Origin of the sequence: Micromonospora sp. NPDC048169, from assembly GCF_040652815.1 — a bacterium.
Classification (GTDB): domain Bacteria; phylum Actinomycetota; class Actinomycetes; order Mycobacteriales; family Micromonosporaceae; genus Micromonospora.
In genome coordinates, this window is record NZ_JBEZMS010000016.1 from 1 (window position 1) to 55340 (window position 55340).

Genomic DNA, 55340 nt, shown 5'->3' on the forward strand with positions numbered 1-55340 from the left:
TATAAAACAATTGGCACTGGCTTTACAAGCACCCTGTTGAGTTCTCAAAGAACAACCACACACCAACCACAAGGCCCCACATCAGCGGAACCCCCAGCCGGGGCATCTCGTTCAAACACCCGCCGCTCTCGCGCCGGGCACTTTTACTACGTTACCCGGTGGTTTCTGCCGTGTCAAACCGGTGTCAACCGGTTTGTCGTGCGTCACACCCTTTTACCGGGCACCCCGATTCAACCGGCTTCCGCCGGTCGTTCCGAGGAATTCGGTAGGCCGGCCGCCCGCGGTTTCCCGCTGGCTCGTCCGTTTCCCTACCGGCCGACAACCTTACCCGGTCGGTTCCGCCTCGCCAAATCCGCCTCCCGGCGAATCCGGGGCACCACCCGGTTCTCAGGTCCTGCGCTCCGGCCTATCAGGTCTTTCGCCCTGTTTCGTCCGTTCCGCGCTGGCAGAGAGAAAGTTACGCGCCCAGCGGAGTGATCGTCAAATCCGCTGGGCGCGTCCCGCGTCACACAATGGAGGGGCGACTATTTGCGCAGCTCAACACCCGCGAAGGAGCGCTTGCCCCGGCGCAGCACGAGGTACCGGCCGTGCAGCAGGTCGTCCGCGGAGACGGTGGCGTCCACCTCGGCGATCCGGGTGTTGTTGACGTACGCGCCGCCCTCGGCGATCACCCGCCGTGCCTCCTTCATGCTCGGCACCAGGCCCGACTCCTTGAGCAGGCCTGCCACGTCCGGCAGCTCGTCGAGGTGCACCAGGCCGGCCTCGGTCAGCGCGGCGCGCAGCGTCTCCGGCGCCAGTTCGTCGAGCGAGCCGCGCCCGAACAGCGCCTGGCTCGCGGCCACCGCCTGGGCCATCTCCCGCTCGCCGTGCACGAGCGTGGTCAGTTCCTCGGCGAGCGCCCGCTGGGCCAGGCGCGCCTGCGGCCGTTCCGCAGTGGCCTTCTCCAGCTCCTCCAGCTCCTCGCGGGAGCGGAAGCTGAAGTACCGCAGGTAGCGGCTGACGTCCCGGTCGTCGGCGTTGACCCAGAACTGGTAGAACGCGTACGGGCTGGTCATCTGCGGGTCGAGCCAGACCGTGCCGGTCTCGCTCTTGCCGAACTTGGTGCCGTCGGCCTTCGTCACCAGCGGCGTGGTGAACGCCTCCACCGGACCGGCGCCGCGCCGCCGGACGTAGTCCACCCCGGCGGTGATGTTGCCCCACTGGTCGGAGCCGCCGTACTGCAGCCGGCAGCCGTGCCGGCGGTGCAGCTCGAAGTAGTCGTTGGCCTGCAGGAGCTGGTAGCTGAACTCGGTGTAGCTGATGCCGGTCTCCAGCCGCGCCTTCACCACCTCGCGGGCGAGCATCTTGTTGACCGGGAAGTGCTTGCCGACGTCCCGGAGGAACTCCACCACCGACATCTCGCCGGTCCAGTCCAGGTTGTTCACCAGTTGCGCCGCGTTCTCCCCGGTGTACGTGACGAACGGCGAGAGCTGCTCGCGGATGCGCTCGACCCAGCCGGCGATCACCTCGGGCGGGTTCAGCGTCCGCTCGGCGCTCTCCTTCGGGTCGCCGATCTGCCCGGTGGCGCCACCGACGAGCAGCAGCGGACGGTGCCCGGCCTGCTGGAGCCGGCGGGCCATCACGACCTGCATCAGGTTGCCGATGTGCAGGCTCGGCGCGGTGGGGTCGAAGCCCACGTAGAAGGTGGTGCTCCCGCCGTCGAGCAGCTCGCGCAGTTCGTCGAGGCCGGTCGAGTCCTGGATCAGGCCCCGCCACAGCAGGTCGTCGGTCAGGGAGTCCCGCCCCGGCGGGAGGTTGCTGTCGGTCACGGTCACCGATTCTCCCCCATTACCGGGACCGGCCCGTACCGGGTTTGCCGAGGTGCGGCCGACTAGGCTGGCGGCGCCGTCGAACGCGAGGAGGAACAGCGGTGGACATGCCGAACCTGACCGGTGGCTTCGTGGCCCTGCTGGGCCTGACGTTCGACGAGGTCAGCGGGGACCGGGTGGTGATCCGCTGGAAGGTACGCCCGGAGCTGCACCAGCCGTACGGGATCCAGCACGGCGGCGTCTACTGCTCGGTGGTGGAGACGGCGGCCAGCATCGGCGGCGCGCTCTGGCTGGGCGACAAGGGCAACGTGGTCGGGGTGTCGAACCAGACGGACTTCCTGCGCGCGGTGCGCGACGGCGAACTGACGGCTGTCGGCACGCCCGTGCACCGGGGCCGCAGCCAGCAACTCTGGCTGGTGGAGATCACCGACGCCGACGGCCGGCTGGTGGCGCGCGGCCAGGTACGGCTGCAGAACCTCACCGCCGCCTGACCCGGCTGGCTGTTTCGGCCCAAAAGGCGCAGTAACGCCGATATCGTCGCCTCGGTGAGGACGTCCGCTCCCGGCCCGACGTGAGGAAGCTGTTCGCCGCCACGCTCGGCGTCCTGTCCGCCGTCGGCGGCTTCGTCGACATCGGCGACCTGGTGGCGGCCAGTCAGGCCGGCGCGCTGTTCGGCATGGCCCACACCTGGGTGCTGCTGGCCGGGGTGGTCGGCATCTCCGCGTACGCGGAGATGGCCGGACGCATCGCGGCGGTGAGCGGGCGGGCGGTGTTCGATCTGGTCCGGGAGCGGCTCGGTCCGCGTGTGGCCCTGCTCAACCTGGTCGCGTCGTGGCTGGTCACGGTGGTCACGCTCGCCGCGGAACTGGGCGGTGTGGCGCTGGCGCTGCAACTGGCGACCCGGCTCAGCCACCTGTTCTGGGTGCCGCTCGCCGCGCTGGCGGTCTGGCTGGTGCTGTGGCGGCTGCGGTTCGAGCTGATGGAACGGATCTTCGGCCTGGCCGGGCTGGCACTGCTGGTGTTCGCTGTCGCGCTGGTGGCGCTGCCGACCGACTGGCCGGAACTCGGCCGGGGCGCGTGGCAGGTCAGCGCGTCCGGGCACGGCTGGCCGCTCTACTGGTTCGTGGCGGTGGCGCTGTTCGCCTCCACGGTCAGCCCGTACGAGGTGTTCTTCTTCTCCTCCGGCGGCGTCGAGGAGCGGTGGGGCGCGGCGGACCTGGCGCGGGCCCGTTCGAACGTGCTGATCGGCTTCCCGGTGGGCGGGTTCCTGGCGTTGTCGCTGGTCGCCGTGGCGACGGTGGCCTATCACCCGTCCGGGGCGTCGCTGAGCACGCTCGACGAGGTGGCGCGGCCGGTGGCGACGGCGCTCGGTGGGGCCGGCCTGGCCGCCGCGGTGCTGGCGTTCTTCGCGGTGACGTTCGGCGCGGCGCTGGAGACCGGGCTGTCGGCGGCGTACGCGGCGGCGCAGTACTTCGGGTGGCAGTGGGGCAAGCGGGTCCGCCCCCGGGAGGCGGCCCGGTTCCACAGCGTGCTGCTGGTCGGGCTGCTGCTCGGCGTGGTGATGCTGATGACGACGGTGGACCCGGTGCGGCTGACCGAGTACATGCTGGTGCTCAGCGCGGTGGTGCTGCCGCTGACGTACCTGCCGATCCTCGTGGTCGCCAACGACCGCGGGTATCTCGGCGACCGGGTCAACGGGCGGTGGACGAACCTGCTCGGCGCGGTGTTCCTGCTGCTCATCGTCGCGGCCTCGGTGGCCGCGATCCCACTGGCGATCATGACGGGGATGGGGCCATGAGGGTTCAGCTCGCCAAGCGGCTGCTCGACCGGCAGATCGTCGACGTGGACGGGCTGCTGGTCGGACGGGTCGACGACATCGCGTTCGCGATCGACGACGACGGCGTCCCGTACGTGGACTGCCTGCTCACCGGGCAGGGCGCGCTCGGGGAGCGGATCGGCGGCCGGATCGGGCGGCTGCTGGTGGCGGTGGCGGACCGGTTCACCGACGACCCGCCGGTACCGCCGTTGCGCGTACCGCTGTCGCAGGTCGCCCGCGTGGACAGCGCGGTGCGGCTGCGCTGCCCGGCGGCGGACCTGCCGCCGTCGCCGGTGGAGGCGTGGCTGCGCCGGCACCTGATCGAGCGGATCCCGGGGTCCGGCCGTGCGAGCGGGTGAGCTGCTCGGCCGCACCGCGTACGACCTGCACGGGCGGCGGCTGGGCCGGGTGGTGGACGTGGTGGTGCGCGGCGGGTGGCCGCCGGACCGGCTGCGGATCACCGACGTGATAGTCGCCGGGCACTGGTGGACCCGGGTGATCAGCCGGCTGATCGGCCCCGAGCTGCATCCGTCCGGGCCGTGGCTGCTGCGGGTGACGGCCCGGCTGGTCGGGCGGAGCACCCGTCAACTGCCCGCCGACGCGGTGCAGCTGCTGCCGCCGGTGCCCGGTTTCCCGTTCGGCCCGCCGGCCGGAGGCCGCTGAGGCCCCGGGCGGCGGCGCGCCGGGCAGCCCGCGACCGGCGCCGGTCAGCGACGGGCGTCGTCGAGTTCGGGGGCGTCGGCCGGGTCGGCCGCGTCGCCCGTGGTGTCGTCGTCCGCCGAGTCCTCGCCGCGGCTGCGGCGGCGGACGTGCACCTCGGTGATCGCCCGCTGGTCGACGCCGGCCACCGACAACTCCCAGCCGTCCACGGTGACCTGCTCCCCCGCCACCGTCGGGATGTGCCCGAGGCAGATCAGCACCAGCCCGGCGACGGTGGTGTAGTCGCCCGCGGGCCGGTTCGGCAGCTCCACCCCGAGGTCGGTCAGGTCGTGCACCGGGAACGTGCCGGGCAGCACGAGCGTGCCGTCGGCCTCGGTGCGCACGGCGCGCAGGTCCCGGTCGGTCTCGTCGTAGATCTCGCCGACGATCTCCTCCAGGATGTCCTCCAGCGTCACGATCCCGTCGACCGCGCCGCGCTCGTCGACCACCAGCGCGATGTGCTGCCGCTCGGCCTTGAACTGGCGCAGCGCGTCGACCACCGGCAGCGAGTCGGGCAGCAGCATCGGCGGGCGGGCGATCTCGTCGACCGGCCGGTCGTCGGAGACGCCGACCAGGTCCCGCAGGTGGATGACGCCCACCGCCTCGTCCAGGCCGCCGTGGCGGACCACCGGCGCCCGGGAGTGGCCGGTCGCCGCCAGGACGAGCCGGGCGGCCTCCGCGGTGGTGCCGCTGTCGAGCGTGAAGACCTGCAACCGGGGTACGAGCACCGCCCGCAGCTGCCGGTCGGCGATCTCCACCGCACCGGCGATGATCATGCGTTGTTCCTTGGTGAAGCCGTGGTTGCCGGCCACGATGTCGCGCAGCTCGTCCGGGCCGATCTCGTCCGGCTCGGCCTTCGGGTCCAGGCCGAACAGGCGTACCACCAGGTCGGTGGTCGCGCCCAGCAGCCAGACGGCGGGCCGGGTGACGCTGGAGAGCACGTCCAGCGGGCGGGCCACCAGCAGCGCCCACCGCTCGGCCGACTGCATGGCGATCCGCTTCGGGGCCAGCTCGCCGAAGACGAGCGTGACGAACGTGAGCACCAGCGTGACAGCGACGATGGCGACGGTCTCGGCGGCGTTGCCGAAGACGCCCAGCAGCGGGACGAGCGGCCGGGCCAGCGACACCGCGGCGGCGGCGGAGGCCAGGAACCCGGCGAGTGTGATGCCGATCTGGATGGTGGCCAGGAACCGGTTCGGGTCCTTCGCGAGACGGGCGAGGGTCCGTCCGCCGCGGCTGCTGCGCTCCAGCCGCTGCACCTGGCTGTCGCGCAGGGACACCAGCGCCATCTCGCTGCCGGCGAACACCGCGTTGAGGATCACCAGCACACCGACCAGGGCAAGCTGGCTCCAGTAGCTCTGCACGACCGGTTATCTCCCTCGGCCCGATCCGGGTCGGCCGACGGCCGACCCGCCGGCCGGCAGATCCGGTCGGCGTGGCCCTCTGTTGCCCCGCGGGCCCGCGCCTGAATCCTGTGCGATCACTGAGCGCCGGGCGGGAGCGCCGCGATTCACCCCCGCGTGGCGGGGACCGGCAGGTCGAGCACGTACGCGCCGCCCTCCGGGCGGAACCCGAGCCGGTGGTAGTACGGGGCGATCATGCCGGGCGGGCTGACCACCCGGCGGAAGCCCCGGTCGGTGAACAGCCGGCTGCGCCGGTAGACGAACTCCCCCGGGGTGAAGTCGCGGAACGGCGGGGTCACGTAGTCCAGGTCGATCTGGGCCACGCCGCCCGGTTCGGCGTGCGAGAGCATCACGCCGACCACCTCGTCGGCGCGTACGACAAGGAACGCCGAGCGGTCGTCGGCGGCCGGGTCCCAGCGGAAGCCCGGGTTGAACCGGGCGATGTCGGCGGCGTGCACCCGCAGCGTGTGCGCCAGGAACGCGTCAGCGGTGCCCACCTCGACCACCTGGTAGGTCTGCTCGTCGTGCCGGGTGGCCAGCAGCTTGCGCAGGTACCAGACGTTGATCACGGTGAGCACGACGTTCAGCCCCACCATCGGCCAGACCTGCACGGCGGCGTTGTAGCCGATCAGGATGAGGCAGCCGACCAGGTTGAGCGCGCGCAGCCGCAGGATCCGGGTCTGCAGCAGGGACCAGACCAGCAGCGCGGAGCCGGCCCAGCCGACGAGTTCCAGCCAGTTCACCCGGGGAGACTAGCCGCCTGCCTGGTCAGACCCCTCGGCGGGCAGTTCCAGCACGTACTCCTCGACCTCGGCGCCGCGCGCCGGGGCGTACCCCGAGTCCTCGCCGACCACGACGAAGCCGCACTTACGCAGCACCGCGAGCGAGGCGGCGTTGTCCTTCGCGGCGCGGGCGCGCAGCGGCCGGCGCGGCACCTCGCGCAGCAGCGCGCGCAGCGCGGCGGTGGCGTGGCCGCGCCCCCAGTGCGCCGCGTCGATCCAGTAGCTGACCTCGGTCTGCTCGCCGACTGGGAACGCCGCCACCCGCCCGACCAGCTCTCCGTCGACGGTGACGGCCCGGTTCACGATGCGCTCGTCGGCGCGGATGCGCGCCCAGTGCGCCTCGAACGCGGCCCGGTCGGACGGGTCCTGCGGGCCGAACGCGGCCATCCAGTTCGCCTGCGGGTCCTGCTCGTGGGCGAAGAAGGCGGGCAGGTCGTCGTCGCGCACCGGGCGGAGCAGCAGGTGGTCGGTCACGGCCGGAACGATACGTGGACCCACCGACACGGTCGGGACCTCCGGCCCGGTGTGTGTCCCGTCCGGCCCTGACGTCCGGCCGGGCGGCCCGGTTACCAAGGAGGTGTAACGACGCAGTCGAGGAGGCCGGATCATGTCGAAGTACGTCTACGACTTCATCGAAGGTGACCGCAGCCGGGCCGACCTGCTCGGCGGCAAGGGCGCCAACCTCGCCGAGATGACCCGGCTCGGGTTGCCGGTGCCGCCCGGGTTCACCGTCACCACCGACGCCTGCCGGGCGTACCTGGCCACCGGGGCGCCGCCGGCGGGCCTGTACGAGGAGATGAACGCGCATCTGCGGGAGGTGGAGGCGCGGCTGGACCGGTGGCTGGGCGACCCGCGTGACCCGCTGCTGCTGGCGGTGCGCTCCGGCGGCCGGTACTCGATGCCGGGGATGATGGAGACGATCCTCGACATCGGGCTCAACGACACCACAGTCGTCGGGCTGGCCGAGCGCACCGGCGACGAGCGGTTCGCCTGGGACTCGTACCGGCGGCTGATCCAGATGTTCGGCCGCACCGTGCACGGCATCCCGGTCGAGGAGTTCGAGCACGAGCTGGCCGCGCTGCGGGCCACCGCCGGGCCGGACGGGCCGAGCGCGGGGCAGTTGCACGACCTGGTCGAGACGTACAAGAAGATCTTCCTTCGGCACGTCGGGCACGACTTCCCGCAGGCCCCGCACGAGCAGCTGTTCCTGGCCGTGCGCGCGGTGTTCGAGTCCTGGCACTCGGAGCGGGCCCGGATCTACCGGCGGCAGGAGCGCATCCCGGATGACCTGGGCACCGCCGTCAACGTGATGGCGATGGTGTTCGGCAACCTCGGCTCCGACTCCGGCACCGGTGTCGCGTTCACCCGTGACCCGGCCACCGGCGCCCCCGGCGTGTACGGCGACTACCTGACCGACGCGCAGGGCGAGGACGTGGTGGCGGGCATCCGCAACACGGTGCCGCTGACCGAGCTGGAACGGCTGGACCCGGCGAGCTTCCACCGGCTGCGGGAGATCATGACGACTCTGGAGCGGCACTACCGCGACCTGTGCGACGTCGAGTTCACCATCGAGCGCGGCCGGCTGTGGATGCTGCAGACCCGGGTCGGCAAGCGCACCGCGGCGGCCGCGTTCGTGATCGCCGCGCAACTGGCCGAGGAGGGGCTGATCACCGCCGACGAGGCGCTGACCCGGGTCACCGGGGCGCAGCTCGCCCAGCTGATGTTCCCGGCCTTCGACACGGCCGGCGCGCCCGAGCCGATCGCGGTCGGCGTCGGCGCCTCGCCCGGCGCGGCCGTCGGGCGGGTGGTGTTCGACTCCGCCGCCGCGGCTGCGGCCGACGGACCGGTGATCCTCGTCCGGCCGGAGACGAACCCGGACGACCTGCCCGGCATGATCGCCGCGACCGGGGTGCTCACCTCGCGCGGCGGCAAGACCTCGCACGCCGCCGTGGTGGCGCGGGGCATGGGCCGCACCTGCGTCTGCGGGGCCGAGGCCCTGGGCATCGACGTCGAGCGCGGCGAGTTCACTGTCGGCGAGCGGGTGGTGCGGGCCGACGACGTGATCTCGATCGACGGCACCAGCGGGCGGATCTGGCTCGGCGAGGTGCCGGTGCAGCCGTCCCCGGTGGCCCGCTACCTGACCGGTGAGCTGCGGCCGGAGGCCGACCCGCTGGTCGCCGCCGTGCACCGGCTGCTCGGGCACGCCGACGCGGTGCGCACGCTCGGCGTCCGCGCCAACGCGGACACCCCGGACGACGCCCGCCGCGCCCGCGAGCTGGGCGCCGCCGGGATCGGGCTGTGCCGCACCGAGCACATGTTCCTCGGCGAGCGCCGGGAACTGGTCGAGCGGCTCATCCTGGCCGAGGGCCCGGCCGAGGTCGGCGCGGCGCTGGACGAACTGCTGCCGTTGCAGCGCGCCGACTTTCTCGGGCTGCTCACCGCGATGGACGGGCTGCCGGTCACGGTCCGGCTGCTCGACCCGCCGCTGCACGAGTTCCTGCCTCCGTTGGCCGAGCTGACCGCCCGGGTGGCGGGCGCGCAGGCGCGCGGCGAGGAGCCGGGCCACGACGGCGTGCTGCTGGCGGCGGTGCGCCGGATGCACGAGACGAACCCGATGCTGGGGCTGCGCGGCGTGCGGCTCGGACTGGTGGTGCCGGGGCTGTTCGCGATGCAGGTGCGGGCGCTGGCCGAGGCGGCCGCGCAGCGGGTCCGGGCCGGCGGTGACCCGCGCCCGGAGATCATGGTGCCGCTGGTCGGTGACGTGCGGGAGCTCGCCGCGGTGGCGGACGAGGCGCGGCGGGTGCTGGCCGAGGTGCCGGGCGCGCCGGAGATCCCGATCGGCACCATGGTCGAGACGCCCCGGGCGGCGCTGACCGCCGGGGAGATCGCCGCCGAGGCGCACTTCTTCTCCTTCGGCACCAACGACCTGACGCAGATGACCTGGGCGTTCTCCCGGGACGACGTGGAGGGCGCGTTCTTCCCCGCGTACCTGGCCCGGGGGATCTTCCCGGTGTCGCCGTTCGAGAGCATCGACGCCGCCGGGGTCGGCCGGCTGGTCCGCCTCGCCGTCGCCGAGGGGCGGGCGGCCCGGCCGGAGCTGACCGTCGGTGTCTGCGGTGAGCACGGCGGCGACCCGGACTCGATCGGGTTCTTCGCCGAGGCGGGGCTCGACTACGTGTCCTGCTCGCCGTACCGGGTGCCGGTGGCGCGGCTGGCCGCCGGGCGGGCCGCTGTCGCGGCCCGTACCGAGAAGTCCGACTCCCGCTAGGAGGGCAGTGCCATGACCGCCATCTTCAACCCGACCGGCCCGGCTGTGACGCCGGTCCCCCGGCCCGCGCCACCGCCGGCCGCGGCGCCCGCCCCCGCCCCGGCCGGGCCGGTGGGCCCGGTGCTGGAACTGCCCGGCGACGCCGCGCTGGTGCCGGTGAACCGCGACGGCCACCCGGTGGGCGTGTTCGTCGCGGCCGGCGGCCGGGTCCGCTACCGGCGCGTGGTCGAACCCGACCGGCTCGTCGCCGCCGCCACCGGCGCGTTCGCGGTGGCCGCGCTCACCGCCGCCGTGGCGCTGTGGTCGCGGCGCCGCCCGCCGTCGGTCGGCACCGTCACCATGGGACCGGGCGGATGGGTCAGCCTGCGCGGCGTGCCGGCGCCGCGGCTGCGCCCGGACCACCGGCCCCGGTGGGCGCGCCTGCTGCGGGCCCGCCGCCTGGTCGTCGACCGCTGAGCACCCCAGGGGTACGGCCGCCGGTACGTCACCGGCGGCCGTACCGCCGTTGCGGCCCCGGAGGGGCCGTTGGTCCCGGGTCTCCGTGGTCCTGCGCCCCTGCCCGTCCGCGCCCGGCCGGACGACGCTTGAGGGGAGAACGAGACAGAGGGAGGCCCCCGATGCGCGCCAGTGTCGTCACCGCGTTCGACCGTCCGATGGAGATCACCGAGCGTCCCGTGCCGGAGGTCGGCCCGGGCGAGATCCTGGTCCGCATCGAAGCCAGCGGACTCTGCCACACCGACATCCACGCCGCCCGCGGCGAATGGCCGGTGAAGCCCACCCCGCCGTTCGTACCCGGGCACGAGGGCGTCGGCCTGGTCGAGAAGGTCGGCCCCGGCGTCACCGAGCACGCCGTCGGCGACCGGGTCGCGCTGCCCTGGCTCGGCTGGGCCTGCGGGACCTGCGCGTACTGCGTGACCGGCTGGGAGACGCTGTGCGAGTCGCAGCGCAACACCGGTTACAGCATCGACGGCGCGCACGCCGAGTACGCGGTCGCCTCGGCCCGGTACGCGGTGCGCGTGCCCGACGGCGTGGACCCGTTCGAGGCCGCGCCGCTGACCTGCGCGGGCGTCACCACGTACAAGGCCGTCAAGGTCGCCGGGGTACGGCCGGGCGAACGGGTCGCGATCTTCGGCATCGGCGGCCTGGGTCACCTCGCCCAGCAGTACGCGCAGATCTTCGGCGCCGAGACGGTGGCGGTCGACGTGACCGCCGAGAAGCTGGCACTGGCCACCTCGCTCGGCGCGGCCCACACTGTCGACGCCGCCACCACCGACCCGGTCGAGCGGATCACCGCCCTGGGCGGCGTGGACGTGGCGATCGTGCTCGCCGCGAGCCCCCGGGTGATCGAGCAGGCGCACCGCTCGCTGCGTCGCGGCGGCCGGCTGGTGCTGGTGTCGCTGCCCGCCGACAACGCGATCACCCTGCCCGTCTTCGAGACGGTGCTCAAGGGCATCACGGTGCGCGGCTCGATCGTCGGCACCCGCGCCGACCTGGCCGAGGTCTTCGCGCTGCACGCCGCCGGCCGCACCCGGGTCGTCTACGAGATCCGCAAGCTGGACGAGATCAACGACGCGGTGGACGACGTCCTCGCCGGCCGGGTCGCCGCCCGGCTCGTGCTCCAGCCCTGAACCCCGCCCCGGTCCCCGCGCCGGCGGGGACCGGGCCCACAGTCGACGCCCCGGGAAGGACCGACATGACCGCCACCGAACCCCTGGCCCCCTGGCGTGGATTCCACGCCGGAGCGTGGCAGGAGACAGTAGACGTGGCCGACTTCGTCCGCCACAACCACGAGCCGTACACCGGGGACGCGTCGTTCCTGACCGGGCCGACGCCGCGCACCCTCGCGGTGTGGGACCGGCTGAAGGAGATGTTCGGCGAGGAGCGGCGGCGCGGCGTGTACGACGTCGACGCGGCCACCCCGTCGACGATCACCTCGCACGCGCCCGGCTACATCGACCGGGAGCGGGAGCTGATCGTCGGGTTGCAGACCGACGCGCCGCTGCGGCGGGCGATCATGCCGGCCGGCGGGCTGCGGATGGTGGAGACGGCGCTGCGCGCGTACGGGCGCGAACCGGACCCGTGCGTGCACGAGATCTTCACCAGGTACCGCCGCACCCACAACGACGCGGTCTTCGACGCGTACCCGGAGAGCGTGCTCGCGGCCCGGCGCTCGCACGTCATCACCGGCCTGCCCGACGCGTACGGGCGCGGACGGATCATCGGCGACTACCGCCGGGTGGCGCTGTACGGCGTGGACCGGCTGGTCGAGGAGCGCCGCGCGCTCAAGGCGGCGCTGGACGGGCGGCGCAGCACCGACGACGTGATCCGCGACCGGGAGGAACTGGCCGAGCAGATCCGCGCGCTCGGTGAGCTGAAGGCGATGGCCGCCGCGTACGGCTTCGACATCTCCCGCCCGGCCGCCACCGGCGCGCAGGCGATCCAGTGGCTCTACTTCGCCTACCTGGCCGCCACGAAGGAGCAGAACGGCGCCGCGATGTCGCTCGGCCGCACCGCCGGGTTCGTCGACGCATACCTGCGGCGGGACATCGCCGAGGGGCGGCTGGACGAGAGCGGCGCCCAGGAGCTGATCGACGACTTCGTGATCAAGCTGCGGATCATCCGCTTCCTGCGCACGCCGGAGTACGACCAGCTCTTCTCCGGCGACCCGACCTGGGTCACCGAGTCGCTCGGCGGCATGGGCACGGACGGACGGCCGCTGGTCACCCGCACCACGTTCCGCTACCTCCAGACGCTGTACAACCTGGGCCCGGCGCCGGAGCCGAACCTGACGGTGCTCTGGTCGCCGCGCCTGCCGGAGGGGTTCAAGCGGTTCTGCGCCCAGGTGTCGCTGGACACCAGCGCCATCCAGTACGAGAACGACGAGCTGATCCGCCCCGCGTACGACGACGACACCGCGATCGCCTGCTGCGTGTCGGCCATGCGGGTCGGGCGGGACATGCAGTTCTTCGGCGCGCGGGCGAACCTGGCCAAGGCGCTGCTGTACGCGATCAACGGCGGCCGGGACGAGTTGTCCGGCGCGCAGGTCGCCCCGCCGGCCGCGCCGGTCGGCGGCGAGACGCTCGACTACGACGAGGTGCTTGCCGCGTACGACCGGACGCTGGACTGGCTGGCCGAGACGTACGTGGACGCGCTGAACGTGATCCACCACCAGCACGACAGGTACGCGTACGAGCGGCTGGAGATGGCGCTGCACGACCACCCGGTGCGCCGGTTCATGGCCACCGGCATCGCAGGGCTGTCGGTCGCGGTGGACAGCCTGTCGGCCATCCGGTACGGCCGGGTCAAGGTGCTGCGCGACGAGTCCGGCGTGGCCGTCGACTTCGCGGTCGAGGGCGAGTTCCCGACGTACGGCAACGACGACGACCGGGCGGACGAGATCGCGGTGTGGCTGGTCGAGACGTTCGCGGAGAAGCTGCGCCGGCAGCGCACGTACCGCGACGCGGAGCTGACCATGTCGGTGCTCACCATCACCTCGAACGTGGTGTACGGCAAGCACACCGGCAACACGCCGGACGGCCGGCGCGCCGGTGAGCCGTTCGCGCCGGGGGCGAACCCGATGAACGGCCGGGACAGCCACGGCCTGGTCGCCGCCGCGCTGTCGGTGGCGAAGCTGCCGTACGACGCCGCCCGCGACGGCATCTCGCTGACCGGCACGGTGACGCCGGACGGGCTGGGCCACACCCGCGACGAGCGGATCGCCAACCTGGCCGGGGTGCTCGACGGTTACACCGACGCCGGCGGGTTCCACCTCAACGTCAACGTGCTGGACCGGGCCACGCTGCTGGACGCGATGGCGCACCCGGAGCGGTACCCGCAGCTCACCGTCCGGGTCTCCGGGTACGCGGTGAACTTCGTCCGGCTCACCCGTGAGCAGCAGCAGGACGTCGTCTCGCGGACCTTCCACGGGTCGCTGTGAACACGCTGTCGACGCCGCAGCCCGGGCCGGTCCGGCCCGGGCCCGGCGGGGCGCTCACCGGCAGCGTGCACTCGTGGGACCTGTCGATCGGGGTGGACGGGCCCGGCACCCGGTTCGTGGCGTTCCTCGCCGGCTGCCCGCTGCGCTGCCGGTACTGCCACAGCCCGGACACCTGGTACCGGCGCAGCGGCCGCAGCCGTACCGTCGACGAGCTGATGGCCGAGGTGGGGCGCTACCGCCGCTTCGTCACGGTGGCCGGCGGCGGGGTCACCATCAGCGGCGGGGAGCCGCTGCTACAGCCCCGGTTCACCGGCGAGGTGCTGCGCCGCTGCAAGGAGCTCGGGCTGCACACCGCGCTGGACACCTCGGGTTTCCTCGGCGCCCGCGCCGATGACGCCCTGCTCGACGCCACCGACCTGGTGCTGCTGGACGTGAAGTCCCGCGACCCGGCCACCTACCGGGAGGTGACCCGCACCGGGCGGATCGGGCCGACGTTGCGCTTCGGTCGCCGGCTGGCAGAGCGGGGCGTACCGGTCTGGATCCGGTTCGTGCTGGTGCCCGGCCTCACCGACGGCGAGGCCAACGTGGCCGGGGTGGCGGACTTCGCCGCCGAGCTGGCCACCGTCGAGCGGGTCGAGGTGCTGCCGTTCCACCGCCTCGGCGCGCACAAGTACGCCGAGCTCGGCCTCACCTTCCCGCTGGCGGACACCGCGCCGCCCACCCCGGAGCTGCTGGAGCGGGTACGCGGGCAGTTCGCCGAGCGTGGCCTGACTGTCACCTGACCGGCCCGCACGGGCCGCACGGCCGACCGGGGAGCCCGGTCGGCCGTGCGGTGAATTGCCGGCACCGCGCTCCCGGCAATTCACCGTGTCCAATGTCAGTAGGCGATGAGGTTGCCGTAGTGCGAGCCCCACGTGTTCGACGCGAAAGTGAATTCGAGCCGGAATCGGGTGCCGTCGGCGACATTGGAGGCGATGACCATCCAGGCGCCGGTGGTCGACGTGTAGTGCTTCCACGTGCTCTGGCAGTATCCGGCGCTGACGAAGCAGACGCGGATCTGCGCGTTGATGTTCTGGTTGTCGTACGACCGGTTGCTGAAGTTGATGTCGCCACAGCGACTCGAAGTCGTGTAGTAGCCCGTGGAGGACGGCAGGTAGGCCTTGCCCGAACCGGCCGTCACGTAGCCGGTCACCGCACCGTCGTAACAGGCGGAGAGGAGTTGCGCCGAGGTGCCGGCCGGCTCGGCGGCGGCCGGTGAGGCGAGGTGCGGCAGCGCGAACAGCAACGCCGACATGACAGCGACCCGGATGACTCGTCTGATCAAGGTGCTTCCTTTCGTCTTCGAGCGCGACTTGCGCGCACCGGAGCACGAAGAAGCGTGCCGACAGAGGGACAGCTCACCACGATTCGTCGGCCATTCGCCGGACGCGTATGTGCGCGCCGCGGCGGACAGCGACATCGAATGAACACCCTCGCGGCCGTGGTTCCCCCGTGACCCCAAGATGTGGAGCATTGACGGACAGCATTCCGGGAATTGAGTGAACCGTCAAGGCCACACCCGCGCGGGCGAGGTCTCAGCCCGCCATGGACGTCGGATAGCCGTACAGGTCGAGCAGCCGGACCCGGGACGCCTGGAGGCGGTCCACCACCACGCTCATGAACCGGCTGGTGAGCTGACGGCCGAGCGTGTCGTCGGACTCCATCAGCCGGCGCACCCCGTCGGCGTCGAGCTCGACGGCGTTGCTGCGCTGGGTGGCGACCGCGCCGAACTGCCAGCGGTACGGCGGGAACAGCCACGACCAGCCGAGCACCCCGCCCGGCCCGATCGTCTCGATGCCCACGTCACCGCGACCCGGCACCGGGAAGTCGAGCGCCACCTGACCGCCGCGGACCAGCCAGAACCGGTCGGCCGGCTGGCCGGCGCGGAACAGCCGGTGCCCGGGGTGCCAGACCACCGGGCGGGCGTAGCCGGTGAGCCGGGGCAGCCACTCGTCGGGCAGCCCGGCCAGGAACGGATGGACGCGGAGCATCTCCAGCGGGGTCATCGCGCCTCCAGGATCGACAGGAGGGGAGCAGTGGTTCCATTTCACCCCGCCACCGCCCCGGGCGGTAGGGGCCGATGGTCCCGGCCGGGTCGGGCGGATCGACTCTGCCCAGGTGGGAGCCGTCGGCGCAGGCTGAGGGTGAACCGAAGGAGGACGTGATGACCGACAGGACCGGTGCCCCCGTCGTGGTGGGCGTGGACGGCTCCCCGTCCGCGCTGGACGCGGTACGGCTGGCCGCACGCGAGGCGGTGCTGCGGCACCGGCCGCTGCGGGTGGTGAACGCCTTCCTCTGGCCGCTCGTCGGCACGCCGCTGGGCATGGTCGCCCCGGTGCTGCCCGACATCGAGCTGCGTCAGGAGGCCGAGAAGCTGGTCGAGGAGGCGGTGGACGAGGCCCGCAAGGTCGACGCCGAGCTGGCTGTGACCGGCGCGGTGGTCGACGGCGGACCGGTCGCGGTGCTGCTGCGGGAGAGCCGCGACGCCGCGCTGCTCGTGCTCGGTCACCGGGGACTCGGCGGCTTCGCGGAACTGCTGGTCGGCTCCGCCGCGGTGCAGCTCTCCGCCCGCGCGGACTGCCCGGTGCTCGTGGCCCGGGGCGAGGCCCGCGCCGACGGCCCGGTGGTGGTCGGCGTGGACGGCTCGGCGCTCTCCGACGAGGCGGTCGGCTTCGCGTTCGCCGAGGCCGCGGCGCGCGGCGCCGAACTGGTGGTGGTGCACACCTGGCTGTACCCGCAGCCGGTCACCTACCGGGAGGCGTTCGGCGACGTCGTGCCGCTGGCGTACGACCCGCAGGAGCTGCGCGCCGACGAGCAGCGGGTGCTGGCCGAGGCGGTCGCCGGCTGGGCCGAGCGCTACCCGGAGGTGACGGTACGGCCGAAGCTGGTCGCCGCCGCCACCCCGTCCCGGGTGCTGGTCGAGGAGTCCGTCGGCGCCCAGCTGACGGTGGTCGGCGCACACGGGCGCGGTAGCCTCGGTGCGCTGCTGCTCGGCTCGGTCAGCCACGCCGTGCTGCACCACTGCCACAGCCCGCTCGCCGTCGTCCGGCACCGGGGGAACCGGGCCCACTGAGCCGGTTCCCCGGCCCGGGCCGGGCCGGCACCGCCACAATGGCCTGAGCCGACCGGAGGGAAAGCACCAGATGAACCGACCTGTCGTGGTGGGAGTGGACGGATCGCCGTCCAGCCTTGCCGCCGCCGACCTGGCCGCCGCGACCGCCGTCGCCCGTTCCCGGCCGTTGCTGCTGGTGCACGGCTACCTGCACCCGCTCGGCTACGGGGTGCCGCTCAACCCGTACGACCTGGGGGTGCCGGCGCCCACCGCGGAGTCGGAGAAGATGCTGGAGTCGGTCGCCGCCGACCTGGCCGAGCGGCACCCGGGCCTGCGGGTGCAGGTACGCCAGGTGGCGGGCGGTCCGGGCGCGACGATGGTCGAGGAGTCCCGCCGCGCCGAGCTGGTGGTGGTGGGCAGCCGGGGCGTCGGCGGCTTCGCCGGCCTGCTGCTCGGCTCGGTCAGCGGTCAGCTCGCGCAGCACGGGCACTGCCCGGTGCTGATCGTCCGTCCCGAGGAGCAGCCGATCCCGGTGGACGGCCCGGTGCTGGTCGGCGTGGACGGCTCCGACCCGTCCGCGTACGCGATCGAGCTGGCCGCCGACGAGGCCGAGCGACGCGACGCGGAGCTGGTCCTGATGCACGTCCGGTCGCCGGAACGCGGCGCGGTCACGCCGGAGGTGGCGGCAGAGGCGTCCACCGCCGAGCGGGCCGAGGCGGAGGGGCTGCTCGCCGACGCGGCGGCCCGGGTCCGGGCGGCGCACCCGGGCCTGCGGGTGACCGAGCGCTCCGTGACCGCGGCCTCGCCGGAGACCGCCCTGCGGGAGGCGAGCGGCGAGGCGGCGCTCGTGGTGGTCGGCTCCCGGGGCCGGGGCGGCTTCGTCGGGCTGCTGCTCGGCTCGGTCAGCCAGGCCCTGGTGCAGCACTCCCACTGCCCGGTGCTGGTCGCCCACCGGCCCGAGCCGGCCGACGACTGACCCGCGCGGCCTCGCGCGCGCTGCGTGCGGCCTGCCCGGGGCGGCCCGGGTTGCGCCCGCCTCCCCCCGGTGTCAGGCCGGGTCGCGGCCGGCGAGCAGGTCGGCGAAGTCGGTGGTGAGCGCGAACGGGTCGGCCGGGCCGGTCGCGGGCGGACGGCGGTCCACCTGCTCGGCCAGCTCGGCGGCGGCCCGGCGGATCCGGGACCGCAGCGCGCTGTCGCCGTCGTCGCCGGCCCAGTCCTCGGGCGCGGCGAACACCGCGGTGGGCAGCGTCGCCGCCCGCAGGTACGCGAACATCGGCCGGACCGCGTGCTCCAGCGCCAGCGAGTGCCGGGCGGTGCCGCCGGTCGCCCCGATCAGCACCGGCTTGCCGGCGAGCGCGTCCCGGTCGACCACGTCGAAGAACGACTTGAACAGCCCGTTGTAGGAGGCGTTGAAGATCGGCGTCACCGCGATCAGCCCGTCGGCGGCGGCCACGTCGTCGAGCGTCTGCCGCAGCGCGGCCGGCGGGAAGCCGGTGAGCAGGTGGTTCACCACGTCGTGGGCGTGCTCGCGCAGCTCCACCGTCCGCAGCTCCACGGTGGTGGCGCCGCGGCCGGCCAGCTCGTCGCGGGCGGCCGCGGCGAGCTGGTCGGCGAGCAGGCGGGTCGACGACGGCCGGCCGAGCCCGGCCGAGACGACCGCGAGGGTACGGCTGGTCATCGCTGCTCCCCGCCCACCGGCGCGGCGGCGAGCAGGCTCGCGTGGGTGGGCGCCTCGGGCACGTGCGCGGGACGCAGCGAGTCGAACTCCTTGCGCAGCACCGGCACCACCTCCTCGCCCAGCAGGTCGAGCTGCTCCAGCACCGTCTTCAGCGGCAGCCCGGCGTGATCCATCAGGAACAGCTGCCGCTGGTAGTCGCCGACGTACTCGCGGAAACCCAGCGTGCGGTCGATGACCTGCTGCGGGCTGCCCACTGTCAGCGGCGTCTCCCTGGTGAACTCCTCCAGCGACGGGCCGTGGCCGTAGACCGGGGCGTTGTCGAAGTAGGGGCGGAACTCGCGTACCGCGTCCTGGGAGTTGCGGCGCATGAAGACCTGCCCGCCGAGGCCGACGATGGCCTGGTCCGGCGAGCCGTGGCCGTAGTGCGCGTACCGCTCCCGGTAGAGGCCGACCATCCGCTGGGTGTGCTCCTTGGGCCAGAAGATGTGGTTGGCGAAGAAGCCGTCACCGTAGTAGGCGGCCTGCTCGGCGATCTCCGGGCTGCGGATCGAGCCGTGCCAGACGAACGGCGGCACGCCGTCGAGCGGGCGCGGCGTCGAGGTGAACGACTGCAGCGGCGTACGGAACCGGCCCTTCCAGTCGACCACGTTCTCGCGCCACAGCCGGTGCAGCAGGTCGTAGTTCTCGATGGCCAGCGGGATGCCGTTGCGGATGTCCTGCCCGAACCACGGGTAGACCGGGCCGGTGTTGCCGCGGCCCAGCATCAGGTCCACCCGGCCGTCGGCCAGGTGCTGGAGCATCGCGTAGTCCTCGGCGATCTTCACCGGGTCGTTCGTGGTGATGAGCGTGGTCGCGGTGGACAGCACCAGCCGCTCGGTGCGCGCGGCGATCCAGCCGAGCATGGTGGTCGGCGACGACGGCACGAACGGCGGGTTGTGGTGCTCGCCGGTGGCGAACACGTCCAGGCCGACCTCCTCGGCCTTGAGCGCGATGGCGGTCATGGCCTTGATCCGCTCACGCTCGGACGGCAGCCGCCCGTTCGTCGGGTCGACTGTGACGTCACCGACGGTGAAGACTCCGAACTGCATGACCAGCTCCTCGCGTGGGGTCCGGACCGGTCGGCCCGGGATCGCTCCTCACAACATATTTGACGAGTCAACTATTCCGCCTGCTGCGGGCGCCGGCGTGGCCCGGATCACGCGCCACCCACCGACTACCCTTGCCGCGATGACGTACCCCTGGCTCGACGCGCCCGCCGCGCAGGTCGCCGGCACCGCGCGGACGCTGCTCGGCTGGACCGTGTCGGCCGGGGGCGTCGCCGTCCGGCTCACCGAGGTCGAGGCGTACGCGGGCACCGGCGAGGATCCGGCGTCGCACGCCCACCGCGGGCCGACGCCGCGCAACAAGGTCATGTTCGGGCCCGCCGGGCACGTCTACGTGTACTTCGTGTTCGGCATGCACTGGTGCGCGAACATCGTCTGCGGCCGGGACGGCGAGGCGGCGGCGGTGCTGCTGCGCGCGGGCGAGGTGGTCGACGGCGTCGAGATCGCCCGCGAGCGCCGGCCGCGCGCCGCCGACCGGGATCTGGCCCGGGGCCCGGCCCGGCTGGTCACCGCGCTCGGGATCGGGCGGGACGCCAACGGCACCTCGGCTGTCGACGGCAGCGGACCGCTGCTCCTGACACCGCCGGCCGAGCCGGTCGAACCGGCGCGGATCGTGGCCGGGCCGCGCGTCGGGGTCGCCGCCGCGCACGACCTGCCGTGGCGGTTCTGGCTGGCGGACGAGCCGAGCGTGAGCGTCTACCGGCGGCACACCCCGCGCCGCCGCCCCGCGCCAGCCGCCCCGGTGCGGAACTCACCGGCCTGAATCGGCCGTTCCGCGCAACCCGGAACACCCGTCGGCGCGTCTAGTGGACATGACGCGCCGACTTCTCACCCACATCCCGAGGGCACGGCGTCTTACACGAAGGGCTTTCAACGGGGTGTTGACAACGGGCCATTCTTAGGTGTGGGATGAACGTCATGGTCACCGTGGACAACGACCCGTTCACCGCTCCGGATGCTGCTCAGGCCCGCGCGCACCGCAACTACGCGGCGCTGCTGCGGATCGCCGAGCGGCACGCGGGTTCGAACTCTCGTCGTCGCCGTTACGCCCACCCCGACGTGCCCGACGCGTACGAGGCGGCCACGCTGGTGATGGCGCTGGCCGGCGGCGCCGAGCTGGACGAGGGTGAGGAGCCCGTCGACCAGGCCGACCTGATGGCCGCGCTGACGCTGATCCCGCACGTGCGGGCCGAGGTGGACGCGCTGGAGGCCGGCCTGTTGCAGGTGGCCCGTGGGCGGGGCATGACCTGGCAGGCGATCGCCTTCGGGCTGGGGCTGGGCAGCGCCCAGGCGGCCCGGCAGCGCTACGAGCGGCTCACCGTCCGCACCGGCACCGGCGACTGACCGGCACGCCGCCGGCGCCGGGCCCGCGGATTGTCACAGCGGCGGGCGAGACTGTGCCGGACGACGGCACGGGAGGACGCGATGACGCGCGAGGAGATGCTGGCCTACTGCCTGGCCAAGCCGGGAGCCTGGCTCGATCGGCCGTGGGAGGGCGACGAGGTGGTGAAGGTGGGCAGCCGCATCTTCGCGTTCCTCGGCTCCCCCGACGGCGAGGGCCGGGTCGGGGTGAAGTGCGGGGCGTCCCGGGAGGTGGCCGACGAGTGGCTGCACCGGTTCCCGGCCGACGCGCGCCCCTCCCCCTACATCGGCCGCTCCGGCTGGAACACGCTGCGGCTGGCCGGTGACATCCCGGACGACGAGCTGACCGAGGCCGTCGACGGCTCGTACGACGCGGTGGTGGCGAAGCTACCCAAACGCGAGCGCCCCACAGGCTGACCGGAGAACGCGGACGGAGCACCGACCGCCCGGGCCGGCCGAACTCGCGCAGACCGACTGGCGCCGCTGATGGTGCGGCAGATCCGGGCACCAGCGGAAACCGCCCCGTGCGGCAAAGTCCGAGGTCCGGGCCCTGCAGACCGTCCAGCAAGCGGGATCCGCGTTCCATAAAGCGGGACTTCTGTAGATCTTGGAAGCTTACGGCCCCTATGGGGGCCATTTCCTTCCAAGATCTCGGCGCGCGGCGCGCGGCGCGGGAGGGCAGCGGATGGGTGCCGGGCTGGTCCGGGGCAGGCGGGTGCCTGCCCCGGACCAGCTGTGGCTCAGCGGGGGACGACCCGCTCGGCGGCCCACTCCCGCCAGCCGGTCAGCTTGTCCGCCGCGGCGGCGAGCTGGTCGGCGACCGGACCGGGGCCGGTGGAACCGGGCGTGATGCGGGCGGCCAGCGCCGAACGCACCGAGAGCACGTCGCGCACCGACGGGTCCAGGTGCTCGCTGACGGCGGCCAGGTCGGCGTCGGACACCTCGTCCAGCGCGCAGTCGCGGGCCGCGCAGAGCGCCACCAGCTTGCCGGTGATCTCGTGCGCGTCGCGGAACGGCACGTTGCGCCGCACCAGCCAGTCGGCGACCTCGGTGGCCAGCGAGAAACCGGACGGCGCGCTGGCCACCAGCCGGTCCACCCGGACCGTCATCGTGGAGATCATCCCGGCCAGCGCGGGCAGCAGCAGTTCCAGCGTGTCGACCGCGTCGAACGCCGGCTCCTTGTCCTCCTGCATGTCCCGGTCGTACGTCATGGGCAGGCCCTTGAGCATGGTGAGCACGCTCATCAGGCCGCCGACCAGGCGGCCGGACTTGCCCCGGGCCAGCTCGGCGATGTCCGCGTTCTTCTTCTGCGGCATGATCGACGAGCCGGTGGCGAAGGCGTCGTCCAGCTCGACCCAGCCGAACTCCTGCGACGTCCAGAGCACCACCTCCTCGCCGAGGCGGGACAGGTGCACGCCGATCATCGCGGTGACGAACAGGAACTCGGCCACGAAGTCGCGGTCCGCCACCGCGTCCATCGAGTTGGCGAACGAGGTGCGGAAACCCAGCTCCTTGGCGACGGCCACCGGGTCCAGCGGCAGCCCCGAGCCGGCCAGCGCACCCGCGCCGAGCGGGCTGATCGCGGTCCGCTCGTCCCAGTCGCGCATCCGTTCCAGGTCGCGCAGCAGCGGCTGCACGTGGGCCAGCAGCCAGTGCCCGAACGTCACCGGCTGGGCGTGCTGGAGGTGCGTCATGCCCGGCGCGGCGGTGTCCACGTGCCGCTCCGCCTGCTCGACGAGGGCCTCGGCCAGCTCGACCAGCCGGGCCGCCACGCCGCGCGCGTGATCGCGCAGGTAGAGCCGCAGGTCGGTGGCGACCTGGTCGTTGCGGGACCGGCCGGCGCGCAGCTTGCCGCCGAGGCTGCCGAGGCGTTCCAGCAGGCCGCGTTCCAGCGCGGTGTGCACGTCCTCGTCGTCCACCGTCGGGCGGAACGCCCCGGAGGCGCAGGCCGCCTCCAGGTCGTCCAGCGCGGCAAGCATCCGGCCCAGTTCGTCCGGGTCGAGCAGGCCGGCGCCGGCGAGGACCCGGGCGTGCGCGCGGGAACCGGCGATGTCGTACGGGGCGAGACGCCAGTCGAACTGGACGCTCACCGACAGCCGCGCGAGCGCCTCGGCGGGACCGCCGGCGAACCGGCCGCCCCAGAGGCTCGTCCGGTTGGCGGGGGCGCTGTTCTCGGTCAGGCTCTTGTCGTCCACCCCACCCATTGTGGTGCCCCCCATCAGGCCCCTCCCATCCGGGCGTCCCGTTGCGCGGCCATCGTGCTGGGCAGTCCCCACAGTCGTACGAATCCCTTCGCCAGCGACTGGTCGAACGTGTCGCCGGTGTCGTAGGTGGCAAGGCCGAAGTCGTAGAGGCTCGCCTCGGACCGCCGGCCGGTGACCACCGCCCGGCCGCCGTGCAGGCGCAGCCGTACCTCGCCGCTGACGTGCCGCTGGGCGTCGTCGATGAACGCGTCCAGCGACCGCTTCAGCGGCGAGAACCAGAGCCCGTCGTAGACCAGCTCACCCCAGCGCTGGTCGACGCCGCGCTTGAACCGGGCCAGGTCCCGCTCGACGGTGACCGCCTCCAGCTCCTGGTGGGCGGTGATCAGGGCGACCGCGCCGGGCGCCTCGTACACCTCGCGGCTCTTGATGCCGACCAGCCGGTCCTCGACCATGTCCAGCCGGCCCACGCCGTGCGCCCCGGCCCGCCGGTTCAGCTCGCGGATCGCCTCGTAGGGCGTGACCGTCTCGCCGTCGATGGCGACCGGCACACCGCCGTCGAAGGTGATCACCACGTCGTCCGGGTCGCGTTCCGACGCCGGATCCCCGGTGTACGCGTAGAGGTCCTCGACCGGGGCGTTCCAGATGTCCTCCAGGAAGCCGGTCTCCACGGCCCGGCCCCACAGGTTCTGGTCGATCGAGTACGGCGACTTCGCCGACACGTCGATCGGCAGTCCCTTCTCCTCGGCGTACGCGATCGCCTTGTCCCGGGTCCAGGCGAAGTCCCGGGCCGGTGCGACGACCTTCAGGTCGGGCGCGAGCGCGCCCAGGCCCACCTCGAACCGGACCTGGTCGTTACCCTTGCCGGTGCAGCCGTGTGACACGATCGTGCCGCCGTGGGCGCGCGCCGCCGCGACCAGATGCTTGACGATCAGCGGCCGGGACAGCGCGGACACCAGCGGGTAGCGGTCCATGTAGAGGGCGTTGGCCCGGATCGCCGGCAGGCAGTAGTCGGCGGCGAACTCGTCGCGGGCGTCGACCACCTCGGACTCGACGGCGCCGCAGTCCAGCGCGCGCTGCCGGATCACGTTCATGTCCTCGCCGCCCTGGCCGACGTCGACGGCTACCGCGATCACCTCGGCGCCGGTCCGCTCGGCCAGGTACGGGATGGCGACCGAGGTGTCCAGGCCCCCGGAGTACGCCAGCACCACCCGCTCGGTCACGGGGTGCCCCCTTCGGCTGTGTCGTCCCGGCGGGCCCAGGCGGCGAGCCGCTCACCCAGCGCGGCGCCGCCGTCGGTGTCGCGGGACACGACGAGGATGGTGTCGTCGCCGGCGATGGTGCCGACGATCTCGGTCAGGCCGGCCCGGTCGAGCGCGCTGGCGAGGTACTGGGCGGCACCCGGCGGGGTACGCAGCACCGCGATGTTGCCGCTGGAGTCGACGCCGTTGAGCAGCTCACGCAGCAGCCGGACCAGCCGGGCCGGCGCACCCTCGGCGTCGCGCAGCGGCCGGTGCCCGTCCTCCGGGATCAGGTAGACGCCCCGCCCGTCGCCGCCGCGCGCGGTCACCGCTCCCAGTTCCTTCAGGTCCCGCGACAGGGTGGCCTGGGTGACCTGGATGCCGTCCCCGGCGAGCAGGTCGGCCAGCTCGGTCTGCGAGTGGATGGGGGTGTCGCGGATCAGCTCGACGATGCGGGCGTGCCGCGCGGCGCGGGTCAGCGGAGCGGTCATGCGGATTCCTCCAGGAGAAACGTCAGCAGCGCCTTCTGGGCGTGCAGCCGATTCTCCGCCTGGTCGAACACCGCGCTGTGCGGGCCGTCCAGCGCCTCGTCGGTGATCTCCTCGCCCCGGTGGGCGGGCAGGCAGTGCAGCACGATCACGTCGGCGTCGGCGTGGCCGAGCAGCGCGGCGTTCACCTGGTACGGCAGGAACGGGGTGATCCGGTCCAGCCCGTCGGACTCCTGCCCCATCGACGTCCAGGTGTCGGTGGCGACGACGTGCGCGCCGCGTACCGCCTCGCCCGGGTCGGTGAGCACCCGCGCCGAACCGCCGGTGACGGCGGCGATCTTCTCGGCGCGGGCCACGATCTCCGGGTCGGGCTGGAAGCCGGCCGGGCCGGCGATCCGTACGTGCATCCCGGCGGTCGCGCCGGCCAGCAGGTACGAGTGGGCCATGTTGTTCGCCGCGTCGCCCACGTACGTGAGGATCCGCCCGGCGGTGCCGCCGAAACGCTCCCGCACGGTGAGCAGGTCGGCCAGCAGCTGGCACGGGTGGTACGTGTCGGTGAGCGCGTTCACCACCGGCACCGTGGCGTGCGCGGCGACCTCGGCGATCCGGTCGTCGCCGTGGGTGCGCAGCACGATCGCGGCGACGTAGCGGGACAGCACCCGGCCGGCGTCGGCCAGCGTCTCGCCCCGGCCGAAGTGGGTGACCTGGGTGTCCACGACGAGCGGGTGCCCGCCCAGCTCGGCGATGCCCACGTCGAACGAGATCCGGGTGCGCAGGCTCTGCTTGTCGAACAGCACCGCCACCGACTTCGGCCCGGCCAGCGGCTGGTGGCCGTACCTGTCGGTCTTCATCCGGGCGGCGAGGTCGAGCACGGCGGCCTGCTCGGCGGGCGTGAGGTCGTCGTCGCGCAGGAAGTGGCGAATCATGCGGGAGCCTCCGTCGGGGTCGTGGCGTCGGACGCGGCGGCGTCGGCGGAAGAGGGCGGCGCGGCGGCGTCGGCGGAAGTGGCCGGCGCGGCGGCGGACAGCGCGGCCGGCAGGGCGGCCAGGAACGCGTCGGCCTGCGCCGTGGTGAGGATCAGCGGCGGGGCGAGCCGCAGCACGTCCGGCTGCACCGGGTTGACCAGGAAACCCGCCTCGCGCAGCGCCGCCGCTGCCGCACCGGAGACCGGCTGGTCGAGCACGATGCCGAGCAGCAGGCCGGCGCCGCGCACCTCGCGGACCAGCGGGTGCCCGAGCGCCTCGACGCCGCGCCGCAGCCGCTCGCCGACCCGCTTGACGTGGTCGAGCAGGCCCTCGTGCGCGATCGTGGAGACGACCGCGAGCGCGGCGGCGCAGCTGATCGGGTTGCCGCCGAACGTGGTGCCGTGCGAGCCGGGGGTGAGCAGGTCGGCGGCCCGGCCGAAGGCCAGGCAGGCGCCCAGCGGCAGGCCGCCGCCGAGGCCCTTGGCGAGCGTGATGACGTCCGGCTCGACGCCCTCGGCCTGGTGGGCGAACCAGTGTCCGGTGCGGCCGACGCCGGTCTGCACCTCGTCCAGCACCAGCAGCGCGCCGTGCGCGGCGGTGATCCGCCGGGCCGCGGCGAGGTAGCCGGGCGGCGGGACGACCACGCCGTTCTCGCCCTGGATCGGCTCGATGATCAGCATGGCGGTGTCGCCGGTGACGGCCTCTGCCAGCGCGTCGGCGTCGCCGAACGGCACGTGTGTCACGTCGCCGGGCAGCGGGCGGAACGGGTCGGCCTTCGCGGGCTGCCCGGTCAGCGCCAGCGCGCCCATGGTCCGGCCGTGGAACCCGCCGTGGGTGGCGACCACGTGCCGGCGGCCGGTGAGCCGGGACAGCTTGAACGCGGCCTCGTTCGCCTCCGCGCCGGAGTTGGCGAAGAACACCCGGCCCGGCCGGCCGGCCAGCGCGAGCAGCAGCTCGGCCAGCGCCACCGGCGGCTCTGCGACGAACAGGTTGGACACGTGCCCGAGCGTGGCGACCTGCTTGCTGACGGCGGCCACCACCGCCGGGTGGGCGTGGCCGAGCGCGTTGACGGCGATGCCGCCGAGCAGGTCGACGTACTCCCGGCCGGTCTCGTCGACCACGACGGCGCCGGAGCCGGAGACGAGCGCCAGCGGCGGCGTGCCGTAGTTGTCCATCATGGTGGCGTTCCACCGCTGCACGAGCGTGCTCATGAGTCGATCACCATCGTTCCGAAGCCCTCCGACGTGAACACTTCCAGCAGCGTGGAGTGGGCGACCCGGCCGTCGACGACGTGCGCGGCGGGCACTCCCCCGCGCACCGCCCGCAGGCAGGCCTCCATCTTCGGGACCATGCCCGACTCCAGGGACGGCAGCAGCTTCGCCAGGTCGTCCGCGCTGATCTCGCTGACCAGGCTGGACGTGTCCGGCCAGTCGGCGTACAGGCCGGACACGTCGGTCAGCACGACCAGCTTGCGGGCGTCCAGCGCGACCGCGAGCGCGGCGGCGGCGGTGTCCGCGTTGAGGTTGTGCAGCACCCCGTCGGCGTCCGGCGCGACTGTCGAGATGACCGGGATCCGGCCGGCCTCGATCAGGTCGGTGACCGCCGAGGGGTTGACCGACTCCACGTCGCCGACCTGCCCCACGTCGACCGCTTCCCCGTCCACGTACGCCTGGCGGCGCACCGCGGTGAACAGCCCGGCGTCCTCGCCGGAGAGGCCGACCGCGTACGGGCCGTGCGCGTTGATCAGCCCGACCAGTTCCCGGCCGACCTGGCCGACGAGCACCATCCGGACCACGTCCATCGCCTCCGGGGTGGTGACCCGCAGGCCGCCCCGGAACTCGCTGGCGATGCCGAGCCGGCGCAGCATCGCGGAGATCTGCGGGCCGCCGCCGTGTACCACGACCGGCTTGAGTCCGGCGTACCGCAGGAACACCATGTCGGCGGCGAAGGCCCGCTGGAGTTCGGGGTCGACCATGGCGTTGCCGCCGTACTTGACCACGACCGTGGCGCCGGAGAAACGGGCCAGCCAGGGCAGCGCCTCGATCAGCGTGGCGGCCTTGGCCTGGGCCCGGGTGAGGTCAGCACTCAGATTCATGTGGAATAAGCCGAGTTCTCGTGTACGTACGCGTGGGACAGGTCGTTGGTCCAGATGGTGGCGGCGTCCGCGCCGGCGTGCAGGTCGATCCGGACGGTCACGGCGCGGCCGGTCAGGTCCACCTTGGCGCGGTCCTCGGCGGCGGCGCCGCCCCGGCACACCCAGACGCCGTTCACCGCGACGTCCACGCCGTCCGGCTCGAACACGGCGGCGGTGGTGCCGACGGCGGCGAGGATCCGGCCCCAGTTCGGGTCGTTGCCGAACAGCGCGGTCTTCACCAGGTTGTTGCGGGCCACCGTGCGGCCCACCTCGACCGCGTCGTCCTCGCTCGCCGCGCCGACCACCTCGATCGCGACCTCCTTGGTCGCGCCCTCGGCGTCGGCCAGGAGCTGCTGGGCCAGGTCGTGGCAGGCGGCGGTGACGGCGGCGGTCAGCTCGGCCCCGGTCGGCTCGATGCCGGAGGCCCCGCTCGCCAGCAGCAGCACCGTGTCGTTGGTGGACATGCAGCCGTCGGAGTCGATCCGGTCGAACGTGATCCGGGTGGCGGCGCGCAGCGCGGCGTCCAGGGCGTCCGGCCCGGCCACCGCGTCGGTGGTGAGCACGCAGAGCATGGTGGCCATGGCCGGCGCCAGCATGCCCGCGCCCTTGGCCATGCCGCCGACGGTCCAGCCCGTACCGTGGGCCACTGTCGTCTTGGGCCGGGTGTCGGTGGTCATGATGGCCTCGGCGGCCGCCGGGCCGCCGTCGCGGGAAAGGCCGCGCACGGCTTCGCGTACGCCGGGAAGCAGTTTGTCCATCGGCAGGCGCTCACCGATCAGGCCGGTCGAGCAGACGGCGACCTCGCCCGCGCCGACGATCAGCCGGGCGTTCGCGGCGGTGATCGCGGCGGCGGTGTGCTCGGCGGTGGCGTGGGTGTCCTGGAAGCCGGCCGGACCGGTGCAGGCGTTCGCGCCGCCGGAGTTGAGCACCACGGCGCGCACGACGCCGCCGTGCACTACCTGCTGGCTCCACAGCACCGGGGCGGCCTTGACGCGGTTGGCGGTGAAGACACCCGCCACACCGGCGTCCGGGCCGTCGTTGATCACGAGGGCGACGTCGGCGGCGCCGGAGGACTTCAGTCCGGCGGCGACACCCGCGGCGCGGAACCCCCGGGGGACGGTGACGCTCATGGGGCCACTCCAAACACGGACAGACCGGTGGTCTCGGGGAGACCCACCATCAGGTTGGCGTTCTGCACGGCCTGGCCGGCCGCGCCCTTGCCGAGGTTGTCGATCGCGCTGACCACGATCACCCGCCCCGAGTCGACGTCCACCGTCGCCTGGAGGTGGCAGGAGTTGGAGCCGGCGGTGGCGGCGGTGTGCGGCCAGGATCCTTCCGGCAGCACGTGCACGAACGGCGCGTCGGCGTAGGCGGCGGCCAGCACCGCGCGCGGGTCGGCGTCGCCGGTGGGCACGGCGGTGACGGTGGCCAGGATGCCCCGGGGCATCGGCGCGAGCACCGGGGTGAAGGAGAGACCGTTCGCGCCGGTGGCCTGCTTGATCTCCGGCACGTGCTGGTGCGCGCCCACATTGTAGGGGGTCAGGTCGCCCATCACCTCGCTGCCGAGCAGGTGGGCCTTGGCGGCCCGGCCCGCGCCGGAGGTGCCGGAGGCCGCGACCACCACCACGTCGTCGGGGCGTACCGCACCGGCGGCGATCAGCGGCGCGAGCGCCAGCGTGGTCGCCACCGCGTAGCAGCCGGTGCTGGCCACGCGCGACGCGGCGGCGATCTCGGCCCGCTGCCCGGGCAGCTCGGGCAGCCCGTAGGTCCAGGCGCCCGCGTGCTCCCCGCCGTAGTAGCGAGCCCAGGCGGCGGCGTCGCGCAGCCGGTGGTCCGCGCCGAGGTCGACCACCTTGGCCGTGCCGGGCAGCGCCGCGGCGAGCGCCGTGGACTGGCCGTGCGGCAGGGCCAGGAAGACCAGGTCCGCGTCGGCGAGGGTCCCCGGTTCGGTCGCGGCGAACACCAGGTCGAGGCCGGCGAGGTGCGGGTGTACGGCGGTGACCGGTTGACCGGCCTGGCTGTGCGCGGTGGCGGTGATCAGCTCGAACTCGGGGTGACCGGCGAGCAGGCGCAGCAGTTCGCCCCCGGCGTATCCACTCGCCCCGGCCACGGCAACCCGAATGCCCATACCCACCTCCGCATGACTATGCAGACGAGAGTACCGGTCGGGGCAGCACCGCCGCAAGGTCATACGGCGCGTTGCATAGCCATGAGATGACGTTCACCAGCGGCTCGCGTGAGCCGGCGTGTTAAAGGGGGCCCCCTCCTCTACCGGAGGCGTTAAGAGGGGGCCCCTCCTTTCATGCGCCGCGCAGGGTGGCACCGAAGCGCTCGGCGGCCACCGCTACCGCGGCGTCCCGGGCGGCCACCGCCTCCTCGCCCGCGAGGGTCCGGTCCGGGGCCCGGAACGTGAGCTTGTACGCCAGCGACCTGCGCCCCACGCCGAGCTGCTCGGAGGTGTAGACGTCGAACAGCCGGACGTCCTCCAGCAGCGCGCCCGCGCCCTCGACCAGAGCCGCCCGCACCTCGGCCGCCGGGACCGAGTCGTCCACCACCAGCGCCACGTCGATCAGGGCCGGCGGGAACGTGGAGATGGCCGGGCCGGACGCCAGCGGGGCGGCGGGCAGCGCGTCCAGGTCCAGTTCCATGGCGCAGGTACGCCGGGGCAGCTCCAGCGCGGCCAGCACGGCCGGGTGCAGCTCACCGGCGTGACCGACGACCACGTCGTCCACCACCAGTTCGGCGCAGCGGCCCGGGTGCCACGGCGCCCGCTCCCCGGCCCGCACCGTCACCCGGCCGGCGGGGATGCCCGCGGCGTCGAGCACCGCCCGGCCCGCCTCGATCGCGTCCGCCCAGCCGGCCGCCCGGCCCGCGCCCCACCAGCCCGTCGGCTCGATCTCGCCGGTGAGCGCCACCGCGACGTGCCGCGGCTGGACCGGCACCACCGCGTCGGCGGCGGCGAACTCCTCGTCGGTGGGCCGCCGGTCCACGCCCATCGCGGGCGGGGCACCGGCGCCGGGACGCGGGTGAAAGACCGTGCCGATCTCGTAGATCGCCACGTCCCGCTGGCCCCGGCCGACGTTGCGCTTGACGATGCCGAGCAGCGGGCCGAGCAGCGTGGTGCGCAGCAGCGGCTCCTCCTCGGACAGCGGGTTCGCCAGGCGTACCGCCGGGCGGCGCGGGTCGTCGGCGGGCAGGCCGAGCTGGTCGGCCAGCTCGGGCGCGACGAACGGCTGCGCCAGCACCTCGACGTAGCCGCGCTCGGCGAGGGAGCGGGCGACGGCCCGGCGGCGCTGCTGCTGCCAGGTCAGGCCCCGCCCGGGCGGCGCGGTGGGCAGCACCGACGGCACACGGTCGTAGCCGTCGAGACGTACCACCTCCTCCACCAGGTCGGCCGGGTCGGTCAGGTCGGGCCGCCAGCTCGGCGGCGTGACGGTCAGCACGTCGTCGGCACCGGCGCCCGGGCCGCCGGCGGTCGTGCCCACCGTGCCCGGGTCCTCGGCGAGCCGGTCGGCGCCGCGCGTGACGGTGCAGCCGACCTGCTCCAGCAGCTCCACCACCCGCTCCGGCGAGTAGGCCACACCGACCCGCCGCGAGGGCAGGTCCACCGGCAGCGTCACCGGCGTACGCGGCGCGACGTGGTCGATGTCGAGCACCTCGGCGCCGGCGGTGCCGCCGGCCAGGCCGGTGAGCAGCCGGACCGCCTTCTCCAGCGCGACGAGCGGCAGCGCCGGGTCGACGCCCCGCTCCCACCGCTTCGCGGCCTCGCTGAACAGCTTGTGCCGCCGCGCGGTACGACCGACCGTCGCCGGATCCCAGTGCGCCGCCTCGAACAGCACGTTCGTGGTGGAGGCGAGCACCTCGCTGGTCTCGCCGCCCATCACCGCCGCGAGCGAGATCGGAACCCCGCCGTCCTCGCCCGCGAGGCCTCCGGGCAGCCCGGCGTCGCAGATGACCAGGTCCTCGGCGGACAGCGTGCGGCTCACGCCGTCCAGCGTGGTCAGCTTCTCCCCCGCCTCCGCGCGGCGCACCACGAGCGTCCCGGCGATCCGGTCCGCGTCGAAGGCGTGCATCGGCTGGCCGAGTTCGAGCATCAGGTAGTTGGTGATGTCGACCGGCAGCGAGATGCTGCGCACCCCGGCGGCGGTGAGCCGCTGCCGCATCCAGCCGGGCGTCTGCACGGTCGGGTCGACGCCGCGCACCATCCGCGCCGCGAACCTGTCACAGCCGACCGGGTCGCGGACCTCCACCGGGTACGCCGGCTCGGCGGTCGCACCGGGCGCGGGCGCGTCGGCCGGGTCGCGGAACGGCACCCCGAGCGCGTGCGACAGCTCCCGGGCGATGCCGCGCACGCTCAGCGCGTACCCGCGGTCCGGGGTGATCTCCATCTCGACCACGACGTCGTCCAGGCCGACGACGGGCCGGGCGTCGTCGCCGGGCTGGGCCTTGACGTCCTCGGGCAGCACGACGATGCCCGAGTGGTCGTCGCCGAGGCCCAGCTCCTGCGCCGAGCAGATCATGCCGTGGGAGTTGCGCCCGTACGTCTTGCGCGCGCCGATCGCGAACCCGCCGGGCAGCACACCGCCGGGGAGGATCACCACGACCTTGTCGCCCACGGCGAAGTTGCGCGCCCCGCAGACGATCTCCTGCGGCTCACCGGTGCCGTTCGCGGCGCCGACGTCCACCCGGCAGAAGCGGATCGGCTTCTTGAAGCCGGTCAGCTCCTCGATCTCCAGGACCTCGCCGACGACCAGCGGGCCGGTGACCGACTCGCGCAGGTCCACCACGGACTCGACCTCGATGCCGAGGTCGACCAGCGCCTGCTCCAGGTCGCCGGTGGGCAGGTCGGCCGGCAGGTCCACGTACTCCCGCAGCCAACTGACAGAGACTCGCATGACTGTTAAACCACCGTTCCCGTAGCTCAGGCGCCGAACGCGCGGGTGAACCGCACGTCGCCCTCGGCCATGTCCCGCATGTCACTGACGCCGTGCCGGACCATCACGGTCCGGTCGATGCCCATGCCGAACGCGAATCCGGAGTAGACCTCCGGGTCGATGCCGCAGGCGCGCAGCACCCGCGGGTTGACCATGCCGCAGCCGCCCCACTCGACCCACTGCGGACCGTCCCGGTGCTCCGGGAACCAGACGTCGAACTCCGCCGACGGCTCGGTGAACGGGAAGTAGTGCGGACGCCAGCGCGTCTTCGCCCCCTCGCCGAACATGGCCCGGGCGAAGTGGTCGAGCGTGCCGCGCAGGTGCGCCATCGTGATGCCCTTGTCCACCACCAGGCCCTCGACCTGGTGGAAGACCGGGGCGTGGGTGGCGTCCAGCTCGTCGGTGCGGTAGACCCGGCCGGGCACCACCACGTAGATGGGCGGCTTGCGGCTGAGCATGGTGCGCGCCTGGACCGGCGACGTGTGCGTGCGCAGCACGAGGCCACTGCCCTCGGGTGCGATGTGGAACGTGTCCATCAGACCGCGCGCCGGGTGGTCGGCCGGGATGTTCAGCGCGTCGAAGTTGGTCCACTCCAGCTCGACCTCGGGGCCCTCGGCCACCTCGTAGCCCATGCCGACGAACAGGTCGCTGATCTGCTCCATCAACACGCTCAGCGGGTGGCGGGCGCCACGCGGCCGGCGGTCGTACGGCAGGGTCACGTCGACCCGCTCCTCGACCAGCACCCGCTCCGCCTGCTCGCGGTCCAGGATCTCCTGCCGGGCGGCGTACGCGGACTCGATGGCCCGGCGTGCCTCGTTGACCCGCTTGCCGGCGTCGGCCTTCGCGGCCGGCGGCAGCGCGCCGATCTCCCGGCGCGCCAGCGACACCGGGGACCGGTCACCGAGGTGCGCGGGGCGCAGCGCGGTGAGCGCGTCCGGGCCGGCGGCGTCGGCGAACGCCTTCTCGGCGTCGGCCACGGCCCCGGCCAGGGCGTCCGGGTCGAGCAGGGCGACCTGCTTCGGGTCGTACGGATCGTTGCGGTAGCTCATGGTGAACGGGCACTCCCTCACGGCGGCGCCGACCCTCGCGGGTGGCTAGGCGAGTCTACGGACGCGCGGCTTCGCCGCAGCCCGCCGGTGGGGAGTCGTGCAGGGGGAAGGGTCAGGCCCGCCGCCCGCCGACACCGGCGGGCTGGCTAAACGAACGCCGTGGCGCGTTCATGACGAGGCGGACTCCCCTGCTGTCTCTCGCGTGCCCCGGGGGACACGCAGTGCTCTGGCGGAAGAATACAGGCAGACGGCCGCCGCCGCAGCCAGGTTCAGGCTCTCCGCGCGCCCGTGCAGCGGCACCCGGACGCGGGCGTCGGCGGCGCCGGTCAGCTCCTCGGGCAGACCGTGCGCCTCCGAGCCGAACAGCCACGCGGTGGGGCCGGCCAGCCGTCCGGAGTCGGCGAGGTCGTCCAGGTCGCTGTCGCCGTACCCGGTGGTGGCGAGGATCGTGAGCCCGGCGGCCCGCAGCGCCTCGACGGCGGCGAGCGGGTCGGCGGCGCGCACCACGTCGACGTGGAAGAGGCTGCCGGCGGAGGCCCGCACGCACTTGCCGTTGTAGGGGTCGACCGCCTCGCCCGCGAAGATCACCGCGCCCGCGCCCGCCGCGTCGGCGGTGCGCAGCACGGTGCCGGCGTTGCCCGGGTCACGGATCCCGGCGAGCACCGCTACCAGGCGCGGCCCGCGCGCCACCGCGTGCTCCAGGGGTACGTCGAGGTGGCGGCACACCGCCACCAGGCCCTGCGGGGCGACGGTCTCGGCCAGCGCGGCCAGGGCGTCGTCGGTCACCTCGGAGACCGGCACGTCGGCCCGGGCGGCGGTGGCGGCGAGGTCGGCGTACCGGTCCAGCGCGGCCGGGGTGCCGAACAGCTCGACCACGGTGCCGGTGCGGGCGAGCGCCTCCCGGACCGCCTGCGGCCCTTCGGCCAGGAACCGGCCGGCCTGGTCGCGGTCGCGCCGGCGCTGTAGCCGGCGGGCCGCGATGACCCTGGGGGTACGCGGGGTGAACGGTCCGGGAACGGCGTCGAGGCGCCTCCCCTGCGACGGTGACTGCATGGGAGACGCCTCGATCTGCCGTACGGGGTGGGTCAGGCGGCCTGGGCCGCGGCGCCACCGGTGCCCTCGGCCGCCACGGCGGCGCGGGCCAGCTCGACGATCGCCGCGAACGAGGCGGCGTCGTTGACGGCCATGTCGGCCAGGATCTTCCGGTCGACCTCGATGCCGGCCAGGCGCAGGCCCTGGATCAGCCGGTTGTAGGTCAGGCCGTTGGCCCGGGCGCCGGCGTTGATCCGCTGGATCCAGAGCTGCCGGAAGTCGCCCTTGCGGTCGCGACGGTCCCGGTAGGAGTACTGCATCGAGTGCAGCACCTGCTCCTTGGCCTTGCGGTACAGCCGGGAGCGCTGACCGCGGTAGCCGCTCGCGGTCTCCAGCAGGGTACGACGCTTCTTCTGGGCGTTCACAGCCCGCTTGACGCGTGCCATCTCAACTCCTTCTTCGGTTCAGGTGGCTCGCGTCAGCGGCCGAGCAGCTTCTTGATGCGCTTGGTGTCGGCCTTGGCCAGCTCGACGGTGCCGGTCAGCCGACGGGTCTGGGTGCTGGGCTTCTTCTCCAGGTTGTGGCGAAGGCCGGCCTGCTGGGCAACGATCTTGCCCTTGCCGGTCACCTTGACCCGCTTGCCCATACCCGTGTGGCTCTTCATCTTCGGCATTGGAACGTCTTCTCCCCTGTTACTGGCCGCTGGTCTCAGCGGTCGTGCCGGTCTCGCCGGCTGCTGCGGTGTCGCCGGCCGCCGGGGTCTCGCCGGCCGGAGCGGCCGGTTCCTCCGCGGCCCGGTCGCGCGGTCCACCGCGGGACGCCGTGGCGGCGACCGCGGAGGCCTTGACGGCCCGGTGCGGAGCGAGAACCATGATCATGTTTCGGCCGTCCTGCTTCGGCGCGGCCTCGACGTATCCAAGGTCCGTGATCTCGGACTCGAGCCGGCGCAGGAGCCGGTAGCCCAGCTCCGGGCGGCTCTGCTCCCGACCGCGGAACATGATCGTCACCTTGACCTTGTCGCCGGCCTTGAGGAACCGCACCACGTGACCCTTCTTGGTCTCGTAGTCGTGCGGGTCGATCTTCGGCCGGAGCTTCATCTCCTTGATGACGGTCTGCTGCTGGTTACGCCGCGCTTCGCGCGCCTTCAGTGCGCTCTCGTACTTGAACTTGCCGAAGTCCATGAGCTTGCACACCGGCGGGCGCGCCATCGGCGCAACCTCGACCAGGTCCAGGTCGACGTCCGCGGCCAGCTGCAGGGCGCGCTCCAGCGGGACGATGCCCACCTGCTCACCCTCAGGACCGACCAGTCGGACCTCACGTGCCCGGATCTGCTCGTTCACGCGTGGTTCGACGCTGATGGGGCCTCCTCGAGTCGAGTGTCCTACGGTGCCGACTCCGCAGGCTCCCGGGTGGGAGCCGACCCGGAAAGCAGAAGGCCCCGGCGTATGCCAGGGCCCACTCGACCGGTCGGCACGATCACAGGATCGCGCATCCGGCGTCGGGACGTGCCCGAAACCGGGGACCGGACCCGGCCACCGTGGCGGCGACTCGGGTGGGAGCGGGCGCTCCGCTTCTCGACCGCCCGCGCGTCAGGGACGGGGGCAGTCTGGTCGACTCCGCAACACTACACCCTCGGCCCAGGCCCGCCCAAACCGGGCTCGCTGGTCAGCGGGGTGCCGACTGGTTGGCGGACAGCGCCGCCAGGTGCGCCTGGTGCAGGCGGCGCAGCGCGCGGACGGCCTCGACCGCGCTCTCCTTGTCGGCGGCCTGCAACGCGACCACCGGCAGCAGGTCGTCGTCGTGCAGCTCCAGGCTGGCCCACGGGGCGCCCCTGTCGAACCGGACCCCGCGGACGACCTCCCACGGCAGCTCGTACGAGCTGAACACGTTGCGCACCCGTACGCCCCTGGCGTCGGCGATCACGCGGGGGCGGGTGAACAGCAGGAAGCCGAGCGCGCCGAAGACACCCAGGCCGATCATGGCGAACTGGTCGCCGCGCTGGAACGTGCCGTAGCCGTTGCCGGTGGCGCCGGTCAGCGACGTCGCGACGAGGCTGAACACCACGAGCAGCGTGACGGCCGACACCCAGCAGACGACCCGGACGCGGCGGGGTCGCACGGTCACCACGGAATCGCTCACCCGACCAGTCTGCCATCCGGCTCACGCGCGCCTCCGGCCGCCACACGGAGCGGCAGCGGCCTCACAGCCGGCAGGCGTGGATGTTGGTGACCAGGATCGCGCGGGCACCCAGCTCGTACAACTCGTCCATGATCCGGTGCACGTCGTCGCGGAGCACCATCGCCTGCACCGCGACCCAGCCCTCCCGGTGCAGCGGCGAGACTGTCGGCGACTCGATGCCGGGGGTCAGCGAGCTGGCCCGGTCGAGCAGGCCGGCCGGGACGTCGTAGGCGAGCATCACGTACCGGCGGGCGACCAGCACACCGTGCAGCCGGCGCAGCAACTGCTCCTGCTGGGCGCCGCCGGGCGCGCCGGCGCGGCGGACCAGCACCGCCGAGGAGCGCAGCAGCGGCTCGCCGAAGACCACCAGGCCGGCCTGGCGCAGCGTCGCGCCGGTCTCCACCACGTCGGCGACCACGTCGGCCACGCCGAGGCGGATGGCGTTCTCCACCGCGCCGTCCAGGCGGATCACGTCGGCCTTGACGCCCAGCTCGGCCAGGTGCCGCTCGACCAGACCGGGGTACGCGGTGGCGATGCGGTGCCCGCCCAGCTCCCGTACGTCGTCGACGTCCTGCGGGCGGGCGGCGAACCGGAACGTGGCCCGGGCGAAGGCGAGGTCGACGATCTCCTCGGCCGGCGCGCCGGAGTCGACCAGCAGGTCCCGCCCGGTGATGCCGACGTCCAGGTCACCGGAGCCGACGTAGGTCGCGATGTCCTTGGGGCGCAGGTAGAAGAACTCGATGTCGTTGGCCTCGTCCCGGCAGACCAGGTCCTTCGGGTCGGTGCGCTGGCGGTAGCCCGCCTCGCGCAGCATCTGGGCGGCCTTCTCGGCCAGGGCGCCCTTGTTGGGTACTGCGACACGCAGCATGGGAGTGCTCCTTCGTTCGATCGGGTGATCAGCGGACGGGCACTCAGAGATGTCGGTAGACGTCCTTCAGTTCCAGACCCGTGGCGAGCATCAGCACCTGCGCCTGGTAGAGGAGCTGGGAGATCTCCTCGGCGGCCCGCTCCGGGCCCTCGTGCTCGGCGGCCATCCACGACTCGGCCGCCTCCTCGACGACCTTCTTGCCGATGAAGTGCACGCCCTTGGCGAGCGCCTCCACGGTGCCCGAGCCCGGGGTGCCGGCGGCGGCCTTGGCCTGCAGCTCGGCGAACAACTCCTCGAACGTCTTCACGGAAGGCGATTCTTCCAGCCGCCCCGGGTGACGGGCCGGGTGGGTCAGGCGAAGCCGACCCGGTGGGCGGACTGCGCGTCCAGCGCGCGGACCGCCAGGGCGGCGTCCAGCGCGGCGACGGTCGCCGACCAGCCCTTGTCCTCGGCCGAGCCGGGCAGCCCGGCCCGGTCCCGGGCCTGCTCGATGGTGTCCACGGTGAGCACCCCGTGCGCCACCGGCTTGCCCTCGTCCAGCGCCACCCGGGTCAGCCCCTCGGTGACCGACTGGCAGACGTAGTCGAAGTGCGCCGTCGCGCCGCGTACCACCACGCCGAGCGCGACGACCACGTCGAAGCGGCGCGCCATCGCCTGGGCCACCACCGGCAGCTCCACCGAACCGGCCACCCGGGCCACCACGGCCCGCGCGCCGCACGCCTGCGCCGCGGCCACGGCCCGCTCGGTCATGTGGTCGGTCAGGTCGCCGTGCCACCGGGCGGCCACCACGCCGACGGTCATCCCGGCGGCGTCCACCGCGGTCACGCCCGGCTCACCGAAACCCGCCATCGCCCTACGCTCCGATCTCGTCACCGGCGACCGGGCGGCCCATCGGCGCCTCGGTCACCTCGTCCAGTCCGTCCAGCAGGTGACCCATCCGGTCCCGCTTGGTGCGCAGGTAGCGCACGTTCTCCGGGTTGGACCGCACGGGCAGCCCCTCCCGGCCGGTCACGGTGAGGCCGTACCCCTCCAGCCCGGCCCGCTTGGCCGGGTTGTTCGTGAGCAGCCGCATCGACCGGACGCCCAGGTCGTAGAGGATCTGCGCGCCGGTGCCGTAGTCCCGGGCGTCGGCCGGCAGGCCCAGGTCGAGGTTCGCGTCCACGGTGTCGCGGCCCTGGTCCTGGAGCTGGTACGCCTGGAGCTTGTGCAGCAGGCCGATGCCGCGCCCTTCGTGGCCGCGCACGTAGAGGACCACGCCGCGGCCCTCCTGCGCGACCCGGGCCAGCGCGGCCTGCAACTGCGGCCCGCAGTCGCAGCGCAGCGAGCCGAACACGTCGCCGGTGAGGCACTCGGAGTGCACCCGCACCAGCACGTCCCGCCCGTCGCCGAGATCGCCCATGACCAGCGCGACGTGCTCGGCCGGGTCGTGCTCGGCGCGGTAGCCGAGCGCCCGGAACACGCCGTACGGGGTGGGCATGCGCGCGTCGGCGGCCAGCTCGACCTGCTTCTCGGTACGCCGCCGGTAGGCGATCAGGTCCGCGATGGTGACCAGCGTCAGGCCGTGCTCGGCGCAGAACTTCTCCAGGTCCGGCAGGCGCATCATGGTGCCGTCGTCGTTGACCAGCTCGCAGAGCACCCCGGCCGGACGCAGCCCGGCGAGCCGGGTCAGGTCCACCGCCGCCTCGGTGTGCCCGGGGCGGCGCAGCACCCCGCCAGCGCGGGCGCGCAGCGGCACCACGTGACCGGGCCGGGCCAGGTCGGCCGGGCCGGTGGCGGCGTCGGCGAGCAGCCGGATGGTGTGCGACCGGTCGGCGGCGGAGATGCCGGTGCTGACGCCCTCCCGGGCGTCCACAGTCACCGTGTACGCGGTGCCGCGCCGGTCCTGGTTGGTGTGGTGCATCGGCGGCAGGTCCAGCCGGTCGCACTCGTCCTCGGTCAGCGGCACGCAGATGTAGCCGGAGGTGTAGCGGACCATGAACGCGACCAGCTCCGGCGTGGCCAGCTCGGCCGCGAAGATCAGGTCGCCCTCGTTCTCGCGGTCCTCGTCGTCGACCACGACCACCGGACGCCCGGCGGCGATGTCCGCCACCGCCTGCTCGATCGAACCGAAAGTGGTCATGCCACGGCCTCCGAGTACGTCGCCGGGATCGGGGCGGGCGCGGTCGCGACGGCCCGGGAGGTGCGCCACCAGCTGTACAGGCCGGCGGCGCAGAACGCGCCGTAGACCAGGTACATGGCGGCTGACGGGTAGAAGCCGCCGCGCAGCAGCAGCGGCACGCCGACCGCGTCGACGGCGATCCAGATCAGCCAGAACTCGACCCAGCCGCGGGCCATGCCGTAGGTGGCGAGCAGGCTGCCGACCAGGATCCAGGCGTCCGGCAGCGGGCCCCACGAGCCCAGCGCGGCCAGCACCGGGTACGCGGCGGCGGTGCCGACGGCGGCGGCCACGAGCAGGCCGAGCCGTTCCGGCCAGGTGGCCCAGCGCGGCACCACGGCCGGCTCGTGCCCGCCGCCGGCTCGGCGGTTGCGCGACCAGCGCCACCAGCCGTACACGCTGACGGCGAAGAAGAAGACCTGCCGGCCGGCCTGGCCGTAGAGGTCGTGCGCCTGCGGGGTGACGAAGACGCCGCCGAGGAACACGGTGAGCAGCAGCGCGTTGCCGATCATGCCGACCGGCCAGGCCCAGACCACCCGGCGCAGCCCGAGCAGCGCCGAGGCGAGCCCGAAGCCGTTGCCGACGATCTCCCGGACCAGCACCGGCGAACCGGCCACGTGCACCTGGGCGTCGAGCAGCCAGCCGAGCGGGCCCATCACCGCACGCTCCCCGCGCCGCGGTCGCCGAGCAGCCGCTCGACGTACTTGGCCAGCACGTCCACCTCCAGGTTGACCGGGTCGCCGACCTGCTTCGTGCCGAGCACTGTGAGCTTGAGCGTGGTGGGGATCAGCCCGACGGAGAACCAGTCGTCGCCGGCCTCCGCCACGGTCAGCGACACGCCGTCGACGGTGATCGAGCCCTTCTCCACCACGTACCGGGCCAGCCCGGCGGGCAGCCGGAACCGCACCGTCTCCCACTGCGCGGCCGGCTCCCGGGCGACGACCTCGCCGACGCCGTCGACGTGGCCCTGCACCAGGTGCCCGCCGAGCCGGCTGTTAAGCGCGGCGGCGCGTTCCAGGTTGACCGGGTCGCCGGGGCGCAGTGCCCCGAGCGCGGTGCGGCGCAGCGTCTCGCCCATCACGTCGGCGGTGAACACGCCGCCGTCGACGTCGACCACGGTGAGGCAGACGCCGTTCACGGCGATGGAGTCGCCGTGCCGGGCGTCCGAGGTGACGAGCGGGCCGCGGATCGCGACCAGCGCGGAGTCGTCGCCGGTCTCGGTGCTCCGGACGATCTCGCCCAGCTCCTCGACGATGCCGGTGAACATGTCAGGCCTCCCTCTTCCGGGGCAGCGCGGTGATCCGCAGGTCGGGACCGACCCGCGTAACGTCGGTGATCTCCAGGTCGATGGCGTCGGCGATTGTCGTCACGCCGGCGTCGAGCAGCGCGGTGGGACCGGCGCCGAGCAGCTTCGGCGCGACGTACCCGACGATCTTGTCGACCAGGCCGGCGGCGAGGAACGCGCCGGCCAGCGTGGGACCGCCCTCCAGCAGCGCGGTCCGCACGCCCCGGTGGTGCAGCTCCGCGAGCAGCGCCGCCAGGTCGACCCGGCCGTCCGGCCCGGCGCCGACCTCCGCGGCGGTGGCCACCCAGGTGCGGGCGGCGCCGTCGCGCACGCGGGCGTCGGCCGGGGTACGCCCCGAGCTGTCCACCACCACCCGCAGCGGCTGCCGGATGGCCATGGTGCCGTCACGCAGGTTGCGGGCGGTCAGGCGCGGGTCGTCGGCGAGCACGGTGCCCACCCCGGCGAGCACCGCGTCGACGGTGCCGCGCAGCGCGTGCACGTCGATCCGGGCCGCCTCGGAGGTGATCCACATGCTGGTCCCGTCGGCGGCGGCGGAGCGCCCGTCGAGCGTGGCCGCGTACTTCCAGATCAGGTACGGCCAGCCGCGGCGCATCGAGGTGAGCCACGCGACGTTGCCGGCCTCGGCCTCCTGCGCGCGTACCCCCAGCGCGACCTGGACCCCGGCGGCGCGCAGCGTGGCCGCCCCGCCGGAGGCGACCGGGTTGGGGTCGGGCACCGCGATCACCACGCGGGACACCCCGGCGGCGATGAGCGCGTGGCTGCACGGGCCGGTGCGGCCGGTGTGGTCGCAGGGCTCCAGCGTGACCACGGCGGTGCCGCCACGGGCCCGGGTGCCGGCCTGGGCCAGCGCGACGATCTCCGCGTGCGGGCCGCCGGCGTACGCGTGGAAGCCCTCGCCGACGACCTCGCCGTCGGCGTCGAGCAGCACGCAGCCGACCACCGGGTTGGGGCTCGTGGTGCCGAGACCGCGCGCGGCCAGGTCGATGGCACGACGCATCGCCTCGTCGACGGAGACGCTCGCCATGGCCGCCTGTCCTCCCGCTCGCCGGTCACGCGCGGGCGGGTCGGGAGACGACGGCCACGAGAGCCGCGGACACGCGGCGGCGGAGAGACCCGGGGACGGCTACGCCGACCCCGGGGAGCCCGGGCGGCGGCTGAGGGTGCTCAGCGGCCGGCAGGGGCCTCCCCCGTTCCGCGCGCTGTCTCCCATCCGGACTGTCTGGGGGCGGACGAGCCGCACCCCAACCGTCGGCCCCGGATTCTCACCAGGTCCACCGTCCGGCCGAAGCCGTCCGGGTCGCGGGCTTACCACGGTCGGACCGTGGATCACCGCCGGTTCGGAATTTCACCGAGCCCCGCCAGCGCGTGGTGGGTATACGGGAAGTCTTACACGTTCCACCGCGGCGCGCGCCACAGAGGCGAGCTACCTCACAGCAGGACCGCACGATCACGTAACGCCGCGGCGGCGGTCCACCGCCACGTACGAGCCGGGCTGGCTCTTGGCCACCGTCTTCATCTCCGAAGCCACCGCGATCGCCTCCAGCGGGTCGGTGAACCGCTTGCCGGAATCGGAGAGCGACACGCCGATGGAGAGCGTGACGAGCGCGGCGCGGCGGATGTTGCCCCGCCGGTCCTTCAGCTCCACGAAGCCGCGTTCCCGGTCGGTGGGGTCGTAGAGCGCGTCCGCGGCCTTCTCGAAGTCGACGACGGCCCGGCTGGTCAGCGGCCGGACCTGGCTGGGGGTGCAGACGATGACGAAGTCGTCGCCGCCGACGTGACCGAGGAACGCCGGCGGCACCCCGATCGACACCACCGCCCGGTGCAGGCTGCGGGCCAGGGCCGAGATGAACTCGTCGCCGCGCACGAAGCCGTACCGGTCGTTGACGCTCTTGAACCGGTCGATGTCGATGTAGCCGACGGCGTAGTCGGCGCCGTTGCGTACCCGGTCGCTGATCTCCCGCCGGATCCGGCTGTTGCCGGGCAGGCCGGTCAGCGGCGAGACCTCCCGGAACTCCTTGTTGCGCCGCAGCGTGGAGTTGACCCGGGCCACCAGCTCCAGCGTGTCGAACGGCTTGACCAGGTAGTCGTCGGCGCCGACGCTGAGCCCGTTGACCTTGTCCTGGGTCATCCCCTTGGCGGTGAGCATGATCACCGGCAGGGCCGAGGTCATCGGGTCGGCGCGCAGCCGCCGGGTCAGCTCCAGCCCGTCGACGCGCGGCATCATCAGGTCGACCACTGCGAGGTCGGGCCGCTGCCGCTCGATGATCTCCAGCGCCTCCTGGCCGTCGGCGGCGTGCAGCACCTCGAAGCCGTGCAGGCGCAGATTGAACTCGACGAAGCGGGCGATGTCCTCGTCGTCGTCGACGACGAGGATCACGTCGGGTCGCTCGCCGGCCGGGTCCATCTCAGGCCCCGGTCATCGCACGTTCCGCCAGGCCCCGCAGGCGGCGTACGGCCTCCGCGGGGTCGTCGGCGCCGTAGACGGCGGTGCCCGCGACGAACGCGTCGGCGCCGGCCTCGGCGGCCTGCTCGATGGTGTCCGCGGCGATGCCCCCGTCGACCTCGATGCGCAGCTCCAGGTGCCCGCTGTCGACGTGCCGGCGGGCCGCGCGCACCTTGTCCAGCAGGTGCGGCAGGAAACGCTGGCCGCCGAAGCCGGCCTTGATCGTCATGATCAGTAGCGTGTCGAAGCTCGGCAGCAGCTCCAGGTACGGCTCGATCGGGGTGTCCCGGTCGATCGCCAGCCCCGCCTTCGCCCCGGCCGAACGCAGGTCCTTGGCCAGCGCCACCGGGTCGTCGCACGCCTCGGCGTGGAACGTGACGTTGTACGCCCCGGCGTCGGCGTACCCGGGCGCCCAGCGGCGCGGGTCGGTGATCATCAGGTGCACGTCGAACGGGATCCCGGTGACGGCGCGCAGGCTCTGCACCACGGGCAGCCCGATGGTCAGGTTCGGCACGAAGTGGTTGTCCATGACGTCCACGTGCAGCCAGTCGGCGGCGGACTCCACGGCACGGACCTCGTCGGCGAGGCGGGCGAAATCGGCGGCCAGGATGCTGGGCGCGACGATCGGCGGCGGTACGGTCACCGGGCCAGTGTACGAACGCGATGATCCGGAGGTCGCGGCACGCCTCCCGGAACGACCATCGGTCACCCCGCCGTCACCCGCGGTGCACAATCCGGCCGTCCGGAGAGAAAGTCGGCACGAATAGTCGCCCGTGACTGGCCGATCGATTGAAAGATGACGAAACTCCTACAGGGACGGTCACGTATGCTGCACGCCCGGGCGCGGGGGACGCCGGTCGGGCCTGTGTCGACCGGCTGCCATCTCTCCCGGAAGGGGCGGACGATGCGACGGTGGCTCCTCGTGCTCGCGCTGGCCGGCGCCGCGACCGCGGTGCTCGCGGGCTGCGCTCAGACACACCGGGCCGACGGCGACCTGATCGACGACTGGGCGGCGCTGCCGGCGCCGCAACTGTTCGTCCCGGCGACCGAGGCGTGCCTGCCGCGGCTGAGCACAGTGGTCGCCGCCGCCACGTACGAGACGGTGAACTGCGCGGGCAGCCACCTGGCCGAGACCGTGCACGTCGGCCGCTTCTCCGGCGCGGCGGCGCGGGGCGTACGCCCGGAACCCGGCTCCCCGGCGCTGCGCACCGCGCGCGCCGAGTGCGACCAGCGGGCCCGGGAGATGATCGGCGGGGACTGGCGGGCCGCCCGGCTGACCCTGAACATCGCGCTGCCGACAGTCACCGCCTGGACGTCCGGCGCCCGCTGGTTCCGCTGCGACCTGGCCGAGACCGACAGCATCGACAACACCCGCCCGGTCAACCGGGTCGGCAGCCTGCGCGGCGCGCTCGTCGGCGACAACCCGCTGCTGCACAGGTGTTTCGACCCGAAACTGATCGGCCAGAACCTCAACTACATGGCCCCGGTGCTGTGCACCGAACCGCACCGGGCGGAGTTCGTCGGCGTGTACGAGGAACGCGACATGAGCTGGGCGGAGTTCACCCGGGGCGCGCCCGCCACGCACCGGCGCTGCATGACGCTCATCGCCGCGTTCGCCGAGGTGCCGGACAACGCCGAACTGCCCTACCGGGCCGGGTCCATCTTCTACCCGCCGTCGCAGCGGGAGTGGGAGGAGGGCGACCGGGGCGTGCGCTGTTTCCTGTGGAGCGACGACCGCAAGCTGAACCGCTCGGTGCGCGGCGCCGGACCCGAGGGACTCCCTGTCACCTGAACGGCTGCCGTATGCTGCACCGCCGAGGCGTACCGGGTGACCGGACGGCGCCGGACGCGCGGGGAGGTCGGTCGGGATGCGGCGATGGTGGGTGGCGGTCACCGTGGGCGCGGCGCTGACGCTGGCGCTCGGCGGCTGCGCGGCGCCGGCCGGGGTGGACCGCGACCTGGTCGACGACTGGCCCGCGTTCGCCGCGCCGGTCGGTTTCGTGCCGAAGTCCGGGGCCTGCCATCCCACGGTCGCCGACGTCGGCTACCTCAGCGGCTACCAGCCGGTCGACTGCGCCACCCCGCACCGCACCGAGACGCTGCACGTCGGCACGATGACCGGCGCGGAGGCGGAGCGTTCCGCGCCCCCGCGTACCGGTTCGGCGGGAATGCGTGCCGCGCACGCCGACTGCGCCCGCCAGGTCACCCGGGCCGTCGGCGGGGACTGGCGCGGCGGGCGGCTGCGCCTGGCCGTGGTCCTCCCCTCGGCGCTCGCGTGGTCCGGCGGCGCCCGCTGGTACCGCTGCGACGTCGCGGAGATCACCGATCTGGACGAGGGCGCCGTGTCGCAGCGCACCGGCAGCCTGCGGGGCGCGCTGAAGCCCGGCTCCAAGCTCGCGCTCGGCTGTTTCAACCCGAAGCTGAGCAAGAACGAGGTGCAGTCGATGCGGCCGGTGGCCTGCACGAGCAAGCACCACGCCGAGTTCGTCGGCGTCTACCAGGCGCCGGACATCAGCTACGCGGAGTTCGACCGCACGTCGCTGCGGACGCACAAGGCCTGCCGCGGCCTGATCGCCAAGTACGCCGGGCTGCCGAACGACGGCAACATGCAGTACCGGGCCGGCACCATCATCTACCACCCGTACGAGGAGCAGTGGCGCGACGGCGACCGGGGGGTGCAGTGCTTCCTGTGGGTCTCCGGGCGTGCGCTGACCCGCTCGGTCAAGGGCGCTGGCGCCAAGGCGCTGCCGATCAACTGAGGCCCGGGCGGGGCGGGCACGCTCGCCCACCCCGCCCGGTACCGCTCAGCCGACCTGCAGCGTCACGTCGTCAACGACGAAGCTGGTCTGCAACGAGGCGTCCTCGACCCCGGTCCACTTCAGCGTGACCGTCTGACCGGCGTACGCGGCCAGGTTGAAGGTGCGCTGGGTGTAGCCGGTGGCCTTGTTCAGGTTCGAGTACGTGGCCAGCGTGGTCGAACCGACCTGCACGGTCAGCTTGTCGTACGCGGTCGAGGTGGTTGTCTCGGCCGTGTCGATGTGCAGCCAGAACGAGAACGTGTAGCTGCTGCACCCGGCCGGCAGCGTGACCGACTGGGACAGCGACTCGGTACGCGAGGAGCCGTACCCGTTCATCCACGCCTTGTACGACCCGGTGCGGGCCGCCTGGCTGGAGCTGTTGGTGATCACGCCGGAGCTGGCCGTCCACGGCGCGGTGCCGGACTCGAAGCTGCTGTTGCCGATGAGCTGGCCCCCGGTGCAGCCGCCGCTGCCGCCGGTCACGGTGATCGTGTAGCTGGCGGTGCGGGTGGCCGAGCCGGTGCCGGTCACGGTGAGGGTGAACGTGCCGGTGGTGGCCGACGACGAGGCGGTGACGGTCATGGTGGCCGAGCCGCCCGAGGTGACCGAGGACGGGCTGAAGCTCACCGAGACGCCGCTCGGGGCGCCGCTGGCGGACAGCGCCACGGTCTGCGCGCTGCCGGCGGTGGTGGCGGTGCTGACAGTGGCGGTGGTGGAGCCGCCCCGGGCGACGCTGCCGGAGGTGGGGCTCACCGAGACGGAGAAGTCGTTCGTCGGCGTGCCGCCGCCGACCGCGAGCGCCCAGATCGTGTACGCCACGCCGTCCGCGGCCCGGTTGAGGATGGTCGTGTTGATGTTGCTGGTGTTGTCGCAGGAGCGGTGGTAGCACCCGTCGTACGCCGCGCCCGCGGTGCCGCCCCACTTGCTGGCCTGCGCCGAGGTCTTGGTGTAGCTGGCGCCGGCCGCGTAGCCGGAGGTCTGGATGCCGGCGTTGGCGAACGAGTAGTCGTCCGAGCGGCCCTGCCCCTCGGTGTTCTCCTCCGGCGAGATGCCGAACGAGTCCCAGTACGCCTTCAGCGGGGCGGCGGTGGCCGAGGTGATCCGGTTGATGAAGTAGCCGCCGTTCGGCGAGCCCACCATGTCGAAGTTGTAGTAGCCCTTGATGTAGCCGCGCTGGGTGGAGCTGAGCTGGTTGACGTAGTGCTTGGAGCCCTGCAGGCCCTGCTCCTCGCCGTTCCACCAGGCGAACCGGACCCGCTTGGTCATGGTCGGGTTCTGCGCGGCGAGCACCAGGGCGTTCTCCAGCAGCGTGGCCGAGCCGGAGCCGTTGTCGTTGATGCCGGGGCCGGCGGCGACGCCGTCCAGGTGGGCGCCGAACATGACGACCTGGTCGGACGGGCCCTGCGGCCACTCGGCGATCAGGTTGTTGCCCGGGTAGGTGCAGGTGGAGCAGTTCTGCTCGGTGACCGTGTAGCCGGCGGCCTGGAGCTTGCTCTTGACGTAGTTGACCGACGCCGTGTAGCCGGCCGAGCCGGCCCGCCGGTTGCCGCCGTTGCTGGTGGCGATGGAGTTGAACTGGGTGAGGTGGGCCTGGACGTTGCTCAGCGAGACGTCCGGCGCGGCGAGCGCGGCGACGGCCGGGGCGGGGGCGGCCGGGGCGGGCGCGGCGGAGGCGGTGCCGGCCAGGCTCGCCGTCGTCAGGGTGGCGACGAGGGCGAGCGCGAGGCTCGTGGTCGGCGTTCTGCGTCTCATGGAGACTCCTCGTGGGGGTTCGGCGGGCGGGGTGCCGGGACCGGTGGTCGAAACAGTTACATGCATCGATCACGCAGTCAACGGGCTGTCACATCCCACCGACCCCCTCTGCCCACCGGGATGCCGCACACGCTCCATCCCTCCCCATTTCTCCGCATGGTGATCAAGGAGTTCGTGTCCGGGCACGGCCCGGGGACACGAACTCCTTGATCGACTGCGAGAGGTGTGGGTCAGGCCCGGCGCAGGACCGCCAGGAACATGGCGTCGGTGCCGTGGCGGTGCGGCCACAGCTGCACCGTGGGGCCGTCACCCAGGCCCGGCATGCCGGCCGGCAGCAGCGGACGCGCGTCGACGAAGTCGACGGCGAAACCGCACCGCCGGGCCGCCTCGGTCACCGTCACGTGCGTCTCCACCACGTGCGGCGAACACGTCACGTACGCCACCACGCCGCCCGGCCGGACCGCCCGCAGCGCGGCGGTGAGCAGTTCGCGCTGCAACCGGGTCAGCGGCGGCAGGTCCGACGGCTGGCGGCGCCACCGCGACTCCGGGCGGCGGCGCAGCGCGCCCAGCCCGGTGCACGGCGCGTCCACGAGCACCCTGTCGAAGTGGGCCTCCGGCAGCTTCGGGTCGCCGCCCACCGTGCGTCCGTCGGTGTGCAGCACCGTCACCGGCAGCCCACGGGTCGCCTGCTCCACCAGTCGGGCCCGGTGCTCGGCCACCTCGACCGCGGTGAGCCGCGCGCCACGGATCGCGGCGAGCGCGCCGAGCAGGCCCGACTTGCCGCCCGGACCGGCACACAGGTCCAGCCAGCGGCCGTCCGGACCGTCCAGCGGGGCCGCCGCCAGCGCGTCCGCCACCAACTGGGAACCCTCGTCCTGGACGTGCGCGCGGCCGTCGGCCACCGCCGCCAGGTCACCCGGCGCGCCGCCGGGCAGATAGACCGCGTACGGCGAGAACGCGCCGGGGGCGCCGCCCACCTCGTCGGCGAGCGCCACCGGATCGGCCAGGCCCGGCCGGGCGCACAGGTGCACCGGCGGGCGCTCGTTGTCCTCGATGAGCAGCCGGGTCGTCTCACCCATGTCGCCGCCGAGCGCCTCGGCGAACGACCGCACGATCCACTGCGGATGGCTGTACGCCAGCGCGAGGTGCCCGATCGGGTCGGTCTCCGGCGCCGGGGCGAGCTTGGCCACCCAGGCGTCGGCGTCCCGGGTGGTGATCTCGCGGAGCACCGCGTTGGCGAACCCGGTGGCACCCGGCCCGACGGACCGGACCAGGTCCACAGTCGACGACACCGCCGCGTGCGGGGGCACCCGGGTGTGCAGGATCTGGTACGCCCCGAGCCGCAGCGCGTCGCGCACCGGCGGGTCGATGCGCTGCACGTCCCGCCCGGCCGCGTCGGTGACGATCGCGTCGAGGGTGCCGGTGTGCCGCAGCGTGCCGTAGGTCAGCTCGGTGGCGAACGCGGCGTCCCGGCCGGACAGGCCGGCCTCGCGCAGCATCGCCGGGAGCACCAGGTTGGCGTACGCGTCGTCGCGGTGCACCGCGGCGATCGCCTCGTAGGCGATCTGCCGGGGCAGGTCGACGGCCGGACGGACCGGGCGCCCGCCCCGCCGGTCCCCACCGAACCGTTCGCCGCCGCGCCGGTCGCCGCCGGGCCGGTCCCCGCCCCGCCGGTCACCGCCGAACCGGTCGCCGGCACGCCGATCCGCGGCGGGCCGGTCGGACGGCTGCCGGGCACCGCGCTCACGGTCGCCGAACCGGTCGCCGCCAGGTCGCTCGGAGCCAGGCCGGTCGGAGCCGGGCCGGTCGGCGTACCCCCGGGAGCGCTCGTCCCCGGCGGGCCGGTCCGGACGCGACGGCCCCGTCACGCGAACACCTCGCCCGCGGTGACCCGGGCGCCCCGCGCCCAGTCGCCGGCGGGCATCGCCTTCTTGCCGGCGGCGCGCACCTCGCCGAGGCGCACCGGCGTGGTGGCGGTGCCGACGAGCACGCCGGACTTCTCCACGTGCAACTCCCCCGGCTTCAGCTCCGGGCCCTCGGGCAGCGGGGTGACCGGGCCGAGCTTGACCCGGTCGTCGCGGAACGTGGTCCACGGGCCGGGCGCGGGCGTGCAGGCGCGGATGCGCCGGTCGACAGCGAACGCGGGGTCGCCCCAGCGGACCCGGGCGTCCTCCACCGTCAGCTTCGGGGCGAGCGAGACGCCGTCGGCGGGCTGCGGCACGGCCCGGGCGGTGCCGGCGCCGATCGCGTCCAGCACGGCGACCAGCAGCCCGGCACCGGAGTGCGCGAGCCGTTCCAGCAGGTCGCCGGAGGTGTCGGCGGGGCGGATCTCGTCGGTGACGGTGCCGTAGACCGGGCCGGTGTCCAGCCCCTCCTCCAGCTCGAAGACGCTGGCCCCGGTCAGCTCGTCACCGTGCAGCACGGCGTGCTGCACGGGCGCGGCGCCGCGCCAGGCGGGCAGCAGCGAGAAGTGCAGGTTGATCCAGCCGTGCCGGGGGATCTCCAGCGCCACCGGCGGCACCAGCGCGCCGTAGGCGACCACCGGTACGCAGTCCGGCGCCAGCTCGCGCAGCCGGTCGAGGAACTCCGGCTCGCGCGGACGGGCCGGGGTGAGCACCTCGACGCCGTGCGCGTCGGCCCACGCGCCCACGGGCGAGCGGACCAGCCCACGGCCACGACCGGCCGGGGCGTCGGGGCGGGTGACCACGGCGAGCAGCTCGTGCCCGGAGGCGGCGATCGCGTCCAGGGCCGGTACGGCGACAGCCGGCGTGCCGGCGAAGACAAGGCGCATCCGGGTCACCGCCCCAGGCCGAACGGGTTGCCGGCGGCGTGCGGGCTGAGCTTGACCGTCGGCGGGGCGGCCTGGTCGTACCACTCGGCCTGGCGGATCGCCTTCATGGCCTCCTTGCGGCCGGCCGGGTCGAGCCGGTCGACGAAGAGGACGCCGTCGAGGTGGTCGGTCTCGTGCTGCACGCAGCGGGCCATCAGGCCGGTGCCGACGATCTGCAACGGATCGCCGTAGCCGTTGAAGCCCTTGGCGATCACGTTCTGCCGGCGCTTGGTGTCGAAGTAGAGCCCGGGGATGGACAGGCAGCCCTCCGGGCCGTCCTGCTCCTCTTCGTCGGGGAACTCCAGCACCGGGTTGACCAGGTGGCCGAGGACGTCGTCGACGTCGAAGGTGAACACCCGCAGGCCCACCCCGAGCTGCGGCGCGGCCAGGCCGGCACCGCTCTGCTCGCGCATCGTGTCGGTCAGGTCGGCGATCAGCTTGCGCAGCTCGGCGTCGAAGTCGACGACCGGGTCGGCCGGCGTGCGCAGCACCGGATCGCCGAACAGACGGATGGGCTGGACGGTCACTCGGCGTGGCTCCTTGTCTGGGTCGAACGATGCGCGTCCAGTCTACGGAGTCGGCCCGGCCGCCCCGGGTGGCGTACCGGCAACGGTGACCGGGGACGCCTCCCGGCCCACGCGCACCGGCATCGTGGCGTGGCCACGCAGGGTGAGCCGGACCCGCCGTTCGGGCCGGCCCGCGAGGGCCAGCTCCGGCAGCCGGCGCAGCAGCAGCGGGAACGCCACCTGCGCCTCCAGCCGGGCCAGCGCCGCGCCGAGGCAGTAGTGCGGCCCGGCGCCGAAGGACAGCGGCGCGCTCTGCGCCCGCCACGGGTCGAAGCGGGCCGGATCGGGATAGCGGCGGGGATCGCGGTTGGCCGCGCCGAGCAGCACGATGACCCAGCTCTCCGGCGGCAGGTCGACGTCGCCGTACCGGGACGGCGCGGTGCTCATCCGCGAGGTGAGCTGCACCGGCGAGTCGTAGCGCAGCAGCTCGTCGACGTAGGCGGACGCGAGGTCGGACCGCTCGCGCAGGGCCGCCGCGGCGCGCGGATGCTCCAGCAGCGCCACCAGGCCGTTGCCGAGCAGGTTGGTGGTGGTCTCGAAGCCCGCCACCAGCAGCACGATCAGGTTGGCCAGCAGCTCGTCGCCGGAGAGCCGGTCACCGCCGTCGTGTGCCTGGACCAGCGCGGTGGTGAGGTCGTCGGCCGGCGCGCGGCGGCGGGCCGCCACCAGCTCGGTGAAGTAGGCGCGCAGCTCCGCCGCGCCCCGGTCGGCCACCGCCAGCTCGTCGGCGGTGATCTCCGGCTCGAGCACGCCGGTCAGGTCGGTGGCCCAGCGCCGGAACAGCGGCCGGTCCGCCGCCGGCACGCCGAGCAGCGCGCAGATCACCCCGACCGGCAGCGGGTACGCGAACGCGGCCATGAAGTCGACCGGCTCGTCGGCGGCGAGCATCGCGTCGACCAGTTCGTCGGCCTGTGCCCGCACCACGTCGCGCATGGCGGCGATCCGGCGCGGGGTGAACGCGCCCGCGGCCAGCCGCCGCATCCGGCTGTGGTCGGGCGGGTTGGTGCGCAGCATCGACCGGGAGATCGACATCACCGCTGGACTCTCCCGCCAGCCCGGCATGAACTGGTCGCGCAGCGCGTCGTCCATCACCCCGAACCGGGGGTCGCGCAGGATCGCGTCGGCCTCGGCGTAGCCGGTGACCACGTAGAAGACCGGCCCGGCCTGGACCACCGGGCCGTGCGCGCGCAGCCGCTCGTACGTCGGATAGGGGTCGACGCGACCCTCGGGGGACATCAGCAGCGCGAGCGCGTCGGTCGGATCCACGATTCCGCCTCCCCAGGCATCGGAGGCCTTCATCATGCTCCGGCCCGCCGGGCCGGGTGAACCCGTGCCGGCGAGGTGGCGGTGTCCCCGCGCGGTCAGGCGCCGGTGCCCGGCTCCCCGGCGAGCACCGGGCCGCCGCCGAGCAGCGCGTGCTCCGGCAGCGGCAGGGTGATGCCGTGGGCGTCCTCCCAGTCGTGGATCAGCCCCGGCCGGGCCTGCGCGGTGAAGTAGTCGACGGCGCTGATCCCGCCGACCACCGGCTCGTCCACCTCGGCGACCAGCCGGGCCGCGACCATCGGCAGGCCGGCGCGCACGGCCGCGCTGAGCCGCCGGTGCCCGTCGACGACGAAGAAGTACTCGCCGGTGTAGCCGATGCTTAGCGGCTCCGGCTCGTCGCCGCTGTCGGCCGCCTCGGCGGCGGCGTCGGCGTCCCAGAGGCCGCGCAGCGTCGACACGTCCTCGGTGGGGTACACCCGGTTCGGGTCGAGCAGCAGCAGCGGCCGGCCGGCACGCAGCACGTCCGCGCCGAGGCGGCCCTCGTAGACGTCGATGACGTGCGAGATGACCTGCTCCGGGTTGGCCCGGGTGGTGTCGCAGACCAGGTCGTAGTTGCGCAGGCGGGCCTTGTCGACGCCGTACCGGACGATGAACCGGCCGCGCTCGCTCTCGCTGCGCTCGCGCAGCTTGGTCCGCGCCTCCTCCAGCGAGGTGTAGCTCTCGGCCGGGCCGGACGGGCGGGCCAGCACCCGCCGGGCCGCCTCGCTCGGCTCGGTGATCATGTGCACCTTGAGCGCGTCGGTGAAGAAGTGCCAGGCCAGGCGGGAGTCCATGACCAGGGACTCGCCCGAGGCGGCGATGTCGCGCTGGAGCTGGTCGACGTAGCCGTCGACAGCCTGGTCCAGCTCGGCGTGCAGGTTGAGCTGGAGGGCGGTCATCTGCCGCTCCTGGGCCATCTGGCGGTAGAGGTCGCCGACGCTGACGCGGCGCAGCCCGAGCCGCTTGGCGATCTCGACCGAGACGGTGCTCTTGCCACTGCCGAGGTCACCGTTGAAGACGATCGACTGACGAACGGTCACGACTGGTCCACCCCTGCTCACCGGCTGACTGACGACATCGAGTGTCGGCCCGACGTGCTCTGGCACCCGCCGCGCCGCGTCCCGCGCGGGGAAACCGCGCGGCTGGGCATGACGGGCGATGCTATCACCGCCCGCCACTCGATTGCCGGACCAGGTGTGCGGCAAACCCCAGCTCACGACCGTGCGCGAGGGTGCGCGTGCGCACCGTCACGCCGCTCGCGTCTGTCAGAACAGGGTGAGCGGATCGACCTGGAGCCGCACCGGGTCAGGCGCCTTGCGGGCGCTGCGCTGCCCGGCGGCGGCGTGCAGCGCCTCGGCCAGCGCGACTGCCCGGGACCGGGGCACCCGTACCAGCATCCGCTCCCTGCCCTCGTCGGCCGGCACCGGGCCGAGCACCTCGGCGTCGCCCGGCAGCCGGGCGCCGGCGAGCAGGTCGGCCACCGCCTCGGCCGCGCCGGTGACGCTCGCCATCCGCACGGCGGGCGGGAAGCCCAGCTCCCGCCGCTCGGCCAGTTCCCGGGCGGCGAACCACGCGGAGTCCCAGCGCAGCAGCGCCTGCACCGGGGCCAGCGCGCCGTCGGCGACCACCACCACCCGGCCGCCCGCCGTACCGGGCCGGGCCAGCGCGGCGGCGGCCATCCACCGCCGCAACGCCTCCTCGCCGGCCCGCAGGTCGGCCCGGGTCAGCAGCGCCCACGAGTCGAGCAGCAGCACCGCGCCGTAGCCGCCCTCGGCGACCGGCTCGGCGCCCGGGGTGGCGATGACCAGCCCGGCACCGCCCGGCACGCTCGCCAGCACCTCCTCGCGCCCCGAGGTGCGCACCGGCACGCCGGGGAACGCCCGGCCCAGCTCCTCGGCGGTCCGCCGGGCGCCGGTCACCGAGGCGCGCAGCCGCCGCCCGCCGCACTCCGGGCAGGCGTACGCGGCGGCCACCCGGCCGCACCAGCGGCAGGCGGGCGTGCCCTGCGCCGAGGGCAGGGCGAGCGGCCCGGCGCAGTGCGGGCAGCGGGCCGGGGCGCGGCACTCGGCGCAGGCCACCGACGGCACGTAGCCCCGGCGGGGCACCTGCACCAGCACCGGCAGGTCCGCGCGCAGCGCGTCCCGGGCGGTG

General features: G+C 73.7%; 55 protein-coding genes and 1 riboswitch (1 of these 56 running past the window's edge). Of the genes, 16 read left to right on the forward strand and 39 right to left on the reverse strand.

The genetic code is table 11. The features are described 5' to 3' along the window. Positions 1-524: 524 nt before the first annotated feature. On the reverse strand, positions 525-1808 hold the full coding sequence (gene tyrS / locus AB0D28_RS16090) for a tyrosine--tRNA ligase (protein WP_357386579.1): 1284 nt from the start codon (positions 1806-1808) through the stop codon (positions 525-527). Positions 1809-1915: 107 nt separating this feature from the next. Here tyrS and AB0D28_RS16095 point away from each other — a divergent pair, with 107 nt between their 5' ends. The 4 genes from AB0D28_RS16095 to AB0D28_RS16110 all read left to right on the forward strand — a co-directional run bounded on the left by AB0D28_RS16095 (position 1916) and on the right by AB0D28_RS16110 (position 4287). Then, a complete protein-coding gene (locus AB0D28_RS16095; RefSeq protein ID WP_175438812.1) occupies positions 1916-2299 on the forward strand; it encodes a PaaI family thioesterase in 384 nt (127 codons plus the stop codon). Positions 2300-2379: 80 nt separating this feature from the next. Beyond that, a complete protein-coding gene (locus AB0D28_RS16100; protein WP_357386390.1) occupies positions 2380-3606 on the forward strand; it encodes a divalent metal cation transporter in 1227 nt (408 codons plus the stop codon). Continuing rightward, positions 3603-3983 (forward strand): hypothetical protein, encoded by a 381-nt coding sequence (locus tag AB0D28_RS16105; protein ID WP_357386392.1) that lies wholly within the window; start codon positions 3603-3605, stop codon positions 3981-3983. The genes AB0D28_RS16100 and AB0D28_RS16105 overlap by 4 nt, the downstream gene beginning before the upstream one ends. After that, the gene (locus AB0D28_RS16110; RefSeq protein ID WP_357386394.1) at positions 3970-4287 is read left to right on the forward strand and encodes a PRC-barrel domain containing protein; all 318 of its coding nucleotides are present in this window, start codon (positions 3970-3972) and stop codon (positions 4285-4287) included. The genes AB0D28_RS16105 and AB0D28_RS16110 overlap by 14 nt, the downstream gene beginning before the upstream one ends. Before the next feature lie 44 nt (positions 4288-4331). Here the strand turns inward: AB0D28_RS16110 and AB0D28_RS16115 are convergent, their stop codons facing one another. From AB0D28_RS16115 to AB0D28_RS16125, 3 genes are all read right to left on the reverse strand, one after another. Beyond that, entirely contained in the window at positions 4332-5687 is a 1356-nt protein-coding gene (locus AB0D28_RS16115; protein ID WP_357386395.1) for a hemolysin family protein, read from the reverse strand. Positions 5688-5833: 146 nt separating this feature from the next. Then, positions 5834-6469, reverse strand: a complete 636-nt coding sequence (locus tag AB0D28_RS16120; RefSeq protein ID WP_357386397.1) for a hypothetical protein — start codon at positions 6467-6469, stop codon at positions 5834-5836. Between the two features lie 9 nt (positions 6470-6478). After that, positions 6479-6982 carry a GNAT family N-acetyltransferase gene (locus AB0D28_RS16125; RefSeq protein ID WP_357386399.1) on the reverse strand — a complete coding sequence of 168 codons (504 nt, stop codon included), beginning with the start codon at positions 6980-6982 and terminating at the stop codon, positions 6479-6481. Between the two features lie 133 nt (positions 6983-7115). Here AB0D28_RS16125 and ppdK point away from each other — a divergent pair, with 133 nt between their 5' ends. From ppdK to pflA, 5 genes are all read left to right on the forward strand, one after another. Beyond that, a complete protein-coding gene (ppdK, locus tag AB0D28_RS16130) occupies positions 7116-9776 on the forward strand; it encodes a pyruvate, phosphate dikinase (protein WP_357386401.1) in 2661 nt (886 codons plus the stop codon). 12 nt (positions 9777-9788) lie between these two features. Then, a complete protein-coding gene (locus AB0D28_RS16135; protein WP_357386403.1) occupies positions 9789-10232 on the forward strand; it encodes a hypothetical protein in 444 nt (147 codons plus the stop codon). Positions 10233-10393: 161 nt separating this feature from the next. Next, positions 10394-11404: an alcohol dehydrogenase AdhP gene (gene adhP / locus AB0D28_RS16140; RefSeq protein ID WP_357386405.1), complete on the forward strand. Its 1011-nt coding sequence runs from the start codon at positions 10394-10396 to the stop codon at positions 11402-11404. Positions 11405-11469: 65 nt separating this feature from the next. Next, positions 11470-13713, forward strand: coding sequence for a formate C-acetyltransferase (pflB, locus tag AB0D28_RS16145; protein ID WP_357386407.1), 2244 nt, complete (start codon positions 11470-11472; stop codon positions 13711-13713). Positions 13714-13718: 5 nt separating this feature from the next. Next, entirely contained in the window at positions 13719-14495 is a 777-nt protein-coding gene (gene pflA, locus AB0D28_RS16150; protein WP_357386582.1) for a pyruvate formate-lyase-activating protein, read from the forward strand. 95 nt (positions 14496-14590) lie between these two features. On the opposite strand, the gene AB0D28_RS16155 is transcribed toward pflA, so the two are convergent. Both AB0D28_RS16155 and AB0D28_RS16160 read right to left on the reverse strand, forming a co-directional pair. Then, the gene (locus AB0D28_RS16155; RefSeq protein WP_357386409.1) at positions 14591-15172 is read right to left on the reverse strand and encodes a hypothetical protein; all 582 of its coding nucleotides are present in this window, start codon (positions 15170-15172) and stop codon (positions 14591-14593) included. A gap of 115 nt (positions 15173-15287) precedes the next feature. Continuing rightward, entirely contained in the window at positions 15288-15758 is a 471-nt protein-coding gene (locus tag AB0D28_RS16160; protein WP_357386410.1) for a cyclic nucleotide-binding domain-containing protein, read from the reverse strand. Between the two features lie 158 nt (positions 15759-15916). Between AB0D28_RS16160 and AB0D28_RS16165 the strand changes: the two genes are divergently transcribed. Both AB0D28_RS16165 and AB0D28_RS16170 read left to right on the forward strand, forming a co-directional pair. Further along, positions 15917-16825, forward strand: a complete 909-nt coding sequence (locus AB0D28_RS16165; RefSeq protein WP_357386412.1) for a universal stress protein — start codon at positions 15917-15919, stop codon at positions 16823-16825. A 70-nt stretch (positions 16826-16895) separates the two neighbouring features. Then, entirely contained in the window at positions 16896-17780 is an 885-nt protein-coding gene (locus tag AB0D28_RS16170; RefSeq protein WP_357386414.1) for a universal stress protein, read from the forward strand. Positions 17781-17852: 72 nt separating this feature from the next. Here AB0D28_RS16170 and AB0D28_RS16175 read toward each other — a convergent pair whose 3' ends face one another. Both AB0D28_RS16175 and AB0D28_RS16180 read right to left on the reverse strand, forming a co-directional pair. Next, positions 17853-18482: a CE1759 family FMN reductase gene (locus AB0D28_RS16175; RefSeq protein ID WP_357386416.1), complete on the reverse strand. Its 630-nt coding sequence runs from the start codon at positions 18480-18482 to the stop codon at positions 17853-17855. Further along, positions 18479-19570, reverse strand: a complete 1092-nt coding sequence (locus AB0D28_RS16180; RefSeq protein WP_357386418.1) for an LLM class flavin-dependent oxidoreductase — start codon at positions 19568-19570, stop codon at positions 18479-18481. The genes AB0D28_RS16175 and AB0D28_RS16180 overlap by 4 nt, the downstream gene beginning before the upstream one ends. Before the next feature lie 139 nt (positions 19571-19709). Between AB0D28_RS16180 and AB0D28_RS16185 the strand changes: the two genes are divergently transcribed. The 3 genes from AB0D28_RS16185 (at position 19710) to AB0D28_RS16195 (ending at position 21364) form a co-directional block, all read left to right on the forward strand. Next, positions 19710-20348 carry a DNA-3-methyladenine glycosylase gene (locus AB0D28_RS16185; RefSeq protein WP_357386420.1) on the forward strand — a complete coding sequence of 213 codons (639 nt, stop codon included), beginning with the start codon at positions 19710-19712 and terminating at the stop codon, positions 20346-20348. A gap of 146 nt (positions 20349-20494) precedes the next feature. Beyond that, positions 20495-20929, forward strand: a complete 435-nt coding sequence (locus AB0D28_RS16190; protein WP_357386422.1) for a DNA-binding protein — start codon at positions 20495-20497, stop codon at positions 20927-20929. 81 nt (positions 20930-21010) lie between these two features. Beyond that, complete coding sequence (locus AB0D28_RS16195) at positions 21011-21364, forward strand: MmcQ/YjbR family DNA-binding protein (RefSeq protein WP_357386424.1); 354 nt, start codon at positions 21011-21013, stop codon at positions 21362-21364. 323 nt (positions 21365-21687) lie between these two features. Here AB0D28_RS16195 and argH read toward each other — a convergent pair whose 3' ends face one another. From argH to rpe, 24 genes are all read right to left on the reverse strand, one after another. After that, positions 21688-23151: an argininosuccinate lyase gene (gene argH, locus AB0D28_RS16200; protein WP_030271078.1), complete on the reverse strand. Its 1464-nt coding sequence runs from the start codon at positions 23149-23151 to the stop codon at positions 21688-21690. A 14-nt stretch (positions 23152-23165) separates the two neighbouring features. After that, positions 23166-24371, reverse strand: coding sequence for an argininosuccinate synthase (locus AB0D28_RS16205; protein WP_357386426.1), 1206 nt, complete (start codon positions 24369-24371; stop codon positions 23166-23168). Continuing rightward, positions 24368-24880 carry an arginine repressor gene (locus AB0D28_RS16210; RefSeq protein WP_357386428.1) on the reverse strand — a complete coding sequence of 171 codons (513 nt, stop codon included), beginning with the start codon at positions 24878-24880 and terminating at the stop codon, positions 24368-24370. Before AB0D28_RS16210 ends, AB0D28_RS16205 begins: the two co-directional genes overlap by 4 nt. Next, positions 24877-25803 (reverse strand): ornithine carbamoyltransferase, encoded by a 927-nt coding sequence (gene argF, locus AB0D28_RS16215; RefSeq protein WP_357386430.1) that lies wholly within the window; start codon positions 25801-25803, stop codon positions 24877-24879. Before argF ends, AB0D28_RS16210 begins: the two co-directional genes overlap by 4 nt. Further along, positions 25800-27053, reverse strand: a complete 1254-nt coding sequence (locus AB0D28_RS16220; protein ID WP_357386432.1) for an acetylornithine transaminase — start codon at positions 27051-27053, stop codon at positions 25800-25802. The genes argF and AB0D28_RS16220 overlap by 4 nt, the downstream gene beginning before the upstream one ends. Beyond that, a complete protein-coding gene (gene argB, locus AB0D28_RS16225; RefSeq protein ID WP_357386434.1) occupies positions 27050-27937 on the reverse strand; it encodes an acetylglutamate kinase in 888 nt (295 codons plus the stop codon). Before argB ends, AB0D28_RS16220 begins: the two co-directional genes overlap by 4 nt. Then, the gene (gene argJ / locus AB0D28_RS16230; RefSeq protein WP_357386436.1) at positions 27934-29106 is read right to left on the reverse strand and encodes a bifunctional glutamate N-acetyltransferase/amino-acid acetyltransferase ArgJ; all 1173 of its coding nucleotides are present in this window, start codon (positions 29104-29106) and stop codon (positions 27934-27936) included. Before argJ ends, argB begins: the two co-directional genes overlap by 4 nt. Further along, a complete protein-coding gene (argC, locus tag AB0D28_RS16235; RefSeq protein WP_357386438.1) occupies positions 29103-30104 on the reverse strand; it encodes an N-acetyl-gamma-glutamyl-phosphate reductase in 1002 nt (333 codons plus the stop codon). The genes argJ and argC overlap by 4 nt, the downstream gene beginning before the upstream one ends. A gap of 172 nt (positions 30105-30276) precedes the next feature. After that, positions 30277-32871 carry a phenylalanine--tRNA ligase subunit beta gene (locus tag AB0D28_RS16240; protein WP_357386440.1) on the reverse strand — a complete coding sequence of 865 codons (2595 nt, stop codon included), beginning with the start codon at positions 32869-32871 and terminating at the stop codon, positions 30277-30279. A 26-nt stretch (positions 32872-32897) separates the two neighbouring features. Continuing rightward, a complete protein-coding gene (gene pheS / locus AB0D28_RS16245; protein ID WP_357386442.1) occupies positions 32898-33959 on the reverse strand; it encodes a phenylalanine--tRNA ligase subunit alpha in 1062 nt (353 codons plus the stop codon). A 168-nt stretch (positions 33960-34127) separates the two neighbouring features. Next, positions 34128-35012 (reverse strand): RNA methyltransferase, encoded by an 885-nt coding sequence (locus AB0D28_RS16250; RefSeq protein WP_357386444.1) that lies wholly within the window; start codon positions 35010-35012, stop codon positions 34128-34130. Positions 35013-35044: 32 nt separating this feature from the next. Further along, the gene (gene rplT / locus AB0D28_RS16255; protein ID WP_043324928.1) at positions 35045-35437 is read right to left on the reverse strand and encodes a 50S ribosomal protein L20; all 393 of its coding nucleotides are present in this window, start codon (positions 35435-35437) and stop codon (positions 35045-35047) included. A 32-nt stretch (positions 35438-35469) separates the two neighbouring features. Further along, complete coding sequence (gene rpmI, locus AB0D28_RS16260) at positions 35470-35664, reverse strand: 50S ribosomal protein L35 (RefSeq protein WP_007075851.1); 195 nt, start codon at positions 35662-35664, stop codon at positions 35470-35472. A gap of 19 nt (positions 35665-35683) precedes the next feature. Beyond that, entirely contained in the window at positions 35684-36331 is a 648-nt protein-coding gene (gene infC, locus AB0D28_RS16265) for a translation initiation factor IF-3 (RefSeq protein ID WP_043324929.1), read from the reverse strand. 325 nt (positions 36332-36656) lie between these two features. Next, complete coding sequence (locus AB0D28_RS16270) at positions 36657-37130, reverse strand: PH domain-containing protein (RefSeq protein ID WP_357386447.1); 474 nt, start codon at positions 37128-37130, stop codon at positions 36657-36659. A 61-nt stretch (positions 37131-37191) separates the two neighbouring features. Next, positions 37192-38037, reverse strand: coding sequence for an ATP phosphoribosyltransferase (gene hisG / locus AB0D28_RS16275; RefSeq protein WP_357386449.1), 846 nt, complete (start codon positions 38035-38037; stop codon positions 37192-37194). A 43-nt stretch (positions 38038-38080) separates the two neighbouring features. Then, positions 38081-38362, reverse strand: a complete 282-nt coding sequence (locus tag AB0D28_RS16280; RefSeq protein ID WP_198039659.1) for a phosphoribosyl-ATP diphosphatase — start codon at positions 38360-38362, stop codon at positions 38081-38083. 26 nt (positions 38363-38388) lie between these two features. After that, positions 38389-38886, reverse strand: coding sequence for a 6,7-dimethyl-8-ribityllumazine synthase (gene ribH, locus AB0D28_RS16285; RefSeq protein WP_091424378.1), 498 nt, complete (start codon positions 38884-38886; stop codon positions 38389-38391). A gap of 4 nt (positions 38887-38890) precedes the next feature. After that, complete coding sequence (locus AB0D28_RS16290) at positions 38891-40156, reverse strand: bifunctional 3,4-dihydroxy-2-butanone-4-phosphate synthase/GTP cyclohydrolase II (RefSeq protein ID WP_357386451.1); 1266 nt, start codon at positions 40154-40156, stop codon at positions 38891-38893. Then, on the reverse strand, positions 40153-40848 hold the full coding sequence (gene pnuC / locus AB0D28_RS16295; protein WP_357386584.1) for a nicotinamide riboside transporter PnuC: 696 nt from the start codon (positions 40846-40848) through the stop codon (positions 40153-40155). Before pnuC ends, AB0D28_RS16290 begins: the two co-directional genes overlap by 4 nt. Continuing rightward, complete coding sequence (locus AB0D28_RS16300) at positions 40848-41459, reverse strand: riboflavin synthase (RefSeq protein WP_073827704.1); 612 nt, start codon at positions 41457-41459, stop codon at positions 40848-40850. The genes pnuC and AB0D28_RS16300 overlap by 1 nt, the downstream gene beginning before the upstream one ends. A gap of 1 nt (position 41460) precedes the next feature. Beyond that, positions 41461-42522 (reverse strand): bifunctional diaminohydroxyphosphoribosylaminopyrimidine deaminase/5-amino-6-(5-phosphoribosylamino)uracil reductase RibD, encoded by a 1062-nt coding sequence (ribD, locus tag AB0D28_RS16305; RefSeq protein ID WP_357386454.1) that lies wholly within the window; start codon positions 42520-42522, stop codon positions 41461-41463. Positions 42523-42692: 170 nt separating this feature from the next. Further along, a riboswitch (FMN riboswitch) is annotated at positions 42693-42865 on the reverse strand. Positions 42866-42945: 80 nt separating this feature from the next. Further along, positions 42946-43902 (reverse strand): response regulator, encoded by a 957-nt coding sequence (locus AB0D28_RS16310; RefSeq protein WP_357386456.1) that lies wholly within the window; start codon positions 43900-43902, stop codon positions 42946-42948. Between the two features lies 1 nt (position 43903). Then, complete coding sequence (gene rpe / locus AB0D28_RS16315; protein WP_357386457.1) at positions 43904-44584, reverse strand: ribulose-phosphate 3-epimerase; 681 nt, start codon at positions 44582-44584, stop codon at positions 43904-43906. Positions 44585-44845: 261 nt separating this feature from the next. Here rpe and AB0D28_RS16320 point away from each other — a divergent pair, with 261 nt between their 5' ends. Beyond that, positions 44846-45733, forward strand: coding sequence for a septum formation family protein (locus AB0D28_RS16320; protein ID WP_357386459.1), 888 nt, complete (start codon positions 44846-44848; stop codon positions 45731-45733). A 76-nt stretch (positions 45734-45809) separates the two neighbouring features. Further along, a complete protein-coding gene (locus tag AB0D28_RS16325; protein ID WP_357386461.1) occupies positions 45810-46700 on the forward strand; it encodes a septum formation family protein in 891 nt (296 codons plus the stop codon). Between the two features lie 45 nt (positions 46701-46745). Here the strand turns inward: AB0D28_RS16325 and AB0D28_RS16330 are convergent, their stop codons facing one another. The 7 genes from AB0D28_RS16330 to AB0D28_RS16360 all read right to left on the reverse strand — a co-directional run. Then, positions 46746-48491, reverse strand: a complete 1746-nt coding sequence (locus AB0D28_RS16330) for a M28 family peptidase (protein WP_357386463.1) — start codon at positions 48489-48491, stop codon at positions 46746-46748. Positions 48492-48721: 230 nt separating this feature from the next. Continuing rightward, complete coding sequence (locus AB0D28_RS16335) at positions 48722-50359, reverse strand: transcription antitermination factor NusB (protein WP_357386465.1); 1638 nt, start codon at positions 50357-50359, stop codon at positions 48722-48724. After that, positions 50356-51282, reverse strand: coding sequence for a methionyl-tRNA formyltransferase (gene fmt / locus AB0D28_RS16340; protein ID WP_357386467.1), 927 nt, complete (start codon positions 51280-51282; stop codon positions 50356-50358). Before fmt ends, AB0D28_RS16335 begins: the two co-directional genes overlap by 4 nt. A gap of 5 nt (positions 51283-51287) precedes the next feature. Continuing rightward, on the reverse strand, positions 51288-51848 hold the full coding sequence (gene def / locus AB0D28_RS16345; RefSeq protein WP_043324943.1) for a peptide deformylase: 561 nt from the start codon (positions 51846-51848) through the stop codon (positions 51288-51290). Positions 51849-51890: 42 nt separating this feature from the next. Then, on the reverse strand, positions 51891-53153 hold the full coding sequence (locus AB0D28_RS16350) for a cytochrome P450 (RefSeq protein ID WP_357386469.1): 1263 nt from the start codon (positions 53151-53153) through the stop codon (positions 51891-51893). Positions 53154-53248: 95 nt separating this feature from the next. Then, positions 53249-54229, reverse strand: coding sequence for an AAA family ATPase (locus AB0D28_RS16355; RefSeq protein ID WP_357386471.1), 981 nt, complete (start codon positions 54227-54229; stop codon positions 53249-53251). Between the two features lie 225 nt (positions 54230-54454). Next, positions 54455-55340 carry the 3' end of a primosomal protein N' gene (locus AB0D28_RS16360; RefSeq protein WP_357386473.1) on the reverse strand. Its footprint extends 1073 nt past the window's final position, so 886 of the gene's 1959 nt are visible here — the last part of the coding sequence; its start codon lies beyond the right edge, outside the window — the gene reads right to left on this strand; its stop codon occupies positions 54455-54457.

What these genes read in the sequence shown, in the direction of transcription:
- rplT (WP_043324928.1), bottom strand. Translation starts at nt 35,437, where the DNA reads ATGGCACGCGTCAAGCGGGCTGTGAACGCCCAGAAGAAGCGTCGTACC.
- argH (WP_030271078.1), bottom strand. Translation starts at nt 23,151, where the DNA reads ATGGGTGGGGTGGACGACAAGAGCCTGACCGAGAACAGCGCCCCCGCC.
- AB0D28_RS16165 (WP_357386412.1), top strand. Translation starts at nt 15,917, where the DNA reads ATGACCGACAGGACCGGTGCCCCCGTCGTGGTGGGCGTGGACGGCTCC.
- rpmI (WP_007075851.1), bottom strand. Translation starts at nt 35,664, where the DNA reads ATGCCGAAGATGAAGAGCCACACGGGTATGGGCAAGCGGGTCAAGGTG.
- argC (WP_357386438.1), bottom strand. Translation starts at nt 30,104, where the DNA reads ATGGGCATTCGGGTTGCCGTGGCCGGGGCGAGTGGATACGCCGGGGGC.
- AB0D28_RS16240 (WP_357386440.1), bottom strand. Translation starts at nt 32,871, where the DNA reads ATGCGAGTCTCTGTCAGTTGGCTGCGGGAGTACGTGGACCTGCCGGCC.
- AB0D28_RS16160 (WP_357386410.1), bottom strand. Translation starts at nt 15,758, where the DNA reads ATGACCCCGCTGGAGATGCTCCGCGTCCATCCGTTCCTGGCCGGGCTG.
- argJ (WP_357386436.1), bottom strand. Translation starts at nt 29,106, where the DNA reads ATGAGCGTCACCGTCCCCCGGGGGTTCCGCGCCGCGGGTGTCGCCGCC.
- AB0D28_RS16320 (WP_357386459.1), top strand. Translation starts at nt 44,846, where the DNA reads ATGCGACGGTGGCTCCTCGTGCTCGCGCTGGCCGGCGCCGCGACCGCG.
- fmt (WP_357386467.1), bottom strand. Translation starts at nt 51,282, where the DNA reads ATGCGCCTTGTCTTCGCCGGCACGCCGGCTGTCGCCGTACCGGCCCTG.
- AB0D28_RS16185 (WP_357386420.1), top strand. Translation starts at nt 19,710, where the DNA reads ATGACGTACCCCTGGCTCGACGCGCCCGCCGCGCAGGTCGCCGGCACC.
- AB0D28_RS16170 (WP_357386414.1), top strand. Translation starts at nt 16,896, where the DNA reads ATGAACCGACCTGTCGTGGTGGGAGTGGACGGATCGCCGTCCAGCCTT.
- AB0D28_RS16300 (WP_073827704.1), bottom strand. Translation starts at nt 41,459, where the DNA reads ATGTTCACCGGCATCGTCGAGGAGCTGGGCGAGATCGTCCGGAGCACC.
- AB0D28_RS16180 (WP_357386418.1), bottom strand. Translation starts at nt 19,570, where the DNA reads ATGCAGTTCGGAGTCTTCACCGTCGGTGACGTCACAGTCGACCCGACG.
- AB0D28_RS16250 (WP_357386444.1), bottom strand. Translation starts at nt 35,012, where the DNA reads ATGCAGTCACCGTCGCAGGGGAGGCGCCTCGACGCCGTTCCCGGACCG.
- AB0D28_RS16210 (WP_357386428.1), bottom strand. Translation starts at nt 24,880, where the DNA reads ATGACCGCTCCGCTGACCCGCGCCGCGCGGCACGCCCGCATCGTCGAG.
- adhP (WP_357386405.1), top strand. Translation starts at nt 10,394, where the DNA reads ATGCGCGCCAGTGTCGTCACCGCGTTCGACCGTCCGATGGAGATCACC.
- pflB (WP_357386407.1), top strand. Translation starts at nt 11,470, where the DNA reads ATGACCGCCACCGAACCCCTGGCCCCCTGGCGTGGATTCCACGCCGGA.
- AB0D28_RS16190 (WP_357386422.1), top strand. Translation starts at nt 20,495, where the DNA reads ATGAACGTCATGGTCACCGTGGACAACGACCCGTTCACCGCTCCGGAT.
- AB0D28_RS16330 (WP_357386463.1), bottom strand. Translation starts at nt 48,491, where the DNA reads ATGAGACGCAGAACGCCGACCACGAGCCTCGCGCTCGCCCTCGTCGCC.
- pheS (WP_357386442.1), bottom strand. Translation starts at nt 33,959, where the DNA reads ATGAGCTACCGCAACGATCCGTACGACCCGAAGCAGGTCGCCCTGCTC.
- AB0D28_RS16095 (WP_175438812.1), top strand. Translation starts at nt 1,916, where the DNA reads ATGCCGAACCTGACCGGTGGCTTCGTGGCCCTGCTGGGCCTGACGTTC.
- AB0D28_RS16135 (WP_357386403.1), top strand. Translation starts at nt 9,789, where the DNA reads ATGACCGCCATCTTCAACCCGACCGGCCCGGCTGTGACGCCGGTCCCC.
- ribD (WP_357386454.1), bottom strand. Translation starts at nt 42,522, where the DNA reads ATGGCGAGCGTCTCCGTCGACGAGGCGATGCGTCGTGCCATCGACCTG.
- argF (WP_357386430.1), bottom strand. Translation starts at nt 25,803, where the DNA reads ATGATTCGCCACTTCCTGCGCGACGACGACCTCACGCCCGCCGAGCAG.
- AB0D28_RS16290 (WP_357386451.1), bottom strand. Translation starts at nt 40,156, where the DNA reads ATGACCACTTTCGGTTCGATCGAGCAGGCGGTGGCGGACATCGCCGCC.
- ribH (WP_091424378.1), bottom strand. Translation starts at nt 38,886, where the DNA reads ATGGCGGGTTTCGGTGAGCCGGGCGTGACCGCGGTGGACGCCGCCGGG.
- ppdK (WP_357386401.1), top strand. Translation starts at nt 7,116, where the DNA reads ATGTCGAAGTACGTCTACGACTTCATCGAAGGTGACCGCAGCCGGGCC.
- AB0D28_RS16105 (WP_357386392.1), top strand. Translation starts at nt 3,603, where the DNA reads ATGAGGGTTCAGCTCGCCAAGCGGCTGCTCGACCGGCAGATCGTCGAC.
- AB0D28_RS16195 (WP_357386424.1), top strand. Translation starts at nt 21,011, where the DNA reads ATGACGCGCGAGGAGATGCTGGCCTACTGCCTGGCCAAGCCGGGAGCC.
- hisG (WP_357386449.1), bottom strand. Translation starts at nt 38,037, where the DNA reads ATGCTGCGTGTCGCAGTACCCAACAAGGGCGCCCTGGCCGAGAAGGCC.
- AB0D28_RS16310 (WP_357386456.1), bottom strand. Translation starts at nt 43,902, where the DNA reads ATGGACCCGGCCGGCGAGCGACCCGACGTGATCCTCGTCGTCGACGAC.
- AB0D28_RS16325 (WP_357386461.1), top strand. Translation starts at nt 45,810, where the DNA reads ATGCGGCGATGGTGGGTGGCGGTCACCGTGGGCGCGGCGCTGACGCTG.
- AB0D28_RS16175 (WP_357386416.1), bottom strand. Translation starts at nt 18,482, where the DNA reads ATGACCAGCCGTACCCTCGCGGTCGTCTCGGCCGGGCTCGGCCGGCCG.
- AB0D28_RS16220 (WP_357386432.1), bottom strand. Translation starts at nt 27,053, where the DNA reads ATGAGCACGCTCGTGCAGCGGTGGAACGCCACCATGATGGACAACTAC.
- argB (WP_357386434.1), bottom strand. Translation starts at nt 27,937, where the DNA reads ATGAATCTGAGTGCTGACCTCACCCGGGCCCAGGCCAAGGCCGCCACG.
- pnuC (WP_357386584.1), bottom strand. Translation starts at nt 40,848, where the DNA reads ATGGGCCCGCTCGGCTGGCTGCTCGACGCCCAGGTGCACGTGGCCGGT.
- AB0D28_RS16155 (WP_357386409.1), bottom strand. Translation starts at nt 15,172, where the DNA reads ATGTCGCTGTCCGCCGCGGCGCGCACATACGCGTCCGGCGAATGGCCG.